This is a genomic window from Ruegeria sp. BHSA123, from assembly GCF_059613425.1.
Genome location: NZ_JBXWSL010000005.1, coordinates 55,477 through 110,564 on the forward strand (window position 1 = coordinate 55,477; position 55,088 = coordinate 110,564).

61 protein-coding genes (2 of these 61 only partly in view) are annotated in these 55,088 nt (G+C 57.8%); 23 read left to right on the forward strand and 38 right to left on the reverse strand.

From position 1 onward, the window contains the following. Nucleotides 1-447: the final stretch of a polyprenyl synthetase family protein gene (locus AC2FNC_RS04080; protein ID WP_480554227.1), read on the forward strand. Its footprint begins 552 nt before the window's first position; 447 of the gene's 999 nt are visible here — the last part of the coding sequence; its start codon lies beyond the left edge, outside the window; it ends in the stop codon at nucleotides 445-447. Here the strand turns inward: AC2FNC_RS04080 and AC2FNC_RS04085 are convergent. The 4 genes from AC2FNC_RS04085 to soxR all read right to left on the reverse strand — a co-directional run bounded on the left by AC2FNC_RS04085 (nucleotide 440) and on the right by soxR (nucleotide 5,305). Continuing rightward, the gene (locus AC2FNC_RS04085; RefSeq protein WP_480554228.1) at nucleotides 440-1,261 is read right to left on the reverse strand and encodes a 4-(cytidine 5'-diphospho)-2-C-methyl-D-erythritol kinase; all 822 of its coding nucleotides are present in this window, start codon (nucleotides 1,259-1,261) and stop codon (nucleotides 440-442) included. The two genes, AC2FNC_RS04080 and AC2FNC_RS04085, sit on opposite strands and share 8 nt — an antisense overlap. After that, entirely contained in the window at nucleotides 1,251-2,963 is a 1,713-nt protein-coding gene (locus AC2FNC_RS04090) for a tetratricopeptide repeat protein (protein ID WP_496714670.1), read from the reverse strand. The genes AC2FNC_RS04085 and AC2FNC_RS04090 overlap by 11 nt, the downstream gene beginning before the upstream one ends. 103 nt (nucleotides 2,964-3,066) lie before the next feature. Next, nucleotides 3,067-4,713, reverse strand: coding sequence for an electron transfer flavoprotein-ubiquinone oxidoreductase (locus tag AC2FNC_RS04095; RefSeq protein ID WP_496714671.1), 1,647 nt, complete (start codon nucleotides 4,711-4,713; stop codon nucleotides 3,067-3,069). A gap of 136 nt (nucleotides 4,714-4,849) precedes the next feature. Beyond that, complete coding sequence (gene soxR, locus AC2FNC_RS04100) at nucleotides 4,850-5,305, reverse strand: redox-sensitive transcriptional activator SoxR (protein WP_209598669.1); 456 nt, start codon at nucleotides 5,303-5,305, stop codon at nucleotides 4,850-4,852. An 80-nt stretch (nucleotides 5,306-5,385) separates the two neighbouring features. Between soxR and AC2FNC_RS04105 the strand changes: the two genes are divergently transcribed. From AC2FNC_RS04105 to AC2FNC_RS04115, 3 genes are all read left to right on the forward strand, one after another. Then, nucleotides 5,386-5,766, forward strand: a complete 381-nt coding sequence (locus AC2FNC_RS04105) for a VOC family protein (RefSeq protein ID WP_480518401.1) — start codon at nucleotides 5,386-5,388, stop codon at nucleotides 5,764-5,766. A gap of 234 nt (nucleotides 5,767-6,000) precedes the next feature. Continuing rightward, nucleotides 6,001-6,471, forward strand: coding sequence for a transcription elongation factor GreA (gene greA, locus AC2FNC_RS04110; RefSeq protein ID WP_480518399.1), 471 nt, complete (start codon nucleotides 6,001-6,003; stop codon nucleotides 6,469-6,471). A 14-nt stretch (nucleotides 6,472-6,485) separates the two neighbouring features. Continuing rightward, nucleotides 6,486-7,481, forward strand: coding sequence for a hypothetical protein (locus tag AC2FNC_RS04115; protein ID WP_496714672.1), 996 nt, complete (start codon nucleotides 6,486-6,488; stop codon nucleotides 7,479-7,481). On the opposite strand, the gene AC2FNC_RS04120 is transcribed toward AC2FNC_RS04115, so the two are convergent. From AC2FNC_RS04120 to AC2FNC_RS04140, 5 genes are read right to left on the reverse strand one after another with little or no spacing between them, the layout of a single operon-like run. Continuing rightward, nucleotides 7,478-8,071, reverse strand: coding sequence for a GNAT family N-acetyltransferase (locus AC2FNC_RS04120; protein ID WP_480604700.1), 594 nt, complete (start codon nucleotides 8,069-8,071; stop codon nucleotides 7,478-7,480). The two genes, AC2FNC_RS04115 and AC2FNC_RS04120, sit on opposite strands and share 4 nt — an antisense overlap. Beyond that, nucleotides 8,068-10,137, reverse strand: coding sequence for a molybdopterin-binding protein (locus AC2FNC_RS04125; RefSeq protein ID WP_496714673.1), 2,070 nt, complete (start codon nucleotides 10,135-10,137; stop codon nucleotides 8,068-8,070). Before AC2FNC_RS04125 ends, AC2FNC_RS04120 begins: the two co-directional genes overlap by 4 nt. Beyond that, the gene (gene mobB, locus AC2FNC_RS04130; protein ID WP_480494332.1) at nucleotides 10,134-10,625 is read right to left on the reverse strand and encodes a molybdopterin-guanine dinucleotide biosynthesis protein B; all 492 of its coding nucleotides are present in this window, start codon (nucleotides 10,623-10,625) and stop codon (nucleotides 10,134-10,136) included. Before mobB ends, AC2FNC_RS04125 begins: the two co-directional genes overlap by 4 nt. Next, on the reverse strand, nucleotides 10,622-11,278 hold the full coding sequence (gene mobA, locus AC2FNC_RS04135) for a molybdenum cofactor guanylyltransferase MobA (RefSeq protein WP_496714674.1): 657 nt from the start codon (nucleotides 11,276-11,278) through the stop codon (nucleotides 10,622-10,624). The genes mobB and mobA overlap by 4 nt, the downstream gene beginning before the upstream one ends. Beyond that, on the reverse strand, nucleotides 11,275-12,213 hold the full coding sequence (locus tag AC2FNC_RS04140) for a formate dehydrogenase accessory sulfurtransferase FdhD (RefSeq protein WP_496714675.1): 939 nt from the start codon (nucleotides 12,211-12,213) through the stop codon (nucleotides 11,275-11,277). The genes mobA and AC2FNC_RS04140 overlap by 4 nt, the downstream gene beginning before the upstream one ends. On the opposite strand from AC2FNC_RS04140, the gene AC2FNC_RS04145 reads away from it, so the two are divergent. Then, nucleotides 12,212-12,922 (forward strand): AzlC family ABC transporter permease, encoded by a 711-nt coding sequence (locus AC2FNC_RS04145; protein ID WP_480494338.1) that lies wholly within the window; start codon nucleotides 12,212-12,214, stop codon nucleotides 12,920-12,922. The genes AC2FNC_RS04140 and AC2FNC_RS04145 overlap by 2 nt on opposite strands. After that, a complete protein-coding gene (locus tag AC2FNC_RS04150; RefSeq protein ID WP_209506607.1) occupies nucleotides 12,919-13,251 on the forward strand; it encodes an AzlD domain-containing protein in 333 nt (110 codons plus the stop codon). The genes AC2FNC_RS04145 and AC2FNC_RS04150 overlap by 4 nt, the downstream gene beginning before the upstream one ends. Here AC2FNC_RS04150 and AC2FNC_RS04155 read toward each other — a convergent pair. From AC2FNC_RS04155 to AC2FNC_RS04185, 7 genes are all read right to left on the reverse strand, one after another. Further along, nucleotides 13,240-13,872, reverse strand: a complete 633-nt coding sequence (locus tag AC2FNC_RS04155) for a hypothetical protein (protein WP_480475007.1) — start codon at nucleotides 13,870-13,872, stop codon at nucleotides 13,240-13,242. The two genes, AC2FNC_RS04150 and AC2FNC_RS04155, sit on opposite strands and share 12 nt — an antisense overlap. 17 nt (nucleotides 13,873-13,889) lie before the next feature. Beyond that, nucleotides 13,890-14,024: an aa3-type cytochrome c oxidase subunit IV gene (locus tag AC2FNC_RS04160; RefSeq protein ID WP_267364539.1), complete on the reverse strand. Its 135-nt coding sequence runs from the start codon at nucleotides 14,022-14,024 to the stop codon at nucleotides 13,890-13,892. An 89-nt stretch (nucleotides 14,025-14,113) separates the two neighbouring features. After that, a complete protein-coding gene (locus AC2FNC_RS04165) occupies nucleotides 14,114-14,653 on the reverse strand; it encodes a hypothetical protein (protein ID WP_480483080.1) in 540 nt (179 codons plus the stop codon). After that, nucleotides 14,640-16,481, reverse strand: a complete 1,842-nt coding sequence (locus AC2FNC_RS04170; RefSeq protein WP_496714676.1) for a glycerophosphodiester phosphodiesterase — start codon at nucleotides 16,479-16,481, stop codon at nucleotides 14,640-14,642. The genes AC2FNC_RS04165 and AC2FNC_RS04170 overlap by 14 nt, the downstream gene beginning before the upstream one ends. A 56-nt stretch (nucleotides 16,482-16,537) precedes the next feature. After that, a complete protein-coding gene (locus tag AC2FNC_RS04175; RefSeq protein ID WP_480475001.1) occupies nucleotides 16,538-16,990 on the reverse strand; it encodes a DUF6173 family protein in 453 nt (150 codons plus the stop codon). Nucleotides 16,991-16,994: 4 nt separating this feature from the next. Beyond that, nucleotides 16,995-18,023 (reverse strand): MBL fold metallo-hydrolase, encoded by a 1,029-nt coding sequence (locus tag AC2FNC_RS04180; protein WP_496714677.1) that lies wholly within the window; start codon nucleotides 18,021-18,023, stop codon nucleotides 16,995-16,997. A gap of 17 nt (nucleotides 18,024-18,040) precedes the next feature. After that, nucleotides 18,041-19,744 (reverse strand): acyl-CoA dehydrogenase family protein, encoded by a 1,704-nt coding sequence (locus AC2FNC_RS04185; RefSeq protein ID WP_496714678.1) that lies wholly within the window; start codon nucleotides 19,742-19,744, stop codon nucleotides 18,041-18,043. 138 nt (nucleotides 19,745-19,882) lie between these two features. Here AC2FNC_RS04185 and AC2FNC_RS04190 point away from each other — a divergent pair, with 138 nt between their 5' ends. After that, nucleotides 19,883-20,833, forward strand: coding sequence for an L-threonylcarbamoyladenylate synthase (locus tag AC2FNC_RS04190; RefSeq protein WP_480624680.1), 951 nt, complete (start codon nucleotides 19,883-19,885; stop codon nucleotides 20,831-20,833). On the opposite strand, the gene AC2FNC_RS04195 is transcribed toward AC2FNC_RS04190, so the two are convergent. Further along, complete coding sequence (locus AC2FNC_RS04195; RefSeq protein ID WP_480474992.1) at nucleotides 20,834-21,388, reverse strand: YqgE/AlgH family protein; 555 nt, start codon at nucleotides 21,386-21,388, stop codon at nucleotides 20,834-20,836. Nucleotides 21,389-21,545: 157 nt separating this feature from the next. On the opposite strand from AC2FNC_RS04195, the gene AC2FNC_RS04200 reads away from it, so the two are divergent. Together AC2FNC_RS04200 and AC2FNC_RS04205 are read left to right on the forward strand one after the other, a co-directional pair. After that, entirely contained in the window at nucleotides 21,546-22,346 is an 801-nt protein-coding gene (locus AC2FNC_RS04200; RefSeq protein ID WP_496714679.1) for a protein-disulfide reductase DsbD domain-containing protein, read from the forward strand. Between the two features lie 4 nt (nucleotides 22,347-22,350). Next, nucleotides 22,351-22,770, forward strand: a complete 420-nt coding sequence (locus AC2FNC_RS04205; protein ID WP_480474988.1) for an NUDIX hydrolase — start codon at nucleotides 22,351-22,353, stop codon at nucleotides 22,768-22,770. Here the strand turns inward: AC2FNC_RS04205 and AC2FNC_RS04210 are convergent. The 7 genes from AC2FNC_RS04210 to AC2FNC_RS04240 all read right to left on the reverse strand — a co-directional run bounded on the left by AC2FNC_RS04210 (nucleotide 22,767) and on the right by AC2FNC_RS04240 (nucleotide 30,506). Then, a complete protein-coding gene (locus tag AC2FNC_RS04210; RefSeq protein WP_480622957.1) occupies nucleotides 22,767-26,168 on the reverse strand; it encodes an efflux RND transporter permease subunit in 3,402 nt (1,133 codons plus the stop codon). The genes AC2FNC_RS04205 and AC2FNC_RS04210 overlap by 4 nt on opposite strands. Nucleotides 26,169-26,173: 5 nt before the next feature. Next, nucleotides 26,174-27,622 carry an efflux RND transporter periplasmic adaptor subunit gene (locus tag AC2FNC_RS04215; protein WP_496714722.1) on the reverse strand — a complete coding sequence of 483 codons (1,449 nt, stop codon included), beginning with the start codon at nucleotides 27,620-27,622 and terminating at the stop codon, nucleotides 26,174-26,176. Between the two features lie 106 nt (nucleotides 27,623-27,728). Then, complete coding sequence (gene moaB / locus AC2FNC_RS04220) at nucleotides 27,729-28,271, reverse strand: molybdenum cofactor biosynthesis protein B (RefSeq protein ID WP_496714680.1); 543 nt, start codon at nucleotides 28,269-28,271, stop codon at nucleotides 27,729-27,731. 6 nt (nucleotides 28,272-28,277) lie between these two features. After that, nucleotides 28,278-28,898, reverse strand: a complete 621-nt coding sequence (locus AC2FNC_RS04225; protein ID WP_496714681.1) for a LysE family translocator — start codon at nucleotides 28,896-28,898, stop codon at nucleotides 28,278-28,280. Next, nucleotides 28,895-29,494, reverse strand: coding sequence for a metallophosphoesterase family protein (locus AC2FNC_RS04230; protein ID WP_480622959.1), 600 nt, complete (start codon nucleotides 29,492-29,494; stop codon nucleotides 28,895-28,897). The genes AC2FNC_RS04225 and AC2FNC_RS04230 overlap by 4 nt, the downstream gene beginning before the upstream one ends. Continuing rightward, nucleotides 29,491-30,258: a uracil-DNA glycosylase gene (locus AC2FNC_RS04235; protein ID WP_480604678.1), complete on the reverse strand. Its 768-nt coding sequence runs from the start codon at nucleotides 30,256-30,258 to the stop codon at nucleotides 29,491-29,493. The genes AC2FNC_RS04230 and AC2FNC_RS04235 overlap by 4 nt, the downstream gene beginning before the upstream one ends. Then, entirely contained in the window at nucleotides 30,192-30,506 is a 315-nt protein-coding gene (locus tag AC2FNC_RS04240) for a hypothetical protein (RefSeq protein WP_496714682.1), read from the reverse strand. Before AC2FNC_RS04240 ends, AC2FNC_RS04235 begins: the two co-directional genes overlap by 67 nt. 509 nt (nucleotides 30,507-31,015) lie before the next feature. On the opposite strand from AC2FNC_RS04240, the gene AC2FNC_RS04245 reads away from it, so the two are divergent. From AC2FNC_RS04245 to AC2FNC_RS04275, 7 genes are all read left to right on the forward strand, one after another. Next, on the forward strand, nucleotides 31,016-31,951 hold the full coding sequence (locus AC2FNC_RS04245; protein WP_267366053.1) for an aspartate carbamoyltransferase catalytic subunit: 936 nt from the start codon (nucleotides 31,016-31,018) through the stop codon (nucleotides 31,949-31,951). Continuing rightward, on the forward strand, nucleotides 31,948-32,466 hold the full coding sequence (locus tag AC2FNC_RS04250) for a hypothetical protein (RefSeq protein WP_480558742.1): 519 nt from the start codon (nucleotides 31,948-31,950) through the stop codon (nucleotides 32,464-32,466). The genes AC2FNC_RS04245 and AC2FNC_RS04250 overlap by 4 nt, the downstream gene beginning before the upstream one ends. After that, nucleotides 32,451-32,837, forward strand: coding sequence for a hypothetical protein (locus tag AC2FNC_RS04255; RefSeq protein WP_480474974.1), 387 nt, complete (start codon nucleotides 32,451-32,453; stop codon nucleotides 32,835-32,837). Before AC2FNC_RS04250 ends, AC2FNC_RS04255 begins: the two co-directional genes overlap by 16 nt. Beyond that, the gene (gene pyrC, locus AC2FNC_RS04260) at nucleotides 32,834-34,114 is read left to right on the forward strand and encodes a dihydroorotase (protein WP_496714683.1); all 1,281 of its coding nucleotides are present in this window, start codon (nucleotides 32,834-32,836) and stop codon (nucleotides 34,112-34,114) included. Before AC2FNC_RS04255 ends, pyrC begins: the two co-directional genes overlap by 4 nt. Further along, on the forward strand, nucleotides 34,114-34,719 hold the full coding sequence (plsY, locus tag AC2FNC_RS04265) for a glycerol-3-phosphate 1-O-acyltransferase PlsY (protein WP_480604672.1): 606 nt from the start codon (nucleotides 34,114-34,116) through the stop codon (nucleotides 34,717-34,719). Before pyrC ends, plsY begins: the two co-directional genes overlap by 1 nt. Beyond that, nucleotides 34,716-34,985, forward strand: a complete 270-nt coding sequence (locus AC2FNC_RS04270) for a hypothetical protein (RefSeq protein WP_480604670.1) — start codon at nucleotides 34,716-34,718, stop codon at nucleotides 34,983-34,985. Before plsY ends, AC2FNC_RS04270 begins: the two co-directional genes overlap by 4 nt. A gap of 192 nt (nucleotides 34,986-35,177) precedes the next feature. Then, complete coding sequence (locus AC2FNC_RS04275) at nucleotides 35,178-35,654, forward strand: YHS domain-containing (seleno)protein (RefSeq protein WP_480486578.1); 477 nt, start codon at nucleotides 35,178-35,180, stop codon at nucleotides 35,652-35,654. Nucleotides 35,655-35,795: 141 nt separating this feature from the next. Here AC2FNC_RS04275 and AC2FNC_RS04280 read toward each other — a convergent pair whose 3' ends face one another. Then, entirely contained in the window at nucleotides 35,796-36,779 is a 984-nt protein-coding gene (locus AC2FNC_RS04280; protein ID WP_480554249.1) for a quinone oxidoreductase family protein, read from the reverse strand. A 193-nt stretch (nucleotides 36,780-36,972) separates the two neighbouring features. Here AC2FNC_RS04280 and AC2FNC_RS04285 point away from each other — a divergent pair, with 193 nt between their 5' ends. After that, nucleotides 36,973-37,830, forward strand: a complete 858-nt coding sequence (locus AC2FNC_RS04285) for a DUF2189 domain-containing protein (protein WP_480474962.1) — start codon at nucleotides 36,973-36,975, stop codon at nucleotides 37,828-37,830. A gap of 30 nt (nucleotides 37,831-37,860) precedes the next feature. On the opposite strand, the gene AC2FNC_RS04290 is transcribed toward AC2FNC_RS04285, so the two are convergent. Next, on the reverse strand, nucleotides 37,861-38,847 hold the full coding sequence (locus tag AC2FNC_RS04290; protein WP_496714684.1) for an NAD(P)H-quinone oxidoreductase: 987 nt from the start codon (nucleotides 38,845-38,847) through the stop codon (nucleotides 37,861-37,863). A 61-nt stretch (nucleotides 38,848-38,908) separates the two neighbouring features. Then, a complete protein-coding gene (locus tag AC2FNC_RS04295) occupies nucleotides 38,909-39,601 on the reverse strand; it encodes a COQ9 family protein (protein WP_480494363.1) in 693 nt (230 codons plus the stop codon). A 111-nt stretch (nucleotides 39,602-39,712) separates the two neighbouring features. Between AC2FNC_RS04295 and rpsU the strand changes: the two genes are divergently transcribed. Then, nucleotides 39,713-39,919 carry a 30S ribosomal protein S21 gene (gene rpsU / locus AC2FNC_RS04300; protein ID WP_005614280.1) on the forward strand — a complete coding sequence of 69 codons (207 nt, stop codon included), beginning with the start codon at nucleotides 39,713-39,715 and terminating at the stop codon, nucleotides 39,917-39,919. Nucleotides 39,920-40,216: 297 nt separating this feature from the next. Further along, nucleotides 40,217-41,224, forward strand: coding sequence for a CAP domain-containing protein (locus tag AC2FNC_RS04305; protein WP_496714685.1), 1,008 nt, complete (start codon nucleotides 40,217-40,219; stop codon nucleotides 41,222-41,224). Between the two features lie 48 nt (nucleotides 41,225-41,272). Here the strand turns inward: AC2FNC_RS04305 and ppk2 are convergent, their stop codons facing one another. After that, a complete protein-coding gene (gene ppk2 / locus AC2FNC_RS04310) occupies nucleotides 41,273-42,190 on the reverse strand; it encodes a polyphosphate kinase 2 (protein WP_209506639.1) in 918 nt (305 codons plus the stop codon). 273 nt (nucleotides 42,191-42,463) lie between these two features. Here ppk2 and AC2FNC_RS04315 point away from each other — a divergent pair, with 273 nt between their 5' ends. After that, a complete protein-coding gene (locus tag AC2FNC_RS04315) occupies nucleotides 42,464-43,303 on the forward strand; it encodes a CPBP family intramembrane glutamic endopeptidase (protein WP_480622967.1) in 840 nt (279 codons plus the stop codon). 3 nt (nucleotides 43,304-43,306) lie between these two features. On the opposite strand, the gene AC2FNC_RS04320 is transcribed toward AC2FNC_RS04315, so the two are convergent. Then, nucleotides 43,307-43,765 (reverse strand): Lrp/AsnC family transcriptional regulator, encoded by a 459-nt coding sequence (locus tag AC2FNC_RS04320; RefSeq protein ID WP_209506641.1) that lies wholly within the window; start codon nucleotides 43,763-43,765, stop codon nucleotides 43,307-43,309. A 135-nt stretch (nucleotides 43,766-43,900) separates the two neighbouring features. Here AC2FNC_RS04320 and ald point away from each other — a divergent pair, with 135 nt between their 5' ends. Then, a complete protein-coding gene (gene ald, locus AC2FNC_RS04325; protein ID WP_480554253.1) occupies nucleotides 43,901-45,019 on the forward strand; it encodes an alanine dehydrogenase in 1,119 nt (372 codons plus the stop codon). Between the two features lie 161 nt (nucleotides 45,020-45,180). On the opposite strand, the gene AC2FNC_RS04330 is transcribed toward ald, so the two are convergent. Together AC2FNC_RS04330 and mscL are read right to left on the reverse strand one after the other, a co-directional pair. Next, nucleotides 45,181-45,969: a mechanosensitive ion channel family protein gene (locus tag AC2FNC_RS04330; protein WP_480624757.1), complete on the reverse strand. Its 789-nt coding sequence runs from the start codon at nucleotides 45,967-45,969 to the stop codon at nucleotides 45,181-45,183. A gap of 130 nt (nucleotides 45,970-46,099) precedes the next feature. Continuing rightward, nucleotides 46,100-46,528 carry a large conductance mechanosensitive channel protein MscL gene (mscL, locus tag AC2FNC_RS04335; protein ID WP_480474950.1) on the reverse strand — a complete coding sequence of 143 codons (429 nt, stop codon included), beginning with the start codon at nucleotides 46,526-46,528 and terminating at the stop codon, nucleotides 46,100-46,102. A 143-nt stretch (nucleotides 46,529-46,671) separates the two neighbouring features. On the opposite strand from mscL, the gene AC2FNC_RS04340 reads away from it, so the two are divergent. Further along, nucleotides 46,672-47,370, forward strand: coding sequence for a glutathione S-transferase family protein (locus tag AC2FNC_RS04340; protein ID WP_496714686.1), 699 nt, complete (start codon nucleotides 46,672-46,674; stop codon nucleotides 47,368-47,370). Nucleotides 47,371-47,417: 47 nt separating this feature from the next. Here the strand turns inward: AC2FNC_RS04340 and AC2FNC_RS04345 are convergent, their stop codons facing one another. Further along, nucleotides 47,418-47,867, reverse strand: coding sequence for a YtoQ family protein (locus tag AC2FNC_RS04345; RefSeq protein WP_480554255.1), 450 nt, complete (start codon nucleotides 47,865-47,867; stop codon nucleotides 47,418-47,420). A gap of 75 nt (nucleotides 47,868-47,942) precedes the next feature. After that, on the reverse strand, nucleotides 47,943-48,575 hold the full coding sequence (locus AC2FNC_RS04350; protein WP_480554256.1) for a class I SAM-dependent methyltransferase: 633 nt from the start codon (nucleotides 48,573-48,575) through the stop codon (nucleotides 47,943-47,945). Between the two features lie 86 nt (nucleotides 48,576-48,661). On the opposite strand from AC2FNC_RS04350, the gene AC2FNC_RS04355 reads away from it, so the two are divergent. After that, nucleotides 48,662-49,546 (forward strand): LysR family transcriptional regulator, encoded by an 885-nt coding sequence (locus AC2FNC_RS04355; protein WP_480554257.1) that lies wholly within the window; start codon nucleotides 48,662-48,664, stop codon nucleotides 49,544-49,546. 43 nt (nucleotides 49,547-49,589) lie between these two features. Here the strand turns inward: AC2FNC_RS04355 and pheT are convergent, their stop codons facing one another. The 5 genes from pheT to AC2FNC_RS04380 form a co-directional block, all read right to left on the reverse strand. Next, on the reverse strand, nucleotides 49,590-51,986 hold the full coding sequence (gene pheT, locus AC2FNC_RS04360; RefSeq protein ID WP_496714687.1) for a phenylalanine--tRNA ligase subunit beta: 2,397 nt from the start codon (nucleotides 51,984-51,986) through the stop codon (nucleotides 49,590-49,592). Between the two features lie 78 nt (nucleotides 51,987-52,064). After that, complete coding sequence (locus AC2FNC_RS04365) at nucleotides 52,065-52,871, reverse strand: CE1 family esterase (RefSeq protein WP_496714688.1); 807 nt, start codon at nucleotides 52,869-52,871, stop codon at nucleotides 52,065-52,067. Between the two features lie 315 nt (nucleotides 52,872-53,186). Continuing rightward, a complete protein-coding gene (locus AC2FNC_RS04370; RefSeq protein WP_496714689.1) occupies nucleotides 53,187-53,468 on the reverse strand; it encodes a hypothetical protein in 282 nt (93 codons plus the stop codon). 224 nt (nucleotides 53,469-53,692) lie between these two features. Then, on the reverse strand, nucleotides 53,693-54,766 hold the full coding sequence (pheS, locus tag AC2FNC_RS04375; RefSeq protein ID WP_496714690.1) for a phenylalanine--tRNA ligase subunit alpha: 1,074 nt from the start codon (nucleotides 54,764-54,766) through the stop codon (nucleotides 53,693-53,695). Between the two features lie 71 nt (nucleotides 54,767-54,837). After that, on the reverse strand, nucleotides 54,838-55,088 hold the 3' portion of the coding sequence (locus tag AC2FNC_RS04380; protein ID WP_496714691.1) for a glutamate--cysteine ligase. 1,120 nt of this gene lie beyond the right edge of the window; 251 of the gene's 1,371 nt are visible here — the last part of the coding sequence; its start codon lies off the right edge, out of view; its stop codon occupies nucleotides 54,838-54,840.

The following is a 55,088-nucleotide window of genomic DNA, read 5'->3' on the forward strand; positions in this document are numbered from 1 at the left end:
GCTGCGACCGAGGTGGGTGGCGTGATCGCCGGTGCATCGGAAGAACAGATCAAAGCTCTGTTCGATTATGGTGACGCATTGGGGATCGCATTCCAGATTGCGGACGACCTGCTGGATTATCAGGGTGACAGCAAGACAACCGGCAAAAATGTGGGCGATGATTTCCGCGAACGAAAGCTGACCCTGCCTGTCATCAAGGCAGTTGCACAGGCCACGCCCGAAGAACGCGCGTTCTGGGAGCGTACGATCGAAAAGGGCCGCCAACAGGAAGGCGATCTGGATCATGCGCTGGGCCTGATGGACAAATACGCAACGCTGGAAGAAACCCGGCAGGACGCATTGGGCTGGGCGAACAAGGCAAAGGCATCTTTGGATGTTCTACCTGATCATGAAATTCGCAGCCTGCTGCGCGAACTGGCCGATTACGTGGTCTCGCGCCTTAGTTAAGCTGCGTCGCGCGGCACCACCAATCAGGATGCGCCGCACCGATCTCATAGGCCGCGAAATGCGCGTCTTTCATTGTGGGGTACAGCGCATAACAGGTCGAGCCGGAGCCCGACATGCGCGTTACAAGGGCACGATTGGTCATGTTCAACTCGTCCAGAACCTGCTCGATCTCAGGTGCAACGCCCATGGCAGGTACCTGCAGGTCATTGCGTTGATCACGCAACCACAGGGCACAGACTTCAGCGTCTACAAAATCTGGGACTAACTCAGGCATCGGCGGATTGTCTCTGGACGACAATGCGTTGAAAACGGCATTTGTCGGCACCGGCACATTCGGGTTGACCAAAAGGGCGGGTAAGTGCGGAAGGTTCACCGCCGCCAAACGATCGCCAATGCCTTGCATTCTGATCGCCCGGCTTTCCAGGCAAACGGGCACATCTGCCCCCAGTGACAACGGCAAGTCAGGCGGGACGTCACATCCCTGCCCTGCCAATGTCCAAAGCGTGGCGGCCGCATCCGATGACCCACCCCCTATACCTGCCCCGTGGGGCAGCGACTTGATCAGGTCTACATGCCCGGTCCAGCCGACGCCTTCGGCCGCTTTCCAGACCAGATTACGGTTGTCCGTGGGCACGCCTTCAGCAAACTCCCCAATCACGTCCATAGACAGTTCGGGGCCGGGTGTGAATGTCAACTGATCGCCCAGATCAGCAAAAACCACTAACGAATCCAACAGGTGATAACCGTCCTTACGACGTCCGGTCACATGGAGGGTCAGGTTGATCTTGGCGGGCGCAAACGCCTTAATTTCCATTTGCGACTTTCAAAGGTTCCGCACCTTCTTCGGCCAGAACGGCGCTTAGTCCGACTTCGATCTTGCGTCGAATGCGATCCGGGTCAGCCTCGCCATCCGTGTCTTCGGGGTCAACGAAGGACAGAGCCCGTTTCCACTGGAACTCGGCCTCACGCGCTCGTCCAACAGCCCAATAGACGTCCCCCAGATGATCATTGACGACCGGATCAACGGGCATCAGCTCGACCGCGCGCTCCATATGCTCGACCGCTTCTTCGTAACGACCCAGACGGAACAAAACCCAACCCAGACTATCCACGATGTAGCCACTATCCGGGCGGGCCTCGACCGCGCGCTGGATCATGTCCAGCGCTTCATCCAGCTTTTCTTTCCTTTCTACCAAAGAATAGCCCAGATAGTTCAGCACCTGCGGCTGATCCGGATTCAACTCCAGCGCCCGGCGGAAATCGGATTCAGCCTGATCCCACTGCTTCAGCCGCTCGTGGCTTATACCGCGCGCGTAGTGCAGGAACCAATTCCCGCCTGCCTGACTGTCCGTCAAACCAATCGCAGTGTCATAAGAGGCAACCGCAGCCGCATAGTTTTCCTGACGACGTTGAAGATCTGCCAGAGAAACATGGACGCTGGGTAAATCAGGATTTTGCAGCGCCAGGTTTTGCAGAACTTCAATGGCCGCATCGGTTTTTCCGGACTTGTCCAGGATTTCGGCCCGTCCAAGTTCTGCGGCATGGTGGTCATTACTGCCGGCCGGGACCATGCGATAGGCGGCAACAGCCAGATCATACTGTTGCAGCTTATCCAGCAATTCCGCGCTCAGCAGAATGGCGTCCACGTGGTCAGGGCGCAGAAAACTCGCCAGTCGTGCGTAAAGCAGGACGTAGTCAGCCGAAGCCTCGCTGTTCAATGCGGCACCAACGGTAAAGAATATTTCCGCCATTCCATCCAGCGCAAAACCAGCGTGGGTGAACGGAAGCGTCTCGCCCGCAGTCAATTGGCCGGTATAGGCTTCAATGGTCGGATCGCTACCGGAAACAAACACATCGTCCAGAAACTGTATGGCGTCTTCGTTGCGATCCAGCTGTGACAGCACCTCTGCACGGGCCAGCGCGGCCCGACGCGAGAACCGCGCAACCGCGCCGTTGTTATCCGCAAAAATCACCTCGGCACCTTCGAAATCGCCGATAGAGGCCAGTGCCATGGCTTTGTGATACAGCGCAAATTCCCTGAGGCCTTCCTGCGTTGCCACGGCATCGAACTGATCCATGGCCTTTGTCATTTCACCTTGCCCCAGATGGGCCCATGCGATCATCAGCCCATCAACCAAAGGACCGATCCCCTGCGTTTCAGGGTCACGCGCCAGAAGTTCGTCAAACTTGCCGTCTGCGATCAAATTGGCCGAAATCGCCATGCGCGCGGCCTGGCTGGGAATGTTGGCTTCCTCGATCTGCTTTGCAACAGGTAAAGCACGGGCAATTTCCCCCAGCGCAAGGCGGGCGACAACAACGCTTTCCAAGAGCAGCGCGTTTTCCGGATCAAACCTGAGAGCCTGGGCGTAGTATCTTTCCGCCGCAGAATAGTCGCTTTCGTAGATCGCCTGACGCCCGGCCAGATAAGAACCGGCACCCGATTCTGAAAAGGCCGGAACTGCGACCGACGACATGAGCAGCACGGACAATGCCGCGCGACGAACCAGGGAAACCACCGAAATCCTGCCTTGCTATCGTTGACTGACGGTTAAGCTAGGGCTTCGGTCGGCAAGAGGCAATGGCAGAGCCTTCACGACCCTGCCATTGCCGGTTTTTTGCTTACATGTTCGGATAGTTTGGTCCGTCGCCACCCTGCGGCGTGGTCCAGGTGATATTCTGGCTTGGATCCTTGATGTCGCAGGTTTTGCAGTGAACGCAGTTCTGGAAGTTGATGACGAATCGCGGACCGTTGTCATCCTCGACCATTTCATACACGCCTGCCGGGCAATAGCGCTGCGCCGGTTCGTCGAACTTGGGCAGGTTGACCTTGACCGGGATATCCGCGTCCGTCAGGCGCAGGTGGCAGGGCTGGCTTTCCTCGTGATTGGTTGCCGCAAAGGACACGTTGGTCAGACGGTCAAAGGACAGCGTCCCATCGGGCTTGGGATAATCGATCGGCTTGTGCTTGCTGGCTTCCTCAGTCGACTGGGCATCGTTCTTGCCGTGTCCCAGCGTACCAAAGAACGAAAAGCCCAATGTGTTGGTCCACATGTCCAGGCCACCCAGCACCAGCGAGGGGATCATGCCCCACTTGGACCACATCGGCTTGACGTTGCGCACCTTCTTCAGGTCCTTGCCAATCGCGCCATTGCGAACGTCGGCCTCGTAAGCGGTCAGCTCATCGCCCGAACGGTCAGCCTTGATCGCGTCATAGGCGGCCTCGGCGGCAGCCTTGCCCGATAGCATCGCATTGTGGTTGCCCTTGATGCGCGGCACGTTGACCATGCCCGCTGAACAGCCCAGCAGCGCAACGCCCGGCGCCACCAGCTTGGGCATCGACTGAAGACCACCCTCGGTGATCGCACGGGCACCGTATGCCACGCGCTTGCCGCCTTTAAGCAGCTCGGCCACCATTGGGTGATGCTTGAAGCGCTGGAACTCCATATAGGGGTACAGGTGCGGGTTCTTGTAGTTCAGGTGAACCACAAAGCCGACATAGACCTGATTGTTTTCAAGATGGTAGATGAACGATCCGCCGCCTGCGTTGCCGCCCAGAGGCCAGCCCATTGTGTGCGTGACCGTACCTTCCTTGTGCTTGGCCGGGTCAATCTCCCAGATCTCTTTCATGCCGACGCCGTATTTCTGCGGCTCTTTGCCGACAGACAGGTCATATTTGGCGATGACTTCCTTGGACAGTGATCCGCGCACACCTTCCGACAGGAAGACGTATTTGCCGTGCAGTTCCATGCCCGGCTCAGTATTGGGGCCATAAGAACCGTCCGCTTCCAGACCAAAGACACCAGCCACGACGCCTTTGACTTCGCCATTGTCGCCGTAAACCAGCTCGGAACAGGCCATGCCGGGGAAGATTTCCACGCCCAGCTCTTCGGCCTGCTCGGCCATCCAGCGGCAGACATTGCCCATCGACACGATATAGTTACCATGGTTGTTCATCAGCGGCGGCATCGGGAAGTTGGGGATTCGGATTTTGCCTGCCTCACCCAGCATGTAGAAATTGTCTTCATGCACCGGCACGTTCAGCGGAGCACCTTTTGCCTTCCAATCCGGGATCAAAGCGTCCAGCCCGCAGGGATCGAGAACTGCGCCAGACAGGATATGAGCGCCCACTTCTGAGCCTTTTTCCAACACGACAACATTCAGATCCGCGTCCAACTGTTTCAGTCGAATGGCCGCCGACAGGCCCGCAGGACCTGCGCCTACGATCACCACGTCATATTCCATTGCTTCGCGTTCAATCTCGGCCATCGCGGGCTCCCTAGCTTACTTTCCGAATTGGCGCTGTCACTGCAGGATCTGCGCAATTTTGTTTCACGGCTGATTACATGGTCAGAAAGACTTTGGTCAATCGAAACACGGCGTAACAAGGGCGCTATTCGACACATCAGTCCTCTGGTGCATCACCCATCAGGTATCTGGGACCGCTACCATGAGATTTTGCCCTGTCATCGGGGTTATAAAGCTTGCATTTCGGCAAGCTGAGGCATCCGCATCCGATGCAGCCGTCCAGATTGTCGCGCAATCGCATCAGGGTATCGATTCGCTGGTCCAGATGAGTGCGCAACCGCACGCTTATGGCTTTCCAATCCTGCGGTGTCGGTGTTCGCTTTCCCGGCAAGCCCGACAAGACCTCGCGGATTTCAGGTAAAGTCAGGCCGAACTGCTGCGCGATCATGACAAAGCTCAGCCGCCGGATATCTGCCCGCTGGTAACGTCGCTGCCCACCCGCATTGCGCCAGGGCGCAATCAAACCCTGTGCTTCGTAATACCGTATCGCTGAAACGGCCAACCCCGTACGTCGGGCCAATGCCCCGATTGCCAACCCTTCTGAAACAGCCATGTCATCCTCGAAGAAATACCTTGACCTAAAGTTAGGTTTAGAAATTACGGTGAGTCGAAACAAGCCAAAAAGGAGATCCCATGATGGCAACGCTTGAGCATACCAATTTCACTGTCAGCGACCCACAGGCCTCGGCCGCCTGGATGCAGCAGGTCTTTGGCTGGAAAACACGGTGGGAAGGGCCCGCAATATCAGGCGGATATACAGTGCATGTCGGATCGGCACACACCTATCTTGCGCTTTACAAACCCGATGCGCCGAAACCATTGGTCGAAAGCAGCTACGATGTCGTCGGCGGGCTGAACCATGTTGGTGTTCTGGTCGAAGATATCGACGCAACCGAGGTCAAGGTGCGCAAGGCGGGGTTCGAACCCCATAATCATGCCGATTACGAACCGGGGCGTCGGTTCTATTTCAGGGATGACAACGGCATCGAGTTTGAAGTGGTTCAATATGATTGAGATGCTGTGGCTCTGCACGCCTTCGAGGCGATGGTGCAAGGGCGGGCAACCGGACCATCGCCACAGGCCACACCCGAAACAATCCAGACGGCACGATGTTGCGAATTGATCGCTGCACCTGCTGACACCTCTTGCAATTCACGTGGTATTTGGGTCAGGTAATCGTCAACCTAGGACTCGCCCCGACGCTTCTGTGCGGCGGGGCGAGTCAGTTTATGCGTGGACGTAGAGAGTATGGAAAAGATCCCTATGACGCCTGCGGGCAATGCCGCACTCGCAGCTGAGCTGAAGAACCTCAAATCCGTTGAACGCCCTGCGATCATCGAAGCCATCGCATCGGCGCGTGAACTTGGCGACCTGAAAGAAAATGCCGAATACCATTCAGCCCGCGAAAAGCAGGGGTTTATCGAAGGCCGCATTAAAGAACTGGAAGGTATCCTTTCGCTAGCGGATGTAATTGATCCAACAAAACTGTCCGGCGCAGTCAAATTTGGCGCAAAGGTTACTTTGGTTGACGAGGATACCGACGAAGAAAAGACGTGGCAAATCGTCGGTGAATATGAAGCCAATATCGAAGCCGGCCTTTTGAATATCAAATCCCCCATCGCCCGCGCCCTGATCGGCAAGGACGAAGGTGACAGCGTCGAGGTGCGCACCCCTGGCGGCGTGCGTTCTTATGAAATTCTGAGTATCAAGTACGCCTAACCGGAGCGCATGTAATGTCGGGGCCCAAACCTGACCCGGAAACTGAAAGACCGACTTCGCTGGGCATCTATGACCGCCCAAAGGCACCGTCTGTCACCGAGATTGAGATTGCCGCACTGGTGCTCAGCCTAATTTGGCTGGTGGTGTCGGTTGTTTTTCTGGTGTTGCCAGGTAAGGCGCAAAGCGGTGGTTTTGTTGTCACCTTTCTGGCCGTTTTCATGCCTGTGGCGATGATCTGGGTCGCGGCCACTGCCATGCGTGCCAGCCGCGTGATGCGCGAGGAAAGCGCGCGGCTGCAAACTGCGATTGATGCGATCCGTCAGGCTTATGTGGCGCAGCAGCAGCGCGCATCCAGCACCTACGAACCGGCAGTGGCCAAGAAACTGGATGAGATCGCAGCCGCGACGCGGAAAACCGAAAGCACGCTGGCAACATTTTCGACCAAGCGCACAACGCCCCCTTATGCCCCGGCAAAACCACTCGTTGCGGGTGCTCAGACCTCGCTTGAACTGGGCACATCTGCGGAAGAAATTGCGCCACCGCTGAGCACCGATATCTTTATCCGCGCCTTGAATTTTCCGGAAACTCAGAATGACACCGAAGGGTTCAACGCCCTGCGCGTGGCGCTGAAAGACCGCAAGACGGCACAGATCGTGCAAGCCTCGCAGGATGTTCTTACACTGCTCAGCCAGGAAGGCATCTATATGGACGACTTGCGCCCTGACATGGCCCGGCCCGAAATCTGGCGCCAGTTCGCGCAGGGCGCGCGGGGTCGCGCCGTTGCCGCGCTGGGGGGTGTACGGGACAGGTCCTCGCTGGCACTGACAGCTGCGCGGATGAAACAGGATCCGATTTTCCGCGACGCCGCCCACCATTTTCTCCGCCGCTTCGACAAGATGATGGCCGAGTTCGAGCCCAACGCAAGCGATGCAGAACTGAGCGCTTTGGGTGAGACCCGCACGGCGCGGGCGTTCATGTTGCTGGGACGCGTGGCCGGGACGTTTGATTAGTCCGATTTGACGACCCAAGACATCTTGGTCGCGCTGCTGAAACCAAACACGTAACTTAAAGGTCCGGTTTTTTCTTCACCCACAGGCCGAAATCCTTCGCGCTCATATAAAGCGCGGGCGCGGGGGTTTGTGTCGATAACGTCAAGCTGAACGACTGACATGTTTTGTTTCCGCGCCTCACGCTTAACGGCATCCAGCAAGGCCGTACCAACACCTTTACCACGCGAGCCCGCGGCCACAAATATGCCATCCATCTGAAACACGCCGGGTTTCAGTTCGCGCTCCAAAATGCTGAGGATGAGGGCGCGCCAAATGGCCCCAAACCAGCCATAGACCTTTGCTAGGTCTGACATTCTGCCTCCGGCCAATGCACCATCGCGTGTCTTGAAACCTGCAAGCCCCAAAACCCGGTCTTCCTTGTCCCGTGCAACCAGCGCATAATCCGGGTTCAACGAAGTTTCGAAGAAAGCCAGCCCCTTTTCATCCGGGCCCATGACTTTATTCAGTTTCGCCGAAAATGCCTGCCAGAACAGGGTCGCCACCAGTGGGCGTTCAGCATCAGAAAAACCGCGTGAGACCGTGATTTTCACAATCCGAAACTTCCATACGGTATGAAGCGAACCATATCCCCGGGTTGGATGTGCCGAGCTCCATCTTCAATTTCGACCAGCCCTTCGGCCCAGCTGAGCCCGCTGATCCGGCCCGATCCTTCTGACTTGAAGACTTCAACCCGGCCTTCCCGTATGCGCGCGCGCAGGTATTCGCGGCGGCCCGGTTTCTTGCGCTTTTCAAAGGCAGCGGGCACTTCGAACCCTTGCGGCTCGATCCAACCTTCGCCAGACATCAGGCCCAGCGCCGGTCGCGCAAAGATCAAGGTGCAGACCAAAGCGGCAACGGGATTGCCGGGCAGTCCAAAGACCGGTGTTCCGGACCACAACCCCAAAGCCAGAGGGCGACCGGGTTTCAAGGCGATCCGCCAGTGTTGCATCGCCCCCGCCTGGCGCAGCAAGGCAGACACGTGGTCTTCGTCACCAGCAGATGCGCCACCACTCGTCAGTATCACTTCTGCCTGTTCCGCAGCCTGATCCAGCCGTTCCCGCAGGGCGTCCCGATCATCTGAAACACGCCCCATATCCACAGGTACAAACCCCAGCCTTTCGACCAGAGACAACAGCATCGGGCGGTTGGCGTCGAATATCTGTCCCGGTCCGGCGCGTTCTCCGGCGTCGACCAGTTCATCACCGGTCGATACCACGGCGACACGCAGCGGCTTGCGCACATTCACCTCGGCAATGCCCAAAGCGGTGAGCAGCGCAAGATCAGCCGGTGTCAATCGGCGCCCTGTAGACAGGGCCAGATCGCCTGCGGCCACATCTTCGCCCGCTTGCCTGGTATTTGCCCCCTTTTTCAGCGGGCCGTGGAATGCGATATACCCGTCTTTAACTGTGACATCCTCTTCCAGAATAACCGTATCCACCCCGTCAGGCAGCGCCGCACCCGTCAGAACGCGCACTGCCTGGCCCGCAGGAACGTCACCCTCAAACGGAATACCGGCTGCTGCGCGCCCGTCGACCAACGGCAGGACCTGTGGCCCATCTGAAACCGGACCAGCAAACCCGAACCCATCCACGGCTGTATTCGGCTGCGGCGGGTTGGAACGTTGGGCTGTCACATCTTCTGCCAGAATGCGCCCACTCGCCGTATTCAGCGCGACCACCTCGACCGAGGTAATCGGATGCAACCTGTCGCGCAAATAGGCCAAGGCGTCATCAACGGGCGTCCACTCCACACCCGCTGGCAGCGCAAAACAATCGTTGCGCAATGGTGGCGGGGCTATGTTCGGCTTTTTCTGAGTCACACCCAATATCCAGCCTTCCTCTGCCGCTGAAACATCTAATTGCGCTTTCAACTCCTGCTCTGTCAAACGCGACAGAGTCAAGGCGACCTGTTCGACCTGCCAAGCATCCTTGATCCGCCCGTCCGGTGGCGCACCCAAGGTGAGCGACGGCCAGATCTCCACAAAGGCGACGGGTTTATCCAACGGCTCGAACGGCCAGACCGCGACTTGTCCGGCAAAGCGATGGCGGAGCCTGCTTAGGACTGGAAGCCCCATCATCACCTGCCCACCGACCGCGCCTGCACCCGCCATCTGCCAGCAGGTGAAACTGCCTTTTGCCGAGGCTTCAACCGCACGACGGTCGGAAAACGGATTGGAATAGCCCGTCTTGGTTCGCGGCAAACCATCAATTTCGCGCCCAAGGCCATTCATCCAAAATGGGCCTCTTCCTCCGAATTGTCGATTGATCCGGCCTGCCAAGTCGAAACGATTGTTCGTTTTCGGACCGTCCTCGACATGCTGTTCGAACCAATCCCACAAGACCAAGGGGTCATCCGTTCCGGTCATCGCGCGGGCAAAACCCTTCGGGTATCCAAAAGGGAAGTCAAACCCCAGAAATAGGCGTCGGCCTGCTTTCAGTTCGGTGTGGATCAGGGCATCCAGCCACGCCTCGGCAAGCGCCCGGTTGCGTAGGTATTCAGGTCCCTGTGCCCGCCCTTCACGCGCAATACAGACCCAGATCGCGTCTTTGCGCGGTGTTGGCCCGGTGTCATTTCCACCAGACCAGTCCACCATGGCAAAGGTCTGGAACAGGGTCACAAACCGACCTCATCCAATATGAAGTCCGCGATCCTGACTGTATCATTCAAGTCGAAAACCGGGCAATCCAGTTCCAGCGCCGTGTCGCTGGCAACGGCTCGAACGGTATCGTTTTCAATCGCGATCAAAGGGTTTCCCGCCTCGGCGCGAAACGCCTCGATCTTTGGGTGACCTTCCCGCTTGAAGCCTTCGACCAGCACCAGATCAACCGGAGAAAGCCGCGCCAGCAATTCGGCCAAAGTTGGCTCGGGCGCACCGCGCAGCTCTTGCATCAAGGCGACGCGCTGCCCCGACGCAAGCAACACCTCGCTGGCACCAGCAACGCGGTGACGATGACTGTCCGTGCCCGGCTGGTCCACATCGACGCCGTGATGCGCATGTTTGACAGTTGAGACGGTAAAACCCCGCCCCGTGATCTCGGTCACCAGCCGTTCCATCAGCCCGGTTTTGCCTGCGTTTTTCCAGCCAGTGACACCGTAGACTCTCATACCTGCTCCAACAGTGTCCGGGCGCGGTCCAAATCGTCAGGTGTATTGACGTTGAAGAACGGATCAAACGGGTCAGCCTGGAACATAGCCTCGCGTCCGTCATGTTTATCAGTCCACAGCACGACCTTGCGCAACCCGTCCGTCAGAGCCGCCCGCAGATCATCGCGCAGAGCCACAGGCCAGAGCCCAAAGGTCGGGTGCCGGTTGACCCGCCTGCCCCCTCCGGATTTCAGCGCGTCGTCGCCCGTTCGCGGAGTAGTGGCCAAGACCAGAGGATGCACCTGCCCCTCTGCCGCCTCTTGCAGGCGCGCCACCAAATCACGCGGGAAGAACGGTGTATCTGCGGCAGCCGTTACGATACTGTCGGCCCCCTGATCTGCCGCCCAGTCGAGCCCCGCCAGAACACCGGCCAAAGGGCCAGCGAAGCCTTCAATCGTGTCAGGCAGAACGGGTAGCGTCAAATCGCTGAAACGCTTGGGGTCACCATTTGCGTTCAGGGCCAAACCATCGACTTGAGGAGACAGCCGATCAACGACATGGGACAGCAGGCTCCGCCCGCCAATCTGCAATAAACCTTTGTCACCACCACCCATCCGGGTGGCCTGCCCGCCTGCGAGGATGACGCCGAGAGGTTTTTTGTTTTCATCACTCATTGGCTACTCTTCCGCCGGTGTTTCCTGTCTTCGGCCACAACCGTCGACGGGTCCACATCGCGAACCAACCGTTCCTCACCGGAAAGACAAACAAAGCGCTGTCCGCGCATCCGGCCGATCAGCGTAAGGCCGACCTCACGCGCGATCTCGACACCCCAGGCGGTAAAGCCGGAACGGGACGCCAACACAGGAATACCCATCATCGCCGTTTTGATCACCATCTCGGATGTCAGGCGACCGGTGGTATAGAGGATCTTGTCCTCCGCCGTCGCCCCCTCGGAAAGCATCCAACCTGCGATCTTGTCGACGGCATTATGGCGACCCACGTCTTCCATATAAACCAGCGGACGGTTTTCGCGGCACAATACAGTCCCATGAATTGCCCCGGCCTCAAGATAAAGCGACGGGGTGCGATTGATCTTGGCCGCCAGTTCGTAAAGCCACGAGGTACGCACCTGCACTTGCGGCAGCTGAACGCCCTCAAGACCCTCCATCATGTCCCCGAACACCGTTCCCACAGCGCAGCCACTGGTGCGCGTTTTTTTCTTCAGCTTGTCCTCGTACGAAGTCGCGCGTGCGGTGCGGACAACAACGGTTTCAAGATCATCATCGTAATCGACACGGGTAATCTCATCATCGGCCAGCAACATGCCCTGATTTCGCAGGAAACCCAGCGCCAGATATTCGGGATAGTCGCCAATCGTCATCGCCGTCACAATTTCCTGCGCGTTGAGGAAGATCGTCAGTGGGCGCTCTTCAACCACTGAAATCTGACTGACCTCGCCATTCTGGTCCACCCCCTCGACCGCACGGGTCAAGCGGGCCGCGCTCGGATCAGGAGCGATTACATAGTCTGACACGTCGGTTTCGGTGACCAATTGCAACCCCTCCACAAGACCGATACTGCTGCTGGCGTCACCATAGGATTTAGCCATGGCCTCTGCCACATCCAAGTCATACTTCTGGAAAGGTTTTCGCGACGGCACGCCGTTTGTCTTCGTGGCTGTGCCTTTTGGCCTGTTGTTTGGTGTCTTCGCGACAGAAGCCGGGCTGAATATCGTGCAGACCATTGCCTTCTCCGTCACCGTTTTTGCAGGCGCGGCGCAGTTCACAGCTCTGCAACTTCTGCAGGATGAAACGCCTACAATCATCGTTTTGATTTCGGCGCTGGCAGTGAACCTGCGGGTTGCGATGTATTCCGCATCGCTGACGCCGTTCTTGGGTGCCGCCCCCTTGTGGCAAAGAGCATGTGCGGCTTACCTGATCGTGGATCAGTCTTACGCCTGTTCAATCGCGCAGTTCGAAAAAGAGCCTGATCTAACGATCCCCCAGCGAATGGCCTATTTCCTGGGTTCGGTCACTCCGATCACACCGCTGTGGGTTCTGGGAACCTGTCTGGGTGCCGTGCTGGGCGCTCAGATCCCAGAGAGTTGGGCGCTGGACTTTGCCCTGCCGATCACCTTTCTGGCGATGATCGGACCAATGATGCGTACGCTGGCCCATGTCATCGCCGCCCTGGTCGCCATTGTCGTTGCCCTGCTGACCGTGAGTGTGCCGTTCAATCTGGGCCTGCTGATCGCAGGCGCGGCAGGGATGATGGCCGGCGCGCAGGCGGAATTGATGCTAAAGCGGAACACGCCATGAACCAGATCGATCAGACAACAATATGGATCATCATCGTGGGTCTTGCGGTGGGCAGCTATGCTTTGCGCTTTACCTTCATCGGTCTCGTCGGTGATCGCCCAATGCCGCCCTGGTTGTTACGTCACCTTCGATATACAGCCGTGGCCATCCTGCCCGCACTGATCGCGCCGCTGGTGGTTTGGCCTGCGGCCACCGAAGGACAACCGGATATACCCCGTATGTCGGCCGCAGCGGTTGCATTGTCTGTGGGCATTCTAACCAAGAACGTGCTGGCGGCCATTTTTACCGGGGCGGCAACACTTTACACATTGCTGTATCTAGTTGGATGAAGCCGCGTCCAGCTGGTTCAGGCGCGCATTGTTGAACGCCAGTCCCTTTTGCAGGTCCGCGTCGTCGTTTTCACGGTATTCCGCCGTTTGAACACCTTGCAACGCTCCAAACTGATCCGACAGTTTGACCGGATAGAATGTAGTCGTGATCTGTTCGAACCCCGGAACCTGCTGCAACAGTTGCGAAGTAGAGTTCGCACAGAAAGCACCAGCCACCGGGCCCATCTGCTTGGCCAGTTGCAATGCAATTTCGGCCTGTTGCGGGGTGACCTCGATCGTCTGGATGCGCGCATAATGTGTTTCGCGGGCGTGGCTGCTGCGATACGCACGTTCGACATTCGGAGTGATTCCGTACAGCACGTCGTTCCTGATCGGTACAACATCCGCCCGGAACGATCCTGCCGGGTCGAAAATAACCCGCTCACTGCCGCTGATCATCAACGACGTATGCGCGCCCGAACCGGTCCGGGTGCTGATCATCGTGTACAAGGTCAGGGTCGATGGCCCCGGATCGCGATAGGAACGGGACGTTATTTCAGTCTGATCCGCTTGCGGGCGCTGTGATGCAGCGCAACCAGCCAGCGTTGCGGCCACAAGGCACGCAGTCAATATCCTGAGCAAAGCCGCCCCCGAATTGCTTACGAGGCGAAAACTGCCAGGAACAGGCACAACAAGGCGATCGCGACCACACACCAGGTGGTGGCTTTGATGAAACCGTTGAAAGTTTTGGTTTGAACGTCGATGTTCATTTCGCCGTGCTTGTATTCAGCCATGAGTCTCAGAATCCCAATTCGCGTGTTTGATTTGTTGGATAATGGAAAACAAAACGCCTGTCACCACGTCATTCGCGCGCAGGGCGCGCTTACTTGAGGACCGAGCATCCGGGATAACCGAACCCCCATCGCCAGGGCAGGCCGCTGCACGGCCCGCCACCGAAACGAACCGCCCCATACATGGCATCCGCGGTGATCGCGTGAATGGTGCGAATCTGGTCAGGTTCCATATCATAGCGATCCGCGTATTCGTCGGCATACAGATCTCCATGCGCCTTAACACAGGCATGCAGGGCATCATCCGCCGCCAAACGCGCGTCATAGCTTTCCTCGGCCGAATCCGCGCCGCCGGCATTGTGATATGCCCGGTCGTGGATCACACAACAGTTTTCCCAAGGCGGATGTTCTTCAAAAAGCTCGCCAACCTGCGGGAACTGCTTTGCCACCCAGCGCCAGCTTGCGGACAACCCACCCGAACACCCGTCTGTTTCGAATGGTTGCAGCTCGGCGCTTTCGCTCTGGTCCATCAAGGCGCGATGGGCAGGCATTTCGAACCGGCGCATCAAGTCCTGTGCCAAGGCGGCGTGCGGAATAACGAGCAACAGCAGCGAAAGATTAAGGGCTTTCATCGCGCATCGCCTTGGTGTCGACCTGCAATCCGAAAGTCGTGGCCAACCACAACATCAGCCGCTCTGCTGGTCCCATTTCGGCACGCACGCGCAGAACCTCATTGGCCATGGCCGGGCGGTCGGTGATCAGACCATCAACGCCCATAGACGCCATTTTGGACATTTGCAGCGGATCGTTCACTGTCCAGACATAGATATCCTTACCGGCATCGTGAACCTTTCGGATCAGGCCCGGAGTTGCCATCCCTGCATTGATTGCGACAAACTCGCCCTCCAACCCCGACAGATCACCAATGGCTGTGGCCGCCAATACACCCGAACGCCAGTCCGGGCGCAGTTTCTTCATCTTTTGGACGGCCGGATATTTCAACGACATGGTGGCGACCTCGTCCTGCATCTCCAACTCTTCCACCAGATTGATCACCCGGTTTTCCAGATCAATATCATGGCCATAGTATTTCAGTTCGATAAGAACCCTGGACTTGCCTTTGGCCGCCTCCAGCACATCACGCAGAGTTGGCGTTCGTTCCGAGGCGTATTCCGGATCAAACCAGCTGCCGATGTCGATATCTGCCACATCCGCCATCGTTGCATCCCAGACCTTCAGGTTAACACCCGCCAGCTTCATGAAATCGCTGTCATGGGCCACGATGATCACATCATCCGCAGATTCCTGAACGTCGATTTCAACCCAATCCGCGCCGTCCTCGATGGCTTTCAGAACCGAGGCCATCGTGTTTTCCGGCCGCAAGGCCGCTGCACCCCGGTGGCCAATGACCTCGGCATGATCCGGGGCCTGCACACGTTCCAGCAGACTTTGACCTGACCAAAGGCCAATAACCAACGCGGCAAGGGATGCGCCCACTGTCACAAATACAGGCGCCCGAATTTTCCGGGGTTCTGGGTGGGCGATCTTTTTTGCGTCAATATCGAAAAACCCGTCCAACAAGACGGCCAACGCGCCCAGCGCCGTTGCCGCCAGAACCAGCCCCGCCAATGACCACAGCCCTGCGACGACAAAACTGAAGGTCAGGGCCAGCTTGAGGTTGCTGCCGTCCTGCACGGGTACGAAAGTAAACAAAAGGCTGGCCACTGCGGCAATCAAAGCGGCGATGACAAGGCGCATCCCCAGCCAAAGGGCAAGTTCGATCTTCAACCGCCCGCGCCTGCCTTCCATCTTCTGCGCACTTTGGGCAAACGCCGTTCGGGGCGCAGTTCGTTCGAAAAGGACCAAATGCAGGGCCAGCGCCCAGGCGGACAGGCGACGGATCAAAAGCCACGCCAGTACAAGAACAACCACTCCGATCAAAAGAACCGCCACCTTGAAGGCGGGGGGGCGGAAGGTCAGGTAATAGTTGATGTCATATTCAGTCAGCGTCCACCACGCGATCAGGCCAGCGACAGCCACGAATGGCAGGGCAAGCAACAGGACACGCAGGATGAAACGCACGGCAAATCCGAACAACGCCGGGAAACGGGACAGGATCAACGCGAGCGCCGCACTGCCAGCGCGCCAGGGATCTTGTTCGCCCATACGCAGCGACCCGGCCATGACCGAGAACACAAAGACTTCGGCCAGCAGAAACAGGCTCAGAACTACAAAAGACGAGATAAACCCGACCGGAGACAGCAGGAACATGGCAATGTCCTGATCCGTCAAGGCCGTCTGGTCAGACAGAGAGACTGCCAGATTGACCGTCAGTGCCACCCCTGGCGCAATCAGCGCAACAAGCAGTAATCGCACAGCGATATAAATTGGCACAAAAACCCGACGCCGGGCCCAAGCCCCCGCGTAGGCATGTGTTACGGCATGGAAATATCTGTTCACGCGGTCGCCTCCGAACTGATTCATTCATTCAAAGGCGCGCAAACGTGAATTGCAAGTCAGCTGTCTTTCAGGTCCGCAGCCAGGCGGAACCCGATGCGGTTGGCTGGCTTGTCTTCAACCGATTTGGGAAGCGCACGCAACATCACGTTCAACTGGCTGACATGTTGCACCAGTTGCGTGCGGGCTCCGGTCCCGTCGGACCCGTAAAAGGTTATCATGTCGGGGTCGAAATAACCCATCCCCTCGATCCGCATCACGCCTGCATCGCCGCCAGTGAAACCCATGGCGACCTCATGATCGCCGTCCAATGTCTGTTCGAAATTCTGGATATACAGGATTAGCCGCTCGTAGGCCCATTGTGCGGGGCTTTTGCTGGCCACCGGTTTTTTCAGCGTCTCTGGCAGTTTTTTGGTTCCGGATTCGGCTTTCGGATCGGCGTGCACCTCGTAACATCTTGGCAACGCTGCGGCTTCTGCGGCCTCGGCCGAGGTTTCGATCTGGTCCTGCATTCGTCTACCCTTTGCGCTGATACAGCCATGCCCCATCCGCGCGTTGCGTCCGGGTTACTGCACCAATGTGGTAGAGGTGATTTACATGTGCAACCGCCTCAACCAGCGCAAGGCCATACTCACCCTCTTGGATTGTACGTTTGAACAGCGGCATAAAGCAGTCAGCGGCAGATTTGGGCTGATCCAGATGATCCAGCAACCGTTCCAGCGCGCCATGGTGGTTGTCAATCAACTGCTTCATGCGCAACGGCAGACCGGTGAAGGGCAATTTGTGCCCGCCTAAAACCAGATGATCGGGACGGGCGAGTACCTGAAGCCTCTCACAGGCCTCCATCCATCCTGACACCGGATCTGCCATGGGTTCGGTCGCATAGACACCCAGATTGGGACTGATTGAACTGAGGATCTGATCACCGCTGAGTACCAGATTGTCATCGCGGCTCCAGAAGGTGGCGTGTTCCGGCGCATGGCCATTGCCCATATGAACGTCCCAGTCACGTCCACCAATACGGATCACGTCACCCTGCTTGATCCCGGTAAAACCCAGCGGCATGGGATAGACCGTGTCGGCAAAATTAAAGGGCCGGTCCGCCATCCGTTTGTTCAGAACATCGGATGCCATCCCCGCACTGCGATAGAATTCCAGCGTTTCTTGCGGCCAGGTTTCCTGCACATCCAGCGTCAGCATCCGCGCAAACAGCCACGAGGTGCGGCTTGTCACCAGCTCGGCGCCGTGTTCCGTCTGAAACCATCCGGCATTGCCAACATGGTCGGGATGATGGTGAGTCACCACCACCCTCCTGATCGGCTTGCCTGCAAGTGGCCCGGCCATCAACGCTTCCAAGATGCGCCGCGTCTTGTTCGAGGACAGCCCCGTATCGATCACGGTCCAGCTGTCGCCATCGTCCAGAGCGTAGATGTTTACATGGTCCAGCGCCATCGGCAGGGGCAGGCGCATCCAGAGAACACCTTGGGCAATCTCGGTGGCCGCGCCCTGCGCGGGCGGTTCAGCCCACGGATATCTGATCCCCAAGACGTGATCCCCATCCATCAGGCTGCAAACTCGTCCGTGCTCAGCGCGAAAAGGTCATCCGCCCCGTTCTGCGCCCGCGCCAAAAGGCCCGAATGTTCGGGCAACAGGGCGTTGATATAATATCGCGCCAGTTTCGCCCGCGGTCCCTCTGGGTCGGCAAGGGCTGCGGTCAGGTGGTAATGCCCGCCCAGCACCCGAGCAAAAGCCTGCAAATAAGCAACTGCGCCTGCAAAGCGGTTATTCAAATCGTCCTGTGCGACCAGCCACTCTGTCGCCTCGCGCAGTGTTTCGGTGGCTTCCCAGACCGGACCCGCCAGATCAGGCAGCGTTGCACGGGCGCGTTCGGCCTGGTCTTCGATCTCATCCAGCAGGTTCGAAGCAGCCTCGCCCCCGTCCATCATCTTCCGCGCAACAAGGTCCATCGCCTGAATACCGTTGGTGCCCTCGTAGATCGCGGTGACACGCGCATCGCGATAGAACTGTGCCGCGCCGGTTTCCTCAATATACCCCATGCCACCATGCACCTGGACCCCGGTTTCAGCCACACGCATCCCGGTCTGAGTACCAAACGCCTTGCTGATCGGCGTCAACAGCGCGGCCCGCGCAGCCCAATCGGCGTCACCAGTGGCCTCTGCCATATCGATCGCAACCGCATTGGCCAACAGGATCGCGCGCGCGGCATAAACATCAGCACGCATATCCAAAAGCATGCGGCGCACATCCGCATGATCGATGATCGTCTCGGACGGCGTTTTGCCTTGTTTCCGTTCCAGGGCATAGGCCAACGCATGCTGGTATGCACCTTCGGCCACGCCCACGCCCTGTCCGCCCACACCAAGACGCGCATTGTTCATCATGGTAAACATGGCAGCCATACCGCCATGTTCGGCACCCACCAGCCAGCCTTTGGCTCTGTCATATTGCATCACGCAGGTGGGCGATCCGTGCAAACCCATCTTGTGTTCCAGCGAAACCACTTTTAGATCATTGGCCGCGCCCGGGTCACCATTTGCGTCAGGCAGGAATTTAGGGACAAGGAACAATGAAATCCCTTTGGTGCCGGGCACCCCATCGGGAAGGCGAGCCAGTACCAGATGGCAGACATTCTCGGTAAAATCGGTATCGCCCCACGAGATGAATATCTTTTGACCGGTGATCGAATATGTCCCGTCACCGTTCGGCTCAGCCTTCGCAGACAGCGCGCCAACATCCGATCCGGCCTGAGCTTCGGTCAGGTTCATGGTGCCCGACCATTCCCCCGTCATCATCTTAGGCAGATACAGCGCTTTCAATTCGTCGCTGGCGTGATGCTCCAACGCCTCAATCTGGCCCTGAGACATAAGCGGCGCAAGTTGAAGCGACAGGCAAGCAGCACTCATCATCTCGTTGACCGCCGTGGTGATGGTCATAGGCAGCCCCATCCCCCCGTATTTAGGATTGCCACTGATCCCGATCCAGCCACCTTCGGCAATTGCCTTCCAACCGTCTGCATATCCCGGAGAAGTTCGCAGCACGCCATTTTCAAGTCGTGCAGGTTCCAGATCACCGGGGCGCTGCAGAGGGGCCATCACCTCTTCGCACATTTTTCCAGCTTCGGTCAGGATCGCATTGACCACATCCCCGCTGGCATCAACAAATTTATCCGTCGCAGCGACCTGGTCGAACCCGACCACATGGTCCAGCAGGAACTGGTAATCTGAAATTGGGGTGCGATAGGGCATGATCACTCTCGAAGGCTAACAATTCAGAACATATCGGCAGGCTTGGAATTGTGGGCAAGCGCCGGTAAGCGTATGAGCTTGGATCAATTACCTACTGTCCCTTATGTTTCAAGCAACCAAAACGCGGCGTCACCAGTTATGATCTCAACCGGCACTCAGGAATTGACGGCGGATCCCGGCGGTATCGCGCGGGCTGCAGATATGTTGCGACAGGGCCTTCTGGTCGCCTTCCCGACCGAGACGGTCTATGGCCTGGGCGGCGATGCACGCAACGGGCAGGCGGTGGCGTCGATCTACGAGGCCAAGGGGCGGCCCAGTTTCAACCCCCTGATCGCACATGTCGCATCGGTCGCCGCGGCGCAACGGTATGTGCTATGGTCAAATCAGGCCGAGCATCTGGCGCAGGCCTTTTGGCCCGGTCCGCTTACCTTGGTTTTGCCCTTGCGCGAAGGGCACGGGATTTCTTCGCTAGTGACGGCAGGTTTGGACACGCTGGCCGTGCGCGTTCCGGCACATCCGACAGCGCACGCGCTGCTGGCCGAATTTGATGGCCCGGTTGCTGCGCCATCTGCAAACCCGTCGGGTCAGATCAGTCCGACCAAGGCAAGTCATGTCTGGTCAGGTCTTGGCGGCAAGATCGCGGCTGTTCTGGATGACGGGCCGTGCGGTGTCGGGCTTGAATCCACCATCATCGGTCTGGCTGGGGAACCCGCGCTTTTGCGTCCAGGTGGCATCGCGCTGGAGCAAATCGAAGAGACGCTGAAAACACACCTACATCTGCATCAATCCGGTGACCTTCTGACCGCCCCCGGCCAGTTGCAATCGCATTATGCGCCGGATGCTCCGGTCCGTTTGAATGCCGAAACCCGTCAGGGTGACGAGGTGTTGCTGGGATTTGGACAGGTTGAGTGCGACCTGAACTTGTCCGCCATTGGCGACCTGACCGAAGCGGCGGCAAATCTGTTTGCGTTTCTGCATCAACTGAACGAAACCGGGCGACCGATTGCCGTTTCTCCGATCCCAGGCACGGCATTGGGGGCGGCAATCAATGACCGGCTGCGGCGCGCTGCAGCACCTCGCGACAGCTGATCAGGCCCGCCCTGCGCTGGCAGAAAGGGTTAGCGGGTCCACGCCCAAAGTAGCCAACGCTGCCTCCCATTTCGCATCATCGGGCACATCGAAAACAAGCTTGGGTGTCGCGTCGGTGGTCAGCCAACCGTTCATGGCAATTTCATCCTCAAGCTGACCGGGCCCCCAGCCGGAATAACCCAGCGCCAGCATCGAGTTCAGCGGCCCGCTGCCTGACGCCAAATCCTCGAGCACATCAAGTGTCGCCGTCATGCTGAAGTCCTCAGAAATCTGCATTGAATGCAGGTTGGCCTCGTAATCGGCGCTGTGAAGGACAAAGCCGCGCGACATCTCGACCGGTCCACCGAAATGCACAAGGCGCTCTCCGACAATCGGAATACGGCAGGCGATGTTCAGTTGACCCAGCAAGGTCTTTATCCGCAGGTCCGAGGGCTTGTTCACAATCAAACCCATGGCTCCATCGTCGCCGTGGCTGCACACATACACCACCGAATGGTCGAATCGCGGATCCCCCATACCGGGCATCGCAATCAACAGTTTTCCGGTCAGGTCCATGGGCCGCCATCTCTTTCTCAGAACACCTCAACAATGGCCCCGCAGCATGTCTATTGGCAAGAGAACAACGGGTATTTTGGCGGATTTCATCCCAGTGAACAGAACGTGACTTGGAATCCGGGCCAACGCCGCGCATTTAAGAGGGATGAAGATGTCGATGAAACACACTGCTGTCGCCGCACTTGCTTGCCTGCATCTGTCCGCCCCGGTTGCCGCACAGGGTCTGGATGGTGTCGTTCAGCTGGATGTTCTGGATGGTGGCCGGACTGCAAACGGCACTTATCTTACCGCCTTAAAGCTGACGCTCGAGGATGGTTGGAAAACCTACTGGCGCGCGCCCGGAGACGCTGGCATCCCGCCGGAAATCAACTGGAAACGGTCAAGCAATGTCGGGCGGATTGAGATCACATGGCCTGCCCCCGATGTCTTTGATCAGAACGGGTTGCAGTCGATCGGTTACAAGAACCAACTGGTCCTTCCTATTGAGATTACGCCGCGCAACCCTGCCAAGCCGGTCCGATTGCAGGGCGAAATGGATCTGGGCGTCTGCAAAGACGTTTGTGTTCCGGAACGTCTGGGCTTTGACCACACGCTCGACGCCAATGCCGGGCGCCATCCCGCGATTGCCGCGGCACTGGCGCAACGTCCCTATTCCGCGCAGGAAGCTCGCGTGTCCAGTGCCACGTGTCGTCTGACGCCAACGAAAGATGGTATGCGTATCGAAGCACGAGTGACCATGCCATCGGCAGGTGGTCATGAAGTTGCTGTGATCGAACCCGGCAATCCCACCCTCTGGGCTTCGCAGCCGGTTGCGCAACGGCAGGGCGATACGTTGGTGGCCGAGGCCGAGATTATCAATGCATCGGGTACACCCTTTGCGCTGGATCGGTCTGAAATCCGGATTACAGTTCTGGGCGCCAATCACGCAGTTGATATTCAGGGTTGCAGCGCAGGCTGAATTCATGACCCAATCGCCAAAAATCGGTGCCCTGGCCGTTGTTCTGCACCAGGATCAGGTTCTTCTGGTTCAGCGCAGCAAGCAGCCCGACGCCGGGCTGTGGGGGTTTCCCGGTGGCCATGTCGAATGGGGTGAAACCGTATTGGAAGCGGCGCAACGCGAATTGCTGGAAGAAACCTCGGTGATCGCGCAACCGTCACATTATCTGAACAATCTGGACCTTCTGCGCCGAACCCCAGATGGGCTGGTCGTGTCCCATTACCTGCTGGTCGGGGTCGCATGTCAGTATCGCTCGGGCACGCCGAGGGCCGGTGACGACGCACTTGATGCCCGGTGGTTTCCCATCGATCAGATACGCCAGGGCAACCTGCCCATGAGCGCGCGGGTCATTGAGCTTTTGGAATATGCCTTGCTTGCGGTTTAAGTACCTGCCGATTTCGTGAGGCGACCATAGAGTATACCTGAGGCAGCAATGCTTAGAATCACAATCGGTACAGCGCCGGCAACAAACGCGCCCAGCCCCATTTTCAATGCGGCAATGCCATCATCACCGGGATAAAGGCTTTGTAGCATGGCAAGCGGTGCACCGTTGACAGCGGGCCAGATCATCGTCAAGGCAAACCAGATCCCAAGTATCACGCCGGTTCCGGCCAACGCGCCACGAACAACCTTGTCAGGGGCCCGTGCAGCACGGCGCATGGCTGTCATCGGACGTGCCACGTCATTAAGAATTCCCAGCAAGGCAGGTACAAGAACCAACACCAGCAACATTCCGAAACCAAGCCCGTATACCAGTGTGATTACAGTCGGTTTCAAGAATTGCGCCTGTTGAGAGCCTTCATATAGTAAGGGCGCAAGGCCAAGAACCGTCGTCAGCGTGGTCAGCATCACGGGGCGCAACCTGTCTGCCGTGCCATCCAGAATAGACGGAATCAACCCGCGATCCTGCTGGTATGCGTCGATCGTAGTCACCAAAACGATCGAATCGTTGATGATGATCCCTGTCATGCCCAACAACCCGACAACCGTGAACATGCTCAGCGGAACCTCCCAGATGTAATGGCCCCAAATTGCCCCGACCAGGCCAAAGGGAATAATCGCCATAACCACAAGGGGTCGTGTCCAGCTGGCAAAAACCCAGGCCAGTACAAGATAAATACCGGTCAGGCACAGGATCAGACCGTTGCGGGCCTCGGACAGGAATTCGTTTTCCTGTTCGCTCAGACCCGACATGCGCCACTCAACCTGCCTTTCGGCCGCGATATTGGGAAGGATCTCGTCCTGCATCACGCGTTCAATTTCGGCGGCCCGTGCCGGATCGTCTTCCGAAATATCGCCTGTTACCGAAACCACCCTCAGGCCGTTTTCACGCCGAACCGTCGAAAACCCGGACTTGCGCTCGACCGAAACGATATCAGCCAAAGGTACGTAGACCCCATCAGGAGAACGCATCAGAGTTCGTTCCAGAAAATCTGCTGTCAGTTCACCTTCGGGCAGTTCGACACGGATCTCGGCACTGCGCGGCCCGTCAGGGAAGGTTGCGGCCTCAATCCCGTTCAAACGGTTGCGCAAAGCCCGCCCCAGCGTTTCGATCCGAAAGCCCAGCGCCTGACCCTGCGCCGTCAGGTCAAGAAGAAACTCTTCCTTGTCATATGCCAAAGTGTCCTCAAGTGCCGAAACTTCAGGAAACTTCGACAGCGCAGTTTGCAGATCTTCAGATGCGGCTTTCAGGACATTTACGTCTGAGCCATAAAATTGCACATCGATTGCATCGCCGCCGGGGCCGGACCGCCAACCGCGGAAGCTGATCACTTCGACCTTGGGGTGACGCGGTACGAAATCCTGTAGCTCGCCCACAAACTCAAAACTCGAATATGGGCGCAGATCGGCGTCGATCAATTCAATCGAAATACCTCCCAGCACACTGCCGTCCTTGCCGTCAGCCGCAGCAAGCGCACGCCCGGCATTGCCACCAACTTCAGCCAGGACATAGTCAATTGGATTTCGGCCATGACGCTCTTCGTAGATCCGGCCCAGTTCGTTGGTTGCATCCTGTAGAATGCGCATCATCTCAAGTGTATCTGACCGGGTCGACCCTTCGCGCATAATAAACCCGCCGCTAACCGAACTGCGTTCAGGCGCGTTGAAGAACCGCCAGTTCACGTCGCCACGAATGAACAATGCGACCTGACTGGCCAGGATGGCGATCATCAGCGCGGCCACCACATAACGCGCCCAGATCACCCAGGCGATCAGCGGACGGAACAAGTGATCCCGAACCCAACGAAAGCCACGATTGACGACACGGTTCGGCAGATCGTACCAGTGTTCTTTGGCCGAATGCGCAATTGCATGCGCCATGTGATTGGGCAGGATCAGGAAGCATTCCACCAGCGATGCAACCAGTACTGCGATCACCGTGAAAGGGATATCGCGGATCAGCTCTCCGAAACGTCCTCCAACCAACGTCAGGCCGAAAAACGCAATCACCGTCGTTACCGTGGCGGCCAGAACCGGCATTGCCATTCGACGCGCGGCGCGCTCTGCGGCTTCCACTGGTGTCTCGCCCAATCGGCGGGAGCGAAAATCAGCGTGCTCCCCCACGACAATGGCATCATCTACAACGATCCCCAACGTAATGATCAGACCAAACAGTGAAACCATGTTCAGCGACAGACCGCCCAGATACATCAGCGCAATCGCCGCCGACATCGCCACCGGGATACCCGCAGCAACCCAAAACGCAATGCGCGCATTGAGAAATAGGAACAACAGGATGACAACAAGCCCCAGCCCCATCAGCCCGTTATCCACGAGGATGTTCAACCGGTCGGTAATTGCTTGCGCCCGGGTGCGGATCAGATCAATTCTCACACCTTCAGGCAGGCTGGCCTGCATCTCGCGGGCAACGTCCTCCACCGTGTGCTGAATACCTATCGCATCGCCCAGGTTCGACCGGTCCACTCTGATCGACATGGCGGGATTGTCGCCCACATAATAGCTGCGGTCGCGGGTGACGCCTTCTACCCAAATTCTGGCAATGTCACCAACCTTCAGTTTCGACCCATCTTCGTTCGTCCGCAGAGCGATGCCTTCGATCTGTTCTGGCGTGCGTTTCTCAGTTCCCGCCCGGACACGAGCACCCGCACCTTCGACATTGCCAGCGGGGTCCGTATTGACTTCGGCACCTATCGCTGCCGCGATTTCGGCCATCGTTATATCGTTTGCGATTAACTGAGCGGTGGTGACCTCGACAACGATGCGCGGTGCGGCAATACCCCGGATTGTCGTGCGGGTCACACCTGATGCGAATAAACGATTGATAAGCTCATCCGTCAGCTTAGCCAGCTGAGCAGTATCGGTCGGACCGGTAATCACCACATCCGTCACCCGATCACGCCACGCACCGCGTTGAATCTTGGGCTCCTCAGCGTCTTCCGGCAGATCTGTGACAGCGTCTACGGCGGTCCGGACTTCCTCAACAGCGCGGGACACATCCCAGTTGGGTTCGAATTCCAGCCTGATACGGGTCCAGCCCGGATGCGAGGAAGCCTCGGTACTGGTCACCCCTTCGACGGCCAGCAGCGCAGGTTCCAGCAACTGCACGATCCCGGCGTCCATGTCCTCGGGCCCGGCACCATCCCAGGTTACGGATACATCGACGCGTTCCAGAATGACGTCCGGAAAGAACTGTGCACGCATGTTCGGGATTGCCGCCGCGCCAAGAACCAGCATGACAAGCAACAGCAGGTTGGCAACTGTCCGATGCCGCGTGAAATAACTGAGAAGGCCACCCGCCGCGCCAGGTATCTCGCGCATCATGGCGTTTATCCCCCAGCCCTGGTTTCAATACTGCGCACCAAAGATGTCGGCACTCGAGCTTCGCGCAGCCGGGTTAGAACCTTCGTCTTTTCCTTCGGTGGCATCGCACTGTTCGCCTCGACTTGAGCTACAAGTTCGGCGCGTTTCTCGTCCGTCAGCTCGACCATTCCGGGGTCTGCACCCGCCTCAAGCCGCAGGGGCCGAACACGCACGCCCGACCCAAGCAGGGGGGTTCGTCCGACGACGACCTCACGCCCTTCCAACCCGTCGCCCCGCAGCAGAACTTCATCCCCCTGGCGGCGGATGAGCTGAACCGGCAGACTTTCCAATCGGTCATCAGGGCCAAGAACCAGAACTGTTCCGGATGCATCAAGGACCGAAGACGGCAGTCGGTAAACTCCGGCAAGGGGCTGTTCCTGAACTGAAACCGTAACGAAATCTCCAGGTTTAAACCCCGATGCCTCTTGCAGGCGGGCATAGATCAACCGCCCGGTCTGGCCTTCACCGGCAGACCCGCTATCGCGGCTAATCTGGCCAACCGCGGTCAGATCGGTCCCTGTGACTTCAAGAGATATGGTGACCGGCGCATTGATCAGACGATCGCCGCCATCCAGAAGCCGCACATATTGCGCGGTCGACACCCGAAACGCCACTTCAAGGTCGTTGGGATCAACCAGTTCGGCCAGCTTTTCATTTGCAGATACCAGCCGCCCTTCCACAAGCGTCACATCCGTTAAAGTGCCGCCAAAGCCCGCCCGGATTGTCATGTCGCCCAGATCACGTTCCGCAGCTTCCAGTGCTATCATGGCGCGGGCCAACAGGGTTGATGCCTGATCCACACGGGATTCAGCCTGTGCCAGCGCAATACGCCGCGCCAGTACGGCCTGTTGCGCCGCTGCGGCAGCCAGTTCGGCCTCTTCCACGCTAGCGGCGGCCCCCACGCCCCGAGATTCCAGATCGCGTTGACGTTGCAACGCCCTTTCCCGCAGTTCCGCCTGAGCCTCAGCCGATTTCAGCTCGTCCTGCGCCAGCAGCAACGAGCGTTCTGCATCGCGCTCTTCAAACTGAGCGTCCAAGAGGTCGGACTTGGCCCGATCCAGTGCGGATTGCGCATCTGCCGGGTCCAGTTCAACCAGCACTTCGCCAGCCTCAACAATTCCACCATCTTCAAAGTCTTCCGCCAGCGCGACAACGCGACCACCAAGCGCCGCGCGCAACTCCAGCCTGCGGCGGCTTTGAACCTCTCCGAAAGCTTCAAGATATGGGGTGACGGTTTCCGCCTCGGCAGGCCGAACCGAAACAGCAAAGATCCTTTCTCGAGCGGGGGGTGTCGCGTTATCGTGCGTCAAAGCCTCCTGAACGGCCCCAACGATCATCTGCACGGCAACAAACAACAAAGCCAGCGCCAGAAACGCCAGAAAAATACCGACAAGACTATGCCGCAGAAATCGCATCAATCAGTTACCCCGGTTGCACCACGCTGCCGTCCACAACATGTAGCTGGATCAGGAAATATGCCAAGCCACAAGGCGGTTATACGGAATGGAACGTATGACCAGTCTACTTCCGTCGCAGATGTTCGTCCAATCTGGGCATTATTTCCACAAAATTGCACGGGCGATGGCGATAATCGAACTGTTTTTCCAAAATACCGTCCCACGCGTCCTTGCAGGCCCCCGGGCTGCCGGGCAAGGCGAACAGGTATGTCCCCCCCGCAACGCCCCCCGTCGCCCGCGACTGCACCGCCGAAGTTCCGATCTTCTCCATCGAGATGATCGTGAAGACAGTGCCAAAGGCTTCGATCTCTTTTTCATAGACATCGCGATGCGCCTCGACGGTGACATCGCGCCCAGTCAGACCCGTGCCGCCGGTCGAAATCACGACGTCGATCTGTTCATCCGCCACCCACGCGCGCAACTGATCTGCAATCTGTCTGCGCTCGTCCCGAATTATCCTGCGATCCGCGACGACATGTCCTGCCTTTTCAATCCGGTCCACCAATGTCTGACCCGAGCGGTCCTCTTCCACCGATCTGGTATCCGAAACAGTCAGTACGGCGATCTTAACCGGGATGAACTCCATGGTTTCGTCAATGCGCGACATGTGGTGTCAGGCCCTTTCCAGAATGGCAAGCCGGACCGCAAGGGCCGCAAAAATGCCCCCTGTAATCCAGCCCAGAATACGTGAGGCGCGCGGATTCGAGACCAGATGGCGCCCCGCGCTTCCGGCGAAAACACCAACCAGCCCGTTCACGACGAACCCACCGATGCCGATGATTGTGCCGAAGATCAAAAACTGCATCAGGACCGACCCCCGCGACGGGTCTACAAATTGCGGGATAAAGGCCAGAACGAACAGAATAACCTTGGGGTTCGTCAGATTGACAAGCATCCCATCCCGAAAGGACAACCGAGCCGGTTTGACGGGGGCCTCGGCCGACACTGCGCCATTTCGAACAGCACCCCAGGCAAGATACAACAGGTATGCAACACCAACCCAGCGAATGACATCGAACAGCCATGGCAAGGCCGCAACCGCCGCGCCAAGGCCCAGCCCAGCCAGAAGGACCTGTATCATTCCACCCGCGGAAATTCCGGCACTTGCGGCAATTGCAGCGCGCGGACCTGATCGCAGGCCCTGACCGAAACAGAACATCATATCCGCGCCCGGTGTCAGGTTCAGCGCCAGCGCAGCGGGAATGAAGGCAAGCAGCGTTACCGTCTCGATCATACGGCGACCTCGAACCAGTTTACCTTGGGACCGAGATTGGCGATCCGGGTGCGGCCAATCGAGCCGCGATAACCCCAGCTGTCGTGAATATGGCCGCAAAACGTGAAACGGGGCTGTATCCTTTCGATCGCGTTCCGGACAGCGACCGAACCAACAGCCATACCTTGCGAGGTCACATCCCCATGACCCTTGGGCGGTGAGTGCGAGATCAGGATATCCGCTCTGTCACAGCGCGCCAGCAGTTCGGCGGCCTCACCCTCGGTCAGATCACAGGACCAATCACCAAACGGTGTGGGTGGAACACCGTAGCCGAGTCCGAACAGGCGCAATCCATCCACTGTCATTCCCGTTCCATGCAGAACATGCACACCCTCGGGCACAGCTTTGCCCAGATCCTCTGCGCTTTCGGCATTCCCGGGTATCAGGACCAGGGGCGCTGAAACGCCCGAAAGCATCTGCATCGCTTCGTCCAGACCCAGACGCATGTTACAATAATCCCCGGCGCCAATAACCAGGTCGGCATCAGCGCTGGCCGCCACCAGATCAGCGGCGCGATTGCGCGCCATGTGAAGATCGGAAAACGCCAAGACCTTCATGACTCACCTCGCAGCCGGGCTTTCAACTCCAGCAGATCAGCCCAGGCCTGACGCTTCATTTGCGGCTGGCGCAGCAAATAAGCTGGATGAAACATCGGGATCACAGGCAGGTCCAGCGCCTGATCCCACTGGCCGCGCAATCGGGTAATCCCGCGCTTGCCCAGAACGGCCTGACAGCTGATATTACCCATCACCACCAGCACCTCGGGCCGGGCCAGCGCCACGTGACGTTCCAGGAACGGCTTCATCATCCCGATTTCTTCGGGCTTTGGGTCACGGTTCTGTGGGGGCCGCCATGGCAGCACGTTTGTGATATAGACGTTCTGCCTGCGATCCAGATCAATCGCGGCCAACATGCGATCCAGCAACTGGCCCGCGCGCCCGACAAAGGGCTTGCCCTCGCGGTCTTCGTCGCGGCCCGGAGCCTCACCGATGATCATCACCCGCGCACCGGGCGTTCCATCAGCAAAAACCATCTGCCGCGCCCCGCGCTTCAGCTCGCAGTGATCAAAAGCTTCCATCGCATCGCGCAGCTGATCCAGTGACCCCGCCCCCTTGGCCGCTGCTTGCGCAACCGTTACCGGGTCGATCTGTCCGGGCTTTGACGGGGTGGTTGCCGCAACCTCTGCCTTCTTGGGCTTTGGTGACGTATCCGGCACCGAATATCGATCAACCGGAGCGTCCCCGATTGCCTCGGTCACGCCCAGTTCGACCTGCCATTCCAGCAGGGCCCGTGCAGAGTAATAGTCCAAGCCCGATTCCATATGGGTAATTTACCTGCCTGAGGGCTGATGGAAAGCGAATTGGGCTTGATCGGTCGCTCTGCCGCGTCGACCATCAGGGCACGATGCTCAGAACCTTGCGAATCCTCCTGATCGGGCTTGGACTGGTGCTTACCGGCAATCCGGTATTGGCGACGTTCCACAACGAACAGGGCCAGTGCCGTGCGGGCCAGTTCAAATGCGGCACCACCTGCTGTTCCGGCGGTCAAAGATGCAGCTTTGATGGGCACTGCATACCGCTGGGCGGCACCTATTGCGGTGGCGGGCGCAGTTGCGGTCCGTTTGAACGCTGCGTTGCCGGAGGAGCGAGCTGTGCACCCACAGGCGCGAACAAATGCACATCGCGTCTGGATTGCCCCGGTGACAGTTTTTGCAATGGGCGCGGCGAATGTGAACGGATCACACCAGATCCGGGTACAGCCCCCCCCACAATATGCGAGGATGGCCGCACTTGCGCGCGCGGCGCGTCCTGCTTGCCGGGTGGGGGTTGTTCCCGCCCGGGATGGTTCCTGTGCGAAGAAACAGGCTCGCAGTGCCGTCCGGGATTCAAATGCTCGACCCATCAGGGTTGCGTGCCGATCAAAGCCATCGACTGTGGATACGGCAAATGGTGCAAACCGGGTGAACAATGCCTGCCAGAAGGCGGCTGCGAAAAACTGCCAGAGGGTTCTGATCCCTAGGTTGCTTTGCCCCGCGTGGCTTTCTATAAGCGGCCCGATTGTCAGACAGGAGCCCGCCCATGCGTTTCGCCCATCGTCACCTTCTTGGCATCGAGCATCTGTCGCAATCCGATATCACCGAAATTCTCGACCTGGCCGAAACCTATGTCGACATGAACCGCCAGTCGACCAAACATTCGGACGTGCTGTCGGGGCTGACCCAGATCAACATGTTCTTTGAAAACTCAACCCGAACGCAGGCAAGCTTCGAACTGGCTGGCAAGCGTCTGGGCGCGGACGTGATGAACATGGCGATGCAGGCCAGTTCGATCAAAAAGGGCGAGACGTTGATCGACACTGCGCTGACCCTGAACGCGATGCATCCCGACCTTTTGGTGGTGCGTCACCCGCATTCAGGCGCGGTCGATCTGCTGGCGCAAAAGGTCAACTGTGCTGTTCTGAACGCAGGCGACGGGCGGCATGAACATCCGACACAAGCGCTACTGGACGCGCTGACGATCCGCCGCGCAAAAGGTCGCCTGCACCGTCTGAACATCGCCATTTGCGGCGATGTCGCGCACTCCCGTGTTGCACGCTCGAACCTGATCCTGCTGGGCAAGATGGAAAACCGCATTCGTCTGATCGGCCCGCCCACACTCGTGCCGTCGCAATTCGCCGAGTTCGGGGCCGAGGTATATGACGACATGAACGAAGGCCTCAAAGACGTCGATGTGGTCATGATGCTGCGCCTTCAGAAAGAACGAATGGATGGGGGCTTCATCCCGTCAGAACGCGAGTACTACCACCGGTACGGCCTGAATGCGGAAAAACTGGCGCTGGCCAAACCCGATGCCATTGTCATGCACCCCGGCCCAATGAACCGCGGGGTTGAGATCGACGGAACCCTGGCTGATGACATCAATCGATCCGTTATACAGGAGCAGGTGGAGATGGGGGTCGCTGTCCGGATGGCCGCCATGGACCTTCTGGCCCGCAACCTGCGCGAGGTTGCATGAACAATCTGAAGGTCGCCCCCCATGAACGCGGCGTCCTGCGCCTGTTCACGATGGACATGCGCCCAGAAGAGGCAAAGTTCCTGCGCGAACCGGGTGCCGCCGATCAGGTGCTTGGCGTCGACGGGCTGGACCCCGAGCAGATCGACATCTTTCCGGTGTCCGACCTCGAGGAACTTGGGCTTTACGGCTATCTGAACGAAGGGTGTGGCGTGTCCGAGGATCAGTTGGACCGTGCCGCGCTGGCGCAGATCGGCGGATGGGTCATGGTCCTGCGCAGCGCAGCGTTCAAAGACCAGACCATGACACTTGAACCCGATCCCCGGCTGCACCTGACGGGCCTTTTCACGGAAGAGGCAACCAATTGGACCGGCGGAACGATCGAAACCGAAAGCGCCAGACCTTTCTCGGCCCCGCAAACCGCGCCGGTTGACAACAAACCGCTCCGCATAGGCTCGGCTGTTATGGCATTGGTAGTACTTTTGATCACCGGAGGGATTCTATGGCTGATCCTGTAGTCTTTGCCCCGGACAAGGGCGCGTATATCCGCACCAATGCGTGGCTTGCGGCCGCTGCCATGGCCGGTGCAATGGCTGTGTTGTGGTTGACCGGCAACCCTTATGTCTGGACCGGAGCACCTGCTGGCCTCGCCGCTATCGGCATCCGCGCGTGGTATCTGGCATCGGAAGAACTGGCCGCAAACTGGAAGATGACCGACACTTTGTTGACCGGTCCCGGCGAGCGAAAAGTTGCGCTGAATCAGATCGAGGCGGTCAAAACCATGGGCAGTTTCGTGCAAGTCGTTACCAAGGGCGGAGACAAACACCTGATCAAGTATCAGGCCGATCCCGCCGCCACGAAGGCCGCCATCGAAAGGGCTGTTCCATGAATACCGTTCTTTTCACCAACGCACGCCTGATCGACCCCGAAGCGGGAGCAGAGTCAACTGGCTGGTTGCAGGTGAACGATGGCCGGATTACCGCCCGAGGCGAAGGAATTGCTCCGAGTACGGAGGGGCATATCGTAGATTGCAACGGCAAGTGCCTCGCCCCTGGCATCATCGATATTGGCGTCAAGGTCTGTGAACCCGGTGAACGTCATAAGGAAAGCTATCGGTCAGCAGGACTTGCTGCCGCGGCTGGCGGTGTCACGACGATTGTCACCCGACCAGATACTCTGCCAGCAGTCGACACACCGGAAACGCTGGAATTCGCGACACGCCGGGCGCAGGCCGATGCGCCGGTCAATGTTCTGCCGATGGCTGCCCTGACCAAAGGGCGCGAAGGGCGCGAGATGACCGAAATCGGGTTTTTGTTGGACGCGGGCGCGATCGCCTTCACCGATTGCGATCACGTCATCACCAATACAAAGGTGTTTTACCGCGCCCTGACCTATGCAAAGTCCTGTGGCGCGCTTGTGATAGCCCATCCGCAAGAGCCGGGGCTGAGCGCCGGGGCCGCGGCGACCAGCGGCAAGTTCGCAGCATTACGCGGCCTGCCTGCGGTTTCGCCAATGGCGGAACGAATGGGGCTGGACCGCGACATTGCCCTGTTGGAGATGACCGGCGCCGCCTATCACGCCGACCAGATCACCACGGCCCGGGCGTTGCCTGCACTGGAGCGCGCCAAGCGCAATGGGCTGGACATAACCGCAGGGACGTCGATCCACCACCTGACGTTGAACGAGCTTGACGTTGCCGACTATCGCACCTTCTTCAAGGTCAAACCACCGCTGCGATCAGAAGATGACAGGCAGGCGGTTATCGAAGCCGTTCGCACCGGGCTGATCGATATCATCAGCTCGATGCACACTCCTCAGGACGAAGAAAGCAAACGCCTGCCGTTTGAAGAAGCGGCCTCGGGTGCGGTCGCGCTGGAAACGCTTCTGCCCGCGGCCTTGCGCCTGTATCACGCGGGCCAGCTGGATCTGCCGACGCTGTTTCGGGCCATGGCCCTTAACCCGGCCAAGCGGCTTGGACTGGACAGCGGTCGCCTGTCGAAAGGCGCACCAGCCGATCTGGTTCTGTTCGACCCGGATGTGCCTTTTGTGCTTGATCGGTTTGCACTAAAATCAAAATCTCAGAACACTCCATTTGACGGCCAGCGGATGCAAGGTAAGGTCATTTCGACTTATGTGGCAGGTAGTGAAGTGTTCCGGAGACCCTGATGCCCCCAATCGACAACTCGACTAGCGAACTGCTCCAATGGGCGGTGGTTGGATACCTGATGGGCTCCATTCCCTTCGGCTTGTTGCTTGCCAAGATCATGGGGCTGGGAAATCTGCGCGAGATCGGGTCCGGCAATATCGGGGCGACAAATGTCCTGCGCACCGGCAACAAGGCCGCTGCGGCACTGACCTTGCTGTTTGACGCAGGTAAAGGCGCGGCGGCCGTTCTGATTGCACGTGCCTATGCGGGTGAAGATGCGGCCCAGGTTGCCGCTCTTATGGCGTTTCTGGGCCATTGCTTTCCGGTTTGGCTGAGCTTCAAGGGTGGCAAGGGCGTGGCGACCTTTCTGGGACTTTGGCTGGCACTGGATTGGCGCGTTGGTGTTGCCTGCTGCCTCACCTGGCTGGTCGCGGCGGCAATCTGGCGGATATCCTCGGTTGGTGCACTGGCAGCTGCTGCGCTTTCCACAACCTGGTTGTTGTTGCTGACAAACGGGACTACATTTATCCTTGGGATAATTCTGACACTTCTTGTCTACTGGCGGCACAGCTCGAACGTTGCGCGGATCAAGGCCGGAACGGAACCCAGAATCGGAAAACCGTGACTGCGTCAGACGCGTTTCTGTCTGCCCTTATTGCACTGCCGTTGGGCAGTTTCACCGGAACCTCCAGCGGTCGACGCTATGTTGTTGTGCGTCAACAAATGGCGCATGGTAAATCCCACAAGCTGGTTGCGCACGAGCTAGGCGGAACCGACTATATTAGCCTGAACCTGTATCAGACCCAGGGCAGCGGCGCGTTGCTTCGACCCTGTGAAATGCCCGCACACAAAGTCATCGCATTTGTCCTGAACCTAAGGCCGGATACCTGAGGCGGCTCGGCAAAAAAGAACAGTGGCTCTATCACCTGCGCACAATCACAATTCATTGTTTTGAACGTGATCAGCCCGCTTCCCAAATCGCTATCGTGACGGTCAATTACGGGCCACACAGGACAACAATCTGGGCCTTACGGCGGCAATTATTGCGGTGCTGAACGGGCTCATTTCACGAAAGGTGAAGCAATGAACAAGTTTAAATCTCTGATCAGTGGCGTGGCACTGTCTGTCACGTTGGCAACCTCCGCACTGGCGGCTGGCGTCGAAATTAACGCAAGCTCGACTGGTCTGGCCATGCAGGGCTATGATCCGGTGGCGTACTTCACCGCTGGCGAAGCGACCAAGGGCGATTACCGCATTACTGCATTGCACGATGATGCACTGTACCGGTTTTCGTCGGAAGAAAACAAAGTAGCCTTTGAAGCCAATCCTGATGCATATCTGCCCGCATATGGCGGCTATTGTGCCTTCGGCGCGGCCATGGGCTTTAAATTCGACGGCGACCCGAACCACTGGAAGATCGTTGACAACAAGCTGTATCTGAACCTGTCCAAAGACATTCAGGAGCGCTGGGAAGGCGACATCCCGGGTTTCATCGAAAGCGCGAGCGCAAACTGGGAAACGATTGCTGAAAAATCCCCGGCAGAGCTGCAATCGCAGTAAAACCTGATTATTTCAGGCACAGCGGCGGCGGGTTTTCCGCCGCCGTATGTTATTGAAGACCTCTTGCCCTTCCCATTCAGCGCATCAAGTGTCCCAATTCAATGGGCAATATCGTTTGGATACTGCGTTACAGGTCCAGAGTTACAGGTCCAGAATTGTGCTGCCAGTCGTTTGCCGCGCCTCAAGCGCACGATGCGCATCAGCAACCTGATCCAAGGCAAAACGCTGATCGACATGGACTTTGACCTCACCCCCCTCGACTTTGCCAAACAGGCGACGTGCCATTGCCTGACACACCGCATGATCCGCGATATGAGTAAACAACGTGGGCCGGGTGATCTTGAGCGAGCCTTTCTGGCCCAGAACCCCAAGGTTGAACGGTGGAACCGGGCCCGAGGCGTTGCCGAAGGAAATCATCATGCCCAGCGGTTTCAGGCAATCCAGTGATCCTTCGAACGTGTCCGCTCCGACCGAGTCCATCACCACGTCTACGCCCTGACCCTTTGTAATCTCAGCCACGCGTTCTGCGAAATTCTCGGACCTGTAATTGATGCAATGCGCGGCCCCGTTAAACCGCGCAAGGCTGCATTTCTCGTCACTCCCCGCCGTTCCGATCAAGGTGATGCCTTCGGATTTAGCCCATTGGCATGCGATCAGCCCGACCCCGCCAGCTGCCGCATGGAACAGGACCGTATCACCCCGTTTCAATGGTGTGGTCCGGTGAAATAGGTATTCAACCGTCAGACCTTTCAGCATCATCGCTGCACCGGCTTCGAATGTGATGCCATCCGGTAGCGGGCAAACCTGCGCAGCGGGCATCACGCGCGCCTCACAATAAGCACCGGGCGGGGCTGCGGCGTAAGCGGCCCGCTGCCCCGGCTGAAGGTGGGTCACCCCATCCCCAACCGCCTCAACGGTTCCCGCCGCTTCCATGCCTAAAGCATGGGGAAGATCAAGGGGATACAGGCCGGTGCGTTGATATACGTCGATGAAGTTCAACCCGCAGGCCTGATGCCGAATACGTATCTCACCCGGACCGGGGTCACCTACAGGCCTGTCTTCGATCCGCAAAACCTCAGGCCCACCAAATTCGTGAATCACAACCGTTTTCGCTGTTTTCTGCATCCTGACCTCCTCTTGCCTGCCATCAAGCTAACATGACTGTGACACAGGGCAATCCGTCCGATGCCGGAGTATTGATCCAGATTTCGAAAATTTATGTTATACTGAGGCATGGCGTTGCCGGTTGGGCCGGCCACGGGCAACTGAATGCCGGATCCGTTCCGCGGCGCAAGTCTCGCCAGGGAAGGGTGAAGAAATGGCTAAGACAATCGGAAACCCGATCAGCTGGGCGGCCCAGGCTCTGGGCGCCACAGGTGACCACGTTACAGAAAGCGTCTCGCAACTTGGCAGTGCAGATCCAACGCAAGTGCCAATGGTGCAGACCTTGACCCTGCAAGACCTACGCGCCTGCCTGAGGGCGGGGTATCAGGATTTTCTCGAAACCCGAGCGGATGTGGTGTTCATTGTCCTGGTATACCCGGTTGCCGGGCTTTTGATGTTCGGCTTTGCCCTGAATGCCAACCTGGTTCCGCTTCTGGCCCCTCTGGTCGCTGGCTTCGCGCTGATCGGGCCAGTTGCGGCCGTGGGCCTCTATGAGATCAGCCGCAAGCGTGAACAGGGCAGCGAGGTTCACTGGCTGGACGCATTTGGTGTGCTCCGCTCGCCGTCATTCGGAGCAATTCTGGTTTTGGGGTTTTACCTTGTGATGCTGCTGCTGCTTTGGCTGATGGTGGCACAAAGCATTCACACCTACACGATGGGCCCCGAGGTTCCAGCGTCGCTCAGCGCATTTGCCACGCAGGTGTTCACGACCTCCGCGGGCTGGACGATGGTCATTGTTGGAACAGCGGTTGGATTCGTTTTTGCGCTTTGCGCACTGGCGATCAGCGTCGTCAGTTTTCCCTTGCTGCTGGACCGTAAAGTAGGCCTGCCGGTTGCTGTTGTGACATCATTCAGGGTGCTGCGTCACAACCCCGGCGTCATTCTGACCTGGGGATTCATCGTAGCGGTGCTTTTGTTCCTGGGAGCTTTGCCACTGCTGTTGGGGCTTATCGTGGTGATGCCCGTTCTGGGTCATGCCACGTGGCATCTGTATCGCCGCGCCGTTGCGTGAACGCGCGGGACACGCCCGCGCATTCTAAATTCAACCCGCGATCTTCAGAACAATCTTGCCAATATGACCCGAGCTTTCCATGCGCGCATGGGCGGCGGCGGCTTCGGTCAGATCAAACTCGCTGTCCATCACGGGCGCAACTTTTCCGGCATCCAACAGAGGCCAGACAGCTTCGCGCAGGTCCTGCGCGATTTGCGCCTTGGCCAGATCACTTTGTGGGCGCAAGGTGCTGCCGGTCAGGGTCAGGCGCTTGACCATCATCAGGGCAAAGTTCAGCTCGACCACAGGCCCTTGCAGAAACGCGATTTGCACCAGCCGCCCATCTTCGGCCAGGGCCTTGACGTTGCGGGGGATGTAATCACCGCCGACCATATCAAGAATCAGGTTTGCCCCACCTTCGGCGCGCATGGCTGCTACGAAATCCTCGTCGCGATAGTTGATCGCTTTCTCCGCGCCCAGCTTGATGCAAGCCTCACATTTCTCATCCGACCCAGCCGTGGAGAAAACGCGCGCGCCAAAGGCATTGGCCAGTTGGATTGCCGTCGTACCAATACCGCTGGACCCACCGTGAACCAGAAAACGTTCACCTGCCCTCAACCCGCCACGCATGAACACGTTGGACCAGACTGTAAAGAAGGTCTCGGGAAGACACGCTGCCTCTTTCATTCCCATACCCGCGGGCACAGGCAAACAATGAGCCGCTGGGGTCGAAACGTATTCCGCATAGCCACCGCCGGGCAACAGTGCGCAGACCTGATCACCGACAGACAGTCCTTCGACCCCCGCACCGACCGAGACCACTTCGCCCGAAGCTTCAAGCCCCGGCAGGTCACTGGCGCCCGGCGGCGGATCGTAAGCGCCCGCGCGTTGCAAAGCGTCGGGGCGGTTCACCCCGGCATAGGCCACTTTCAATACAACCTGTCCGGCCCCCGGCTTAGGGATAGGACGTTCGGTCAGCTGCAAAACATTGGGACCACCCGGTTGAGTGATCTCAACAGCACGCATCATCTGGGTCATAGGCACCTCCTTTGCCCAATGCCTAACAGGCATCAGAGGCAAGGCCCAGCACCAAGACGCGTTACTTTCGGGGGTTCAACATGCCAGGCAGATCATCCCGCATCTTGGCCGGCGCCCTCACCTGACCCGCCAGCCAGTTCGGAACTGCAAGAAAGGGTTTCAACACCGGGTTGTCACGCACCTGAGCCTTGAGCTTTTCGAACTCCATGACATTTGCGATCCGGCGATCCAGAAACTCCCACGTGCGCTGATGGTCAGGGCTGTCATCACCCAGCCAGAACAGCAAGGTCGAGGAATAGACCCCCGACAAGGTTGCCCGTTTGGTATACCAGTTCACATCTTCCGACGTATCGCCCAGCGCGTCCCATATCAGGTCGCAGGTCTGCCATAAGGCCTTGGCTCCATCGGCCGCATATGCTGGCAGGGAAAACAGCGTCATGCCCCGGCGCACCAGTTCTTTGTCTTCAACAGCCTGCAACCGGAACCGGACCGCAGCGGCAATCTTATCGCGGAATTTTAGACCGCTCATGTCCTCGGACCTGAGGCGGTCCAGCATCACCTGATCGCCGCGCGCATGAAAGGCCAGTGCCAGATCAACCGCCCCGCGCGGGCAAATTGCACGTGCCAAACCGTCATCCAGACCACAATCGGAAACCGAGGCGCGAAAGCTGGTTTCCGACCAGCCGTCGAAAGGAACATGATTCAGCATCGCGTCCAAAAGCTGCCGTTTTGCATCTTCATATGTTGTGGTCATGACGGTTCTCCGGTTGTCAGGTCCAGTACTAGACAAGTTAGGGCGGCTTTGCTATACGGCCAACTCCTGCAATTTCCTTGCAACTCTATCTAGAAAGGTGGTGACAACCACATGCAGGTTAGTGTTCGCGACAATAACGTCGATCAGGCGCTTCGTGCCCTGAAGAAAAAGCTGCAGCGCGAAGGCGTGTTCCGTGAAATGAAGCTCAAGCAACATTTCGAGAAACCGTCCGAGAAGAAAGCGCGCGAGAAAGCTGAAGCGATTCGCCGTGCCCGTAAACTGGCGCGCAAGAAAGCCCAGCGCGAAGGTCTGCTCTGAGATCTTTGATTTCGTCCAGCTTTGGATGACACTATTTGACGACCCCCGAGGCATGGCCCGGGGGTTTGTCGTTTCCGGGCTCGGATACAATCCGCCGACTCGTGGTTCAGGTTGTGCGGCAAGCTGCCATTTCCGTACAGGCAGTGTTTTGCCCGGCGCTTTGCAGCGCAGCGAATCTCGTCTCGGTAGCATCGGGCCGCCAAAACTCGCCTAAATTGCGCCGCCCTCTATCACCCGCGACGTCCCCGCCTCTAAGTGAGCCCGTCCGCAAGGACACAAACACAAACGGAGGCAAATATGTCGACTGCAAGTACATACGAACGCGAGATGCTGGCGCTGATAAACCAGGAGCGCACATCCCGCGGTCTCAACCCGCTGCAACTTGAAACGCAGCTGAACGACTCGTCCGAAGATCACAGCACCTGGATGCTGAATACAGACACCTTCAGCCACACCGGTTCAGGCGGTTCCAGCGCAACCCAGCGGATGCAAAACGCGGGGTTCGATCTTGAAGGAAGCTGGCGCACCGGGGAAAACATCGCATGGCAGTCCGAACGCGGCGCGCCGGGTATCAGCGACGATGTCGCCCAGTTGCATCAAAACCTGATGAACAGTCCGGGTCACCGCGCCAATATCCTGAACCCGGATTTCAAGTATGTCGGGATCGGGATCGAAACCGGTGACATGCAGGGCTTCGATGCGGTGATGGTCACGCAAAACTTTGCTGCGACTGACGCGGCTGTCATGCTGGACAACGGCAATACAAACACACCGCCCGTTCCCCCGACAACACCGGATGAAGTTGCAGAGCCAGAGGAACCGGAAACCGAAACCCCAGATACTGACGTCACCGTGACCGAAGAACCGGAACCTGAAACCCCCGGTACCGAGGAACCAACACCCGAAACACCGGACACTGACGTAACCGAAACTGAAGAACCGGAACCTGAAGCGCCCGATACTGACGTAACCGAAACCGGGGAACCGCAACCTGAAACGCCCGATACCGAAGTCGTTGATGGCGGTGAGCCGGAAGCCTTCTGCTTTGACATTCAGGCCTTCCTGGATGAAATCGCCAGCTTCCTTGAAAACCTGCAAGCGCAGTTTGACGAGTTTGATTGGGCCGACGACATGAATGGCGGCACTGATGTGGCAGATGTCGACGACGTCGATATCATGCCGACCCTAGATACCACCCCGGAGACCGAGATTGAGCCTGTCGACACCGAAACATCCGAAGACGATAGCTGCGATGTCTTCATGATCAATATCTTCACCCATGACTGCATGATGGATGCAGCCTGATCACTTGAAATTGTGCGAGGTCGGCCCTGCCGACCTCGCATGCGTTGCTCAGTAGATCTTTGGAACGTAAAGCTCGTCTGGCAAAACCCGCCGCTCGTATTCAGGATTGTACCGCCGGTCCGGCAAATTGACCTTTTCCTGTGGCACGTCTTCGTAGGGAATTCTGGTCAACAGATGCTCGATACAATTCAGACGTTCGCGTTTCTTGTCATTGCCCTCAACGATATACCACGGTGCTTCGGGTATGTTGGTTCGGAACAACATGTCTTCCTTGGCCTTCGTATACGCCTCCCAGCGAATACGGGATTCAAGATCCATCGGTGACAGTTTCCACTGTTTCATCGGGTCGTGAATACGCATGAGGAACCGCAGTTGCTGCTCTTCATCCGTGATCGAAAACCAGTATTTCAGCAGAATGATCCCTGACCGGACCAGCATCCGTTCAAATTCGGGAACGTCCTGAAAGAACTGTTCAACCTGGTCCTCGGACGCAAAGCCCATCACACGTTCAACCCCTGCCCGGTTGTACCACGAGCGGTCGAACAACACGATTTCACCGGCCGCAGGCAGATGCGGCACGTAGCGTTGAAAGTACCATTGGCTCTGCTCGCGGCGACTGGGCGCTGGCAGGGCAACCACACGGGCGACACGGGGGTTCAGACGCTGCGTGATCCGTTTGATCACGCCCCCCTTGCCCGCACTGTCACGGCCTTCAAACAGGATACAAACCTTGGCACCAGTGTGCTGCACCCAATCCTGCACCTTGATCAACTCGGCCTGCAATCGCAGCAGGTTTCGGAAATAGACCTTGCGATCCAGCATTTCGGGGTGCTGGTCCCGATAGATTTTGCGGACTTCCATGGACAGCATAGGCTCGCTGAACTCGATCTCGAAATCTTCGTCCAGCGTGTCTTCCAACTCGGCCTCAAGCCAGTTCTTGGTGCCCCCATCGTTTTCGTAAGCCAAGATCAGCTCCTTCTCAGTCATCGGGTTCGAACCATATCGGGCCTGTGTAACCGCCTGATGTCATCAGGTAAATTGAAGCCGATCCGTTGCAGCAGTCTCAATCGGAAATCAGCGTCTGGACGGGTATATGGTCTTTTACCCGAATGTGTACGTCTGGCCCAAAGGATACAAGCACAAGAATTGACACAAGGCATCAGTCGCGCGCTTTCTAGTTGCTTGCATTGCCTTGTTTTTGTGCGGCATGACTGGGGCCACAATTCAGACGAGAACGCCGTGACGTTATTCTTTTCGACATTGCCTGTCATCTGGCCCTGGCTGATCCTGATCACAGCGCAAGTCGCGGCGATGGTGCGTCGAACTGGCCTTGCGTTTGCCCTGCTGGTTCTGTTCGTCAGTGTTGCTTGGGTTGCCGGGCTGATGTCACCGACAGCAATCGTGGCGGTGGCGCTTGGTCTGATCGTGGCCTTCTTCCTCCCACGCCAGACAGGTCTGCTCGCTATCGCAGGGCATACGCTGTTGATCCTGTGGTGCCTGGCATTGGGGGCACATCTGTTCCCAGGGTTCAACAATTTGAAACTGCTGGATCAGGTGCAGGCAAGTGTTTTCAGCACAAGTTTCACACTGCACCTGAATCTGGACAAACCCATGGTCTTCTTTGCTGTTCTTCTGGCCAGGCCCGGAATGCTGAACAGCGCAATCCAGACCAGAATAAGACCTTTGCTAGCGGGTTTGCTGATTTTGCCTGGCCTGTTTCTGCTGGGTCTATCGCTGGGCGCGGTGCGCTTGGACCTCTCAACCCCTTATTGGTGGATGGTATTTTGCCTGTCCAACCTATTTCTGACTTGTCTTACGGAAGAGGCGTTCTTTCGCGGCTACTTGCAGTCGGCCATTACCTCGCGCCTTGGAGTAACAGGCGGTCTGGTCTCCGCCAGCCTGCTGTTTGGATTGGCGCATATCGGCGGAGGACCCGCGCTTGTAGTATTCGCAGCCCTTCTCGGGCTGGGGTGCGGGTTGGGATATTATGCTACCGGTCGGCTCTGGGTGCCTGTTGCGATGCATTTCGGGTTTAACCTGACCCACCTGCTGCTGTTCACCTATCCCGGCTCATTATGACGGTCAGACCGGCAAGGCCGTGGTCTTGAACACGGTACGCAACGCAAATGAGCTTTGCATCTGCGCCACCCCCGGCAAGCGCGACAGGTATTGCCGGTGGATACGCGCAAAATCTTCTGTATTTTCCGCCACAACTTTCAGAATGTAATCTGCGGTACCTGCCATCAGATGACACTCCAGCACATCCGGTATTCGGGCCACCGCCTTTTCGAACACATCCAGAACCTCTTCGGCCTGACCTTGTAACGTGATTTCGACAAAAACGGTGGTTGGCACGTTCATTTTCCGCGCATCCAGCAGAGCCACGTAGTTGCGGATATAGCCGTCAACCTCCAACCGTTGAACGCGGCGGTGGCACGCAGACGGAGACAGGTTGACCTGTTCAGACAACTCGGAATTCGACATTCGGCCATTCTTCTGAAGTGCGGCCAGAATCTTTCGATCGGTCGTGTCCAGGCTCATTCCTGCAATTCCTTTGCGAGTTTTTTGAATAGTACGGGAAATTCTTCCAAAGAAAAGTCCATTAGCACGTTTTCTTTCACAGAAATTGCGCCACGAAATGCACATAATTTAAGCAGCTTATGAACGGAGAGCCCAATGAAAATCGGTTGCCCCAAGGAAATCAAACCTCAGGAATTCCGCGTCGGGATGACGCCCAATGCCGCTCAGGAAGCGGTTGCACGCGGACACCAAGTCCTGATCGAATCCGGTGCAGGCATCGGCGCAGGTTTCGACAATGACGCCTATGTTGCAGCAGGCGCGCAAATCGTTGACACCGCAGAAGAGGTGTTTGCCACCGCTGACATGATCGTCAAGGTCAAGGAACCTCAGGCGGTTGAACGCAAGATGCTGCGTGAAGGGCAGTTGCTGTTCACCTATCTGCACCTGGCTCCGGACCCGGATCAGACGCACGACCTGCTGGAGTCGGGCTGTACCGCAATCGCCTATGAGACCGTAACGGATGCTAACGGCGGTCTGCCGCTGCTGGCACCCATGTCCGAGGTCGCCGGTCGGCTGGCACCTCAGGTTGGATCCTGGACCTTGCAGAAGGCAAATGGTGGCCGTGGGGTTCTGATGGGCGGCGTTCCCGGCGTTGGCCCGGCCAAAGTAGTTGTGATTGGCGGCGGCGTCGTCGGGACACATGCGGCCAAGATTGCCGCCGGAATGGGGGCTGATGTCACCGTTCTGGATCGGTCACTGCCGCGTCTTCGCTATCTGGACGATGTCTTTGGCGGAACTTTCAAGAACCAGTATTCGACAGCGGGCGCCACCGCTGAACTGATCCAGGACGCTGATATGGTCATCGGTGCTGTTCTGATCCCCGGCGCTGCCGCACCGAAACTGGTGTCGCGTGCTCAACTGTCGACGATGAAACCCGGCGCAGTACTGGTGGATGTCGCCATCGACCAAGGCGGGTGCTTTGAAACGTCAAAAGCCACCACCCATGCCGACCCGATCTACAATGTCGATGGTATCATGCACTACTGTGTGGCCAACATGCCGGGCGCTGTTGCGCGCACCTCGACCATCGCACTGGGCAATGCCACGATGCCGTTCATGCTGTCGCTGGCCGACAAGGGATGGAAACAGGCATGTCAGGACGATCCGCACTTGCTGGAAGGTCTGAACGTTCATGCTGGCAAACTGACCTACTATGCCGTTGGCAAGGCCCTTGGCATCGACGTCGTTTCGCCAAATGTGGTGGTCAAATCGTAAGTGCCTCCACTCCTGAAGTTGCCTGGTGATGGTAATTCTCAGGGTGGCGCGTTCGGTACCGAACCGACGGCTTTCACAAAAAAGGGCACCGCGTTTCTACGCGGTGCCCTTTTCAATACGCGGACGGTATGAAAGACTGTCAGATCATTGAGCGCCAGCCGTCACCCCTGTTTTTGAATTTCGACCGAATGTGGATACGGAATCGAAACACCTTTGGCGTCAAACGCCTCTTTCACCACTTTCGTAAGCTCGAACTTGACGTCCCAGTAATCGGCTGCCGCACACCATAGCCGCGCAGTCAGATCGACCGAGCTGTCACCCAGATTCGTGACCCGCACCCAGGGTTCAGGGTCGCTGTGAATGCGCTGGTCGGCCTTGGCCACATCCAGAATGATCTGCATGGCGGTATCTGCGCTGTCCCCGTAATCAATTCCAAACACCAGATCGACACGTCGTGTGTCATGGGCTGAATAATTGGTGATGATCGACCCCCATGCCTGACCGTTTGGAACAATGATCTGCACATTGTCGGGGGTCACAAGCTCGGTCGTGAACAGGCTCAGGTCCATAACGGTTCCTGCCGTGCCACCGATATCCACATACTGTCCAAGCTTGTAGGGCCGGAAAACCACCAACATTACACCGGCCGCAAGATCACTCAACGTACCCTGAAGTGCCAACCCGACAGCCAGCGAGGCAGCACCCAGAATGGCGACGATACTGGTGGCTTCTATCCCGAAGATCCCTAGAACGGCGACCAGAACTATGGCCAGAATTGCCCACTTGATCACACTGGCGGCAAAATTCCCAAGTGTCGGGTCGATCTGTGGTGTTTTGTTGATCCGGCGGCGTACTACACCCGCGATCGTTCGGGCGGCGATCCAACCCAAAACAAGAACGATCAGAGCTTTCGCTGCATTCAAGGCAATGGGCAAGTATTGATTGGCCATACCAATCGCCTGCTCGGCCAAGTCGGCGGTTTGTTCCATCTCGAATTTCCTCGTGTTTTCTGTTCGGCAATTCTAATAATACAGGCTCCGCGATTGGTGCGGAGCCCGATGTCGCGATGAAACGACAGGCCTACTTCTTCAAAGCGTCCCGGATTTCCATCAGGATGTCCAATTCGCTAGGACCTGTGGGGGCTTCTTCAGCCGCTTCTTCCTCTGCTTCGGCCGCGTCTTTGACCTTGTTCACCATTTTTACCAGCATGAAGACAACCCAGGCGATGATCAGGAAATTGATGATCGCCATTATGAAAGCACCATAGGCAAAGACGGATGCGCCTGCTTCACGTGCCGCTTCAAGGCTCGCACCTTCGGCCACATCGCCTGCCAGAACGGCGTAGTTGTTCGTAAAGTCGATACCCCCTGTGAACAATCCAATAAGCGGATTGATCAGGTCGCCCACCAACGAGGTAACAATTGCGGTAAATGCGGCACCGATAATGATACCGACCGCCATGTCCATGACATTGCCCTTGGCAATGAACGTCTTGAATTCTTCCAGCATAGCATCCCTCTTGCTTTTTTAAGACCACGCCTCTGTTCACGCATGAGCGCATAGGAATTGTGCGTTAAACGCATGAAGAAGGGTATGTTTTTTAGGGGAAAGCCACCCTACTTTTCCCCAAACGGCATTACTCAGGAGGTTTCATGTCTCAACTTACGCCTTTTTTTGTAACCGACAGATGGCCTGCGACGGACCCCAGCGTCCTTCAACTTTACTCCTATCCAACGCCAAACGGCGTCAAAGCCTCGATCATGCTTGAGGAAACCGGCCTGCCCTATGAGGCGCATCTGGTGACACTGGCAGATGCTGATGTCAAAAGCTCTGAGTTCCTGTCGCTGAACCCGAACAACAAGATCCCGGCGATAATCGACCCCGACGGTCCGGATGGCGTGCCGCTGGCCCTGTTCGAAAGCGGTGCCATCCTTCTGTATCTGGCCGAGAAAACAGGTAAGTTCCTTGGCCAAAACGCGGCAGACAAGCACCGGATCACACAATGGCTGATGTTTCAAATGGGCGGCATCGGGCCAATGTTTGGCCAGCTAGGCTTTTTCTACAAATTCGCAGGCAGCGCGATAAAAGATCCGCGACCGCGCGAGCGTTACATCAACGAAGCCAAGCGCCTGCTGAACGTGGTGAATACGCAACTGGAAGGACAGGACTGGATCGCGGGCGAGTATTCCATCGCGGATATCGCTCTTGCTCCGTGGCTGAATGCACTGGATTTCTATGGTTCTAAGGATGTTGTTGACTGGGACGGTTATTCCAATGTCGTCGCTTATGTCGATCGTTTCTTCCAACGCCCAGCGGTTCAGCGCTGCAAAGCCATACCCGCACGAGACTGATAACAGTTAAAAGAAATGGGGCGCCAAACCGGCGCCACTTTTATCGATCAGCCGGGCAGAGCGCCTGTCAGCACGTAACGCAGAATTTCGACCACCTGAACGGGTTCTTCCGCCACAGCCAACGCGGCGGCATCAACCTCTTTCAGCGCGTGCTGGTGATCCGAGCCATGCAGAACGATGATCGACTTGCCCAATGCTGCAGCATAACCCGCGTCAAAGGCGGCGTTCCACTGCTTGTATTTGTCGCCAAACCTGACGACGACAACATCCGCATCTGCAATCCCCTTGCGGGTCCGGATCGCATTGACCATCGCTCCCTTGTGGTCGTGCCAATACTTGTTCGGCTCGGCCCCCAGAATGGCCACACCACAATCATCACTAGCCGCGTGATCGGTAACAGGGCTGTTGAAGGTCATGTCCAAGCCTTGCGCCCCATCGATGATCTGTTCACGCCAGTCAGTGTGGATTTCTCCGGAGAGATAAACGTTCAGGCCCATGGCAAACTCCGCTGTTGTTTCCGACCAATTTAAGGGTCCCACACCCAAAGCCCAACGCGGATTCCGGAAAAACCCCTACATTTTGCGAGCCACTAGGAATCGGCGAGCGTCACGTACGGGGAAACTGTCGCTCTCGATGATGCGGAACCCGGCGTGTTCAATGGCCGCATCAAGATCCGCCTCAGACAGGAATCGCACAAACGGAGCCTTACCAAAGAACTGCATGATCGGAAGCGCGAGACGAATAGCGTAATACTTCAGGCTCGCTCCGCTGGACGGTCGGCAAAATGTTTTCGAAATAAACAGTCCGCCGGGTCTAAGGACCGAATGTACTCGGCTCAATGTCAGATCCAGATCTTCGACCAGGTGCAAAAGATTGAATGCCAGCGCCGCATCAAAAGAACCCTCAGGCGGTCGATTTGCATCAGCCTCGGTAAAGGTGACGTTTTCGATGCTTTGCGAAGCGGCGTTTCGACGTCCAACGGCCAACATACCGGGGGACACATCGGTTGCAGTGATAGATCCTACATATCCGGACAGCTTCAGAGCAGTCATGCCTGTGCCGCACCCTAGTTCCAGAACATCATTGGTTTTCTTCAGGTAAGACGCTGTCCGTTCCAGCGTATGCTCGTACGAAGCCATGTCTTTTATGGGCGAGCGGGCATATTTCTCGGCCACTCCATCCCAGAATTTCGCAGTGGTGGTCATTGAGGAGTCTCCTTTCGGCGAGAATTTATTCATGCGCAGACCGAATATAAATTGCCGAAATTTGCAGGTTTACTATACATTTTTGTATGAATGAGTTTGGCGATTTTGATTGGAACCACATCCGGGCCTTTCTGGCGACGGCTGAAACTGGGTCATTTTCCGCGGCGGCACGGCAGCTGCGGCAAACGCAGCCTACCCTGAGTCGCCAGATAGCAGCGCTTGAACAGGACTTGGGCGTGATGCTGTTTGAACGGGTTGGCAGAACCCTTGAGATCACTCAGGCCGGATTGGAGCTGCTGGATCATACTCGCAAAATGGGGGACGCCGCCAACCGCATCGCGCTGACGGCATCCGGACAGGCACAATCCATTGAAGGCCGGGTTCGCATCACCGCCAGTGACGTGATGTCGGCCTATGTCTTGCCCGACCTGCTGCGCGAAATCCGGGCGCAAGCCCCGCGCCTGCGGATTGACGTGATTGCCTCAAACGATATTCAGGATCTTATGCGGCGCGAGGCAGATATCGCGATCCGCCATGTCCGTCCTGATCAACCCGACCTAATCGCCAAGCTGGTACAGGAGGCGTCGGGGCATTTCTATGCAACCACAGAGTATCTCAACCGTGCGGGACGCCCAAAATCAAAGCAGGACCTTTCACGGCATGAGTTCATCAGCTTTGGCGACAACAATCAGATGATCGCCTATCTGAAGCCGCTTGGCATTCACCTGACCAACGAGAATTTCCGGCTTGGGTCTCAGAACGGAATAGTGGCTTGGGAATACGCCAAACAAGGCTTTGGCATCGCGCCCATGTCGCAGACCGTCGGCGATGCGACGCCAGGTATGGAGCGTGTGTGCCCCGGGATGGAGGCTATCACATTTCCGATCTGGTTGACCACGCATCGCGAGTTGCACACCAGCCGCCGCATCCGGCTGGTCTATGACTTACTGACCAAGTTCCTGTCCAAATAAAAAACGCGCCCGAAGGCGCGCTTTCCATTGGAGCCTCAGAGCTCTAACCGCGCAGAACTCCGCCCGTCGCCTTGGCGACCTTGGCAATGATCTTCTCGGCCACGGCTTCGATGTCTTTTTCCTTCAGCGTCGCCTCGGTCGGTTGCAGGCGCACGGTAATGGCAAGAGACTTTTTGCCTTCGCCAAGGCTGCCGCCGATGAATTCGTCAAAGACACGCACGCTCTCGACCAGCGCCTTGTCGGCACCCGCGGCTGCGTTCACCAACGTCAGCGCTTCGACATCGGCATCGACGACAAAGGCAAAATCACGCTCGACCGCCTGCAAGTCGCGTAGTTCCAGCGCAGCGCGAGTGGCACCGGATTTGCGGGGCAAAGGCACTTCGTCCGGCCAGATGGTGAACGCCATTGCCGGACCTTTTATGTCCATCGCCTGCAAAACGCGCGGATGCAGTTCTCCGAAGACACCCAGTACTTTTTTCGGACCCAGACAGATTTTGCCATGGCGACCCGGATGCCACCATGGTTCGCCGTCGCGCAAAATCTGAACCTTTTCGGGCGCACCAATGGCGGCCAGTACAGCCTCGACATCAGCCTTGGCATCGAACACATCCACCGGACGCGCAGCACCGTGCACATCCTTGGGGCCCGAACGTCCAACCAGCAGGCCGGTGATCTGGGTTTTCTGATCGCCGGGCTCGCCATTGTGAAAGACCGGGCCGACCTCGAACAAGGCGACATCCGCGAAACCGCGCGCCTGATTGCGGGCCGCAGCCTGCAACAGGCCAGGCAGCAGATCGGGGCGCATATGGCTCATCTCGGATGAAATCGGGTTTTCGAGCATGGTCGTAGTATCGCCACCACCGAACAAAGCCGCCGAGGCCTGATCAATGAACGTATAACTGACGCATTCGTTGTAACCCAGCGCCGCGCAGGTACGGCGCGCCATGGACTGACGGCGCTGCGCCGGGGTCATCACCGGTTTCGGTATCCCCTCGGTCACGCGCGGCAGCGGCCTGCCTTGCAACTTAGTCAAGGAAGCAATCCGCGCGACTTCTTCCACCAGATCTGCCTCGCCCAGGATATCCGGGCGCCAGCTGGGGACATGGGCCATCTCGCCTTCCAGACGAAAGCCCAGACGGGTCAGGGTCTGTCGCTGTTCGCTTTCGGGAATATCCATCCCGACCAGAGACTGCACCTTTTCCGCATTCAGCTTGTAGGCGCGTGCATGGTTCGGTGCTTTGCCCGCCTCTACCACGTTGGAGGCTTCTCCGCCGCAGATATCCAGAATCATCTGGGTCGCGTGTTCCAGCCCCTCGCGGGTGTATTCCGGGTCGACACCGCGCTCGAACCGATAGCGCGCGTCGGAATTGATCTTGAGCGCACGGCCCGTCAGAGCGATCTGAACATGATCCCAGAACGCGCTTTCAAGGAAGACGTTTACCGTTTCCTCGGTACATCCGGTTTCCTCACCGCCCATGATGCCCGCAATCGACTCCGGACCTTTGTCATCCGAAATCACCATCATTCCGGGTTGCAGCGTGTATTCTTTTTCATCCAGCGCAACCAGCGTCTCGCCGCCTTTGGCGCGGTGCACCCGCAGGTTGCCCTGAACCTTGTCGGCGTCGAACACGTGCAGCGGGCGATTGTGATCGTAGGTCATGTAATTGGTGATATCCACCAGCGCCGAGATAGGACGCAGACCTATGGCCTTCAACATATCCTGCAGCCATTGCGGGCTGGGGCCATTCTTCACGCCACGGATCAGACGGCCAGTGAAATGTGGCGCGCCATCCAGCGTGTCTTCGTCGATCGTCACCTTGATCGGGCAATCGAAATCACCCGGAACATGCGTATAGTCACGCTGCTTCAACGTGCCAATTCCACGCGCGGCCAGATCGCGCGCAATCCCTTCAACCCCCAGCGCATCCGGGCGGTTCGGAGTGATCGCGATTTCGATCATCGGGTCGACTTTGGAAGGGTCGTTTTCTGCAAGCCAGTCCACAAATGTATCACCCACTTCGCCCGAGGGCAGTTCGATGATGCCGTCATGTTCATCCGACAGTTCCAGCTCACGCTCGGACGCCATCATGCCAAAGCTTTCGACACCGCGGATCTTGCCGACGCTGATGGTCAGGTCCAGGCCAGGGATGTACATGCCCGGTTTGCAGACCACGACCGTGATCCCTTCACGCGCATTGGGTGCACCGCAAATGATCTGTAGCTCGCCCTCGTCTGTATCGACCTTGCAAACGCGCAGCTTGTCTGCGTCAGGGTGTTTTTCGGCGTGTTTCAAATAGCCCAGCGTAAAGCCTGCCAGCCGTTCGGCCGGGTTCACGATCTCTTCGACCTCAAGCCCGAGATCGGTCAGCGCCTCGGCGATTTCATCAACCGAAGCATCAGTGTCGAGGTGGTCTTTCAGCCAGGACAGAGTGAATTTCATTGCACGGGGCCTTTTTTGGCAAACATCCAGTCGGCACAGGCAATGGCAAAGAATGCGCGGGTGTGCAAGCTCTGCGCGTCACGGATACGTAGGGGTGCGGCCCAAAAGCTCATCCAGCTGCCATCCGATCCAGCCATGGGGGATGAAATGCCCCCCGGCATGCGTGTCCAGCGTCACCTGCCCCTGCGCGCAATCGGTCCATTCCACTCGTCTGAGCGTCAGGAACGGTTCCACACTCCAATCACCGCGCGGAGTCGCTGCACCGCAGCCATATTTCTCACGCCACAGCGCCACCGGGTATGTCATGTCGCCACCCGGACCAAACGGGAAATCCATTACCGTGTCATCTGTCCCATGGACATGCCGCGCCTCTCGCGGGGCTTGCGGGCAGGTCTCGGTCTGGCGGAGTGTTCCCGCCACACCCAGCAGTGCCGCGATATCATCGCCGGTTTCGCAGACAAAGCGCCACGCCATCGCACTGCCAAAGGAATAGCCTGATACATAGATGCGGGTCGGGTCTATCGGATAGCGCCTGGCGATATCCTCAAGCACCCGGTCGGCAAAAGGCACATCATCCGAGCTTGCGGACCAGAAATCCCAGCTTTTGCCCAAACCGTTCGGGGCCACCAGCAGCACACCCCGACGCTTCGTGGCCCCGGCAATCCGTTCGTGGTTCACGACCACGGCGCCCTGCCGGGACCAGCCATGGAAATGCAGCAGCACCGGCAGAGGTGTTTCACCATCCCAGCCATCAGGTTCAAGAACGTGATACGAGCGGTCACCGAGACCACAGGCAATATCGCCGTGGCATTCGGTTTTCCAGGGACCCATGGCAAAGGCAGGCGCGGTCATAAGCAGGAGAAGGCAGAGCAATCGACAGATCATGCGCCCGACCCTAACGGGGCATTCCGCCCTGTCACTTAACATATCGGTGTAGTCCGAACGTAGGCCGGGCTTCAGCCCGGCACCCACCCATCGCACATGGCGGGCTGAAGCCCGCCCTACATCAGGTCAAAACACCAAGCCGCGCTATGGCCAGACCGCGGGATGGCGATCCTTGGGTTGTGGTGGGCAGTTTATGCTGGCCAAATCCGCGCGCTGTTCGAGCGTTGTACTGTCGGGGACAAATCGCCAGCCCGTGCGGGCGGTCTGGCGATAGCGCGGCGGCCTGTCGGCCTTTGCTTCGCGCTCTAGAAACCTTCAACGCGTTTCCTTTACATAAGCCGACAGACGAGATCGATTTGCTGCACCGACAAGAAACGAAAATCCGACGTGTCGTTTGATATCTAGTTTGACTGCTTCAACAAACTTCTTCTCTGAAGTTTGATATGAAGAACCAAGATCAGACAAGATGTCTATATCAGTCTGCTCAGGATTCTCTTTGTTCAATACAGATCGCCGTTGAGCGTCCAACCTAATCAAAAAGGCTAGCATTGCTTTGGCTTCAAGCAGCACATCAGACGGAGCCCCGGCGATTTCCATCCCCAATAGGTCCCGTTGACACCTAGCAATGAACACCTCGTTTCGCTCATAGTCCATAAGGGTGCTGGCCCTCTGGTGAAACTCAGCACAAGACTCGACGTAGTTTGTATATGAACGCCTGAGTTCTTCTTGGAGCTTTGTGTTGCGATCAATGTTCTTCTGCCACCGATAAACAATCGTTGCGACGAAAATCGCTACTAGGCCAAGAAAAAACTGCCCTAATGTCACCTACTCAACCCACCATGCAGGTTCGGCATATCCAGCGCTGCAAACCCGTAGTGGCGCAGCCAGCGCAGGTCGCTGTCAAAGAACGCCCGCAAATCCGGAATACCGTATTTCAGCATCGCCAGACGGTCGATCCCAATCCCAAAGGCAAAGCCCTGATAGACGTCCGGGTCGATCCCACCAGCGGCGATCACCTTGGGGTGGACCATGCCGGAACCAAGGATTTCCATCCAGTCGTCGCCCTCGCCGATCTTCAGCTGGCCGTTATCCCACGAACAGCGGATATCAACCTCGGCCGATGGCTCGGTGAAGGGGAAATGCGAGGCGCGGAAGCGCAGTTCGACATCGTCGACCTCGAAGAACGCCTTAACGAACTCTTCCAAAACCCATTTCAGGTTTGCCATCGAGATGTCCTTGTCGATGGCCAGCCCTTCGACCTGATGGAACATCGGCGTGTGGGTCTGGTCGTAATCGGCGCGGTACACGCCGCCCGGACAGATGACGCGTATCGGTGCACCCTGCTTTTCCATCGACCGGATCTGTACCGGCGAGGTATGGGTGCGCAGCACGTGCGGCGGGCGGTTATCACCCTCGGCGCGGTGCATATAGAACGTGTCCATCTCGGCCCGTGCGGGGTGGTGACCGGGGATGTTCAGCGCGTCGAAATTGTACCAGTCGTCTTCAACACGCGGCCCTTCGGCCACCGAGAAGCCCAGTTCAGCAAAGATCGCGGTCAGTTCCTCGGTCGCCTGGCTGATCGGGTGGATTGACCCCTGACGGCGCGGGCGGGTCGGCAGGGTGACGTCCAGCCATTCGGTCCGCAGGCGCTCATCCAGTGCAACATCGGCCAGCGCGGCTTTTTTGGCGGACAGCGCCGAGTTAATCTCATCCTTCAGGGCATTCAGCGCCGGGCCTGCGACCTGACGTTCCTCGGGCGTCATCTTGCCCAGCTCGCGCATCTTCAACGCGACCTCGCCTTTTTTGCCAACAGCCGCGACACGGATCGCCTCAAGCGCGTTTTCGTCGCCTGCCTCGGCGATTTGGCCCAGATACTTTGCCTTAAGATCGTCCATGACGGCCCTCTGAATTTGGTCGAGAACCTGCTATCGGCCCCGCCCCGCGAATGCAAGCGGGACGGTGCGCATCAATAGCTGTATTCGGGATAAATCCGGGTCAGGTCTCCATTCCAGTCGCCATTGTAGTGTTCCAGCAACTCATCTGCGGGAACCTTGCCGGTGTCGATGCTTTCCTTCAGCGCGTTCAGGAAATGCGTCTCATCCGGGACCAGCCCACCAGCACCAGGGCGCGCACGGGCTTTCAGGCCCGCCTCGGAAATTGCCACGACTTCACGCGCCAGATCATGCATGTTGACGTTGCCAACCTGCGCCTGAAGAC

Coding starts and splice junctions, on each gene's coding strand:
- AC2FNC_RS04085 (WP_480554228.1), bottom strand. CDS start 1,261: ATGGAAATTAAGGCGTTTGCGCCCGCCAAGATCAACCTGACCCTCCAT.
- AC2FNC_RS04095 (WP_496714671.1), bottom strand. CDS start 4,713: ATGGCCGAGATTGAACGCGAAGCAATGGAATATGACGTGGTGATCGTA.
- soxR (WP_209598669.1), bottom strand. CDS start 5,305: ATGGCTGTTTCAGAAGGGTTGGCAATCGGGGCATTGGCCCGACGTACG.
- AC2FNC_RS04105 (WP_480518401.1), top strand. CDS start 5,386: ATGATGGCAACGCTTGAGCATACCAATTTCACTGTCAGCGACCCACAG.
- greA (WP_480518399.1), top strand. CDS start 6,001: ATGGAAAAGATCCCTATGACGCCTGCGGGCAATGCCGCACTCGCAGCT.
- AC2FNC_RS04115 (WP_496714672.1), top strand. CDS start 6,486: ATGTCGGGGCCCAAACCTGACCCGGAAACTGAAAGACCGACTTCGCTG.
- mobB (WP_480494332.1), bottom strand. CDS start 10,625: ATGAGAGTCTACGGTGTCACTGGCTGGAAAAACGCAGGCAAAACCGGG.
- mobA (WP_496714674.1), bottom strand. CDS start 11,278: ATGAGTGATGAAAACAAAAAACCTCTCGGCGTCATCCTCGCAGGCGGG.
- AC2FNC_RS04145 (WP_480494338.1), top strand. CDS start 12,212: ATGGCCTCTGCCACATCCAAGTCATACTTCTGGAAAGGTTTTCGCGAC.
- AC2FNC_RS04140 (WP_496714675.1), bottom strand. CDS start 12,213: ATGGCTAAATCCTATGGTGACGCCAGCAGCAGTATCGGTCTTGTGGAG.
- AC2FNC_RS04150 (WP_209506607.1), top strand. CDS start 12,919: ATGAACCAGATCGATCAGACAACAATATGGATCATCATCGTGGGTCTT.
- AC2FNC_RS04160 (WP_267364539.1), bottom strand. CDS start 14,024: ATGGCTGAATACAAGCACGGCGAAATGAACATCGACGTTCAAACCAAA.
- AC2FNC_RS04165 (WP_480483080.1), bottom strand. CDS start 14,653: ATGAAAGCCCTTAATCTTTCGCTGCTGTTGCTCGTTATTCCGCACGCC.
- AC2FNC_RS04175 (WP_480475001.1), bottom strand. CDS start 16,990: ATGCAGGACCAGATCGAAACCTCGGCCGAGGCCGCAGAAGCCGCAGCG.
- AC2FNC_RS04185 (WP_496714678.1), bottom strand. CDS start 19,744: ATGCCCTATCGCACCCCAATTTCAGATTACCAGTTCCTGCTGGACCAT.
- AC2FNC_RS04190 (WP_480624680.1), top strand. CDS start 19,883: ATGATCTCAACCGGCACTCAGGAATTGACGGCGGATCCCGGCGGTATC.
- AC2FNC_RS04195 (WP_480474992.1), bottom strand. CDS start 21,388: ATGGACCTGACCGGAAAACTGTTGATTGCGATGCCCGGTATGGGGGAT.
- AC2FNC_RS04200 (WP_496714679.1), top strand. CDS start 21,546: ATGAAACACACTGCTGTCGCCGCACTTGCTTGCCTGCATCTGTCCGCC.
- AC2FNC_RS04205 (WP_480474988.1), top strand. CDS start 22,351: ATGACCCAATCGCCAAAAATCGGTGCCCTGGCCGTTGTTCTGCACCAG.
- AC2FNC_RS04210 (WP_480622957.1), bottom strand. CDS start 26,168: ATGATGCGCGAGATACCTGGCGCGGCGGGTGGCCTTCTCAGTTATTTC.
- AC2FNC_RS04215 (WP_496714722.1), bottom strand. CDS start 27,622: ATGCGATTTCTGCGGCATAGTCTTGTCGGTATTTTTCTGGCGTTTCTG.
- moaB (WP_496714680.1), bottom strand. CDS start 28,271: ATGTCGCGCATTGACGAAACCATGGAGTTCATCCCGGTTAAGATCGCC.
- AC2FNC_RS04225 (WP_496714681.1), bottom strand. CDS start 28,898: ATGATCGAGACGGTAACGCTGCTTGCCTTCATTCCCGCTGCGCTGGCG.
- AC2FNC_RS04230 (WP_480622959.1), bottom strand. CDS start 29,494: ATGAAGGTCTTGGCGTTTTCCGATCTTCACATGGCGCGCAATCGCGCC.
- AC2FNC_RS04235 (WP_480604678.1), bottom strand. CDS start 30,258: ATGGAATCGGGCTTGGACTATTACTCTGCACGGGCCCTGCTGGAATGG.
- AC2FNC_RS04245 (WP_267366053.1), top strand. CDS start 31,016: ATGCGTTTCGCCCATCGTCACCTTCTTGGCATCGAGCATCTGTCGCAA.
- AC2FNC_RS04250 (WP_480558742.1), top strand. CDS start 31,948: ATGAACAATCTGAAGGTCGCCCCCCATGAACGCGGCGTCCTGCGCCTG.
- AC2FNC_RS04255 (WP_480474974.1), top strand. CDS start 32,451: ATGGCTGATCCTGTAGTCTTTGCCCCGGACAAGGGCGCGTATATCCGC.
- pyrC (WP_496714683.1), top strand. CDS start 32,834: ATGAATACCGTTCTTTTCACCAACGCACGCCTGATCGACCCCGAAGCG.
- plsY (WP_480604672.1), top strand. CDS start 34,114: ATGCCCCCAATCGACAACTCGACTAGCGAACTGCTCCAATGGGCGGTG.
- AC2FNC_RS04275 (WP_480486578.1), top strand. CDS start 35,178: ATGAACAAGTTTAAATCTCTGATCAGTGGCGTGGCACTGTCTGTCACG.
- AC2FNC_RS04280 (WP_480554249.1), bottom strand. CDS start 36,779: ATGCAGAAAACAGCGAAAACGGTTGTGATTCACGAATTTGGTGGGCCT.
- AC2FNC_RS04285 (WP_480474962.1), top strand. CDS start 36,973: ATGGCTAAGACAATCGGAAACCCGATCAGCTGGGCGGCCCAGGCTCTG.
- AC2FNC_RS04290 (WP_496714684.1), bottom strand. CDS start 38,847: ATGACCCAGATGATGCGTGCTGTTGAGATCACTCAACCGGGTGGTCCC.
- AC2FNC_RS04295 (WP_480494363.1), bottom strand. CDS start 39,601: ATGACCACAACATATGAAGATGCAAAACGGCAGCTTTTGGACGCGATG.
- rpsU (WP_005614280.1), top strand. CDS start 39,713: ATGCAGGTTAGTGTTCGCGACAATAACGTCGATCAGGCGCTTCGTGCC.
- AC2FNC_RS04305 (WP_496714685.1), top strand. CDS start 40,217: ATGTCGACTGCAAGTACATACGAACGCGAGATGCTGGCGCTGATAAAC.
- AC2FNC_RS04320 (WP_209506641.1), bottom strand. CDS start 43,765: ATGAGCCTGGACACGACCGATCGAAAGATTCTGGCCGCACTTCAGAAG.
- ald (WP_480554253.1), top strand. CDS start 43,901: ATGAAAATCGGTTGCCCCAAGGAAATCAAACCTCAGGAATTCCGCGTC.
- AC2FNC_RS04330 (WP_480624757.1), bottom strand. CDS start 45,969: ATGGCCAATCAATACTTGCCCATTGCCTTGAATGCAGCGAAAGCTCTG.
- mscL (WP_480474950.1), bottom strand. CDS start 46,528: ATGCTGGAAGAATTCAAGACGTTCATTGCCAAGGGCAATGTCATGGAC.
- AC2FNC_RS04340 (WP_496714686.1), top strand. CDS start 46,672: ATGTCTCAACTTACGCCTTTTTTTGTAACCGACAGATGGCCTGCGACG.
- AC2FNC_RS04345 (WP_480554255.1), bottom strand. CDS start 47,867: ATGGGCCTGAACGTTTATCTCTCCGGAGAAATCCACACTGACTGGCGT.
- AC2FNC_RS04350 (WP_480554256.1), bottom strand. CDS start 48,575: ATGACCACCACTGCGAAATTCTGGGATGGAGTGGCCGAGAAATATGCC.
- AC2FNC_RS04355 (WP_480554257.1), top strand. CDS start 48,662: ATGAATGAGTTTGGCGATTTTGATTGGAACCACATCCGGGCCTTTCTG.
- pheT (WP_496714687.1), bottom strand. CDS start 51,986: ATGAAATTCACTCTGTCCTGGCTGAAAGACCACCTCGACACTGATGCT.
- AC2FNC_RS04365 (WP_496714688.1), bottom strand. CDS start 52,871: ATGATCTGTCGATTGCTCTGCCTTCTCCTGCTTATGACCGCGCCTGCC.
- AC2FNC_RS04370 (WP_496714689.1), bottom strand. CDS start 53,468: ATGGAAATCGCCGGGGCTCCGTCTGATGTGCTGCTTGAAGCCAAAGCA.
- pheS (WP_496714690.1), bottom strand. CDS start 54,766: ATGGACGATCTTAAGGCAAAGTATCTGGGCCAAATCGCCGAGGCAGGC.